Here is a 57,671-nt window from a genome sequence, read left to right as displayed (position 1 = left end):
GTACTAAATGGGAGGCGGGTGCGTTTTGAGTCACTATTAACAGTATTAATTGTAACGGGTGTTTTATATAAAAAACCGGGGTGGAATAGCTGTAGCTCGTAAAGACCTTCGTCTTTCCACACTGACTTGTCTTGTTTGAAGCGGATAGAGCGATAATCTTGATAATCAATATTATTGAGAGCATCGAGTTCAATGTTTTTTGGAGCTATATATTCTTCACTTGCTAGTTTTTTAGCACGCGCGCTTATAACGTCAAATAAACTACTTTGTGGAATGGCTGCTTCTGTTGTAGCTGCAAATGCTTGATTGCTGTTACCCCAAGCCGAAAATATAATAAGTAGACCCAAGAGTGGCTTTGAGCTCTTTTGCCATGTTGATAATCGATGGGTAAATTGTTTCATTTTCATTCCTTTATAAAAACACGACTTATTTTTAGGGTTGAGACTAAGTTATTTACTTAAGCAATTTTTAAACCTAAATAAATACATTAAAAATCAAAAAGCTAAGTAAGAGGCATAAAAGATCTCGACCACTTTTCGTGTAAAAAACACCCACGGCTATGTAGTTGCTTCTTACTTGGTTAGTTAGTTGAGGATGATTTATATAATAAGGCGATATTACGAGGTGTTTACTGAAGCTTGTCTGAATTACATTTGTATAAAAATAAAAAAAGCCGCGATTGCGGCTTTTTAAGGGTATCTAAATTAGTTATTTCTTTTTAAATCTACGCACGATTGATAGCGGCGCTAAAAGAAGTGTTAACCAAAATAATGAACCTGCATCGTTATCGTCATCTGAACGTAGGTTATTAACTTTAATAGCTACATTTTCAGCTTTAGATACATTACCAGCACTATCTTGTGCTTGAACAGATAAGGTAATACGGTTTTCAAACTCGTAATCTAACTCACCAGCTACAATAAGTTGTCCCTGGTTGTTAATAGAAACACCGCTGTTTCCTGATACAATAAATTTAATAACCGGTGACTCATCTGCATTAGGATCACTAAAATCAAGCGTACCAATTACTGTCCCAATCGCGCTATTTTCATCAATAGCAAACGTTTGATTCGCTGTAATAACTGGTGTTTGCTCTTCTGGTGTTAGCGTAATTTCAGATTTTATATCAACAATTACAGGATCATGATCTGAGGCGCGGTATGCGCTTTGAGAATATAAACTTGATTGTTGAGCATCACTTTTAAATTCAACATTGTAATCAAGCGAAATTGGTTCATCTGCATTAATATGCCAATCTTTAGCTGATACTACCTTGCTAAGTAATGATGCACTAGCTACTGCATGGTCAAGGCTACCAGCACGGCCAGAGAAGCTATAAGAGTAAGCAAGAGTATTGCCATCAAGCTCTGCGACTACATTTTTATATCCTTTATCAGCAAACGCACGTATTGGATCTTCCATTGCGTAAGCATTCATGTCGCCAACTAGAATAGTATCTTCGTCGTCAACACCCGTTGGTTTGCTATCAAGCCAATCTGCGAATGCATTCGCACCTTGTGTACGTATTTCATTCCAACAAGCTTGGCCATCATTTTGATCTTCGTTCGCACCGCTTGCACTACCACAACCACCTTTAGACTTTAAGTGCGCTACGGCTACAGTAAATACTTCATCAGTTGCTAAAGATTTAAAGCTTTGTGCGATAGGAGTACGATTACTAAAATCAAATGGTGCATCAGTAGTAATAGCGGCAGTACCGACTTCTTCTACCTTATTAGCACGATAAATCAACGCAGTCGTGATTGCATCTGTACCGATTTGATCAAGACCAAAGTCAACAAATGCATACTGGTTAGCTGCATCAGCTTCGTTTAATGCATTAACTAAGCTAGCAATAGCGCTAAATTCACCAAAACCATCATTTTCGATTTCCATCAAACCAACAACATCAGCTTGCATTGCGCTAATAGCACTTACAATTTTGGCTTCTTGACGAATAAATTCAGCTTCAGAATCTGCACCGCGACTCGTAGGGAACCCTTCACCTTGGCCATCACCATTAAAGTAATTAAGTACGTTGAAGCTTGCTACACGTAAATCTGCCTCAGCATTAAGTTCAGGTGCGTCTTTACGTGCATTTGTTGCAATAAATTGAGGTGCTACAGTTGGGTGAATTCGGTAAAGGCTAAAGCTATAAGCAAGTGCACCAGTCACTGTATTTACTGTATCACCAGTACGTAATGTATTTTCTGCTGATAAACCAGGAGTTGGATAGGCTGTAGGATCTAGATTTTGAACAGTTGAGCCATCATCGATTAATATTTTCTTAGTTAAGTTTTCGGCTTCAACTGCGTTAGCAGTATCACCAGGTAACGCAACTTGCGTACCTTGATACAAGCGCTCAGTCGCGACTTCAACTTCACCATATCGACCAAGGCCAAAGTTATTGGTAACAACTAATGGCTGTTCTAGCGTTACTAGCATACCTTCAAACGATTCTAAATAAGTTGCATCAGCTAAAGGCAAAGTTATTTTTGTAGCGGCTGAAGCTAAGCCAGTATCACAAACAGCTACTTGGCTTACGCTGCCGATTTGTGTTGCATCAAAATATTCTTCAACAGTACCTTGCACACGTACATGGTCGCCTACACTTACGTCAGTATCTGCAAAGTAAACAAACAGGCCTTCAGAAGTCAGTGGATTAGCGTCTATATCTGCAGCAAGTGAGCTTATAAAAAAGCCTTTTAATTCATCGTCGCCTTGGAAGTCTGCTGTTACAACGCCTTCAAGTTCAACAACACTACCCACAAGAGGGCTTGCTGCACCATCGCCTTGAATAGCGCTAATCAATGTTTTATCTGCACCACATACTAATGGATCTAGTGGCTCAGGTTCTGGTACTGGAGCGGAGTCACTACCAAATACGCCTAAACCAGAAAAATCATCTTGGTCAAATTGCACCCATTCTTCGCTTGGGTCAAAAGGAGCGCTTGGCGAGGTACGGCCAACGAGGACGCTATCGTTGCGACGAAGTGTTTTATTTTGTGTTTGTACGCCACCTTCAGACCAATAAGAGCCCGGATCCGTACCAAATTGACCAAAACTATCAATGACAGTGTCGCCTTGAATTAGAACTAATGCATCATCACCGTTAAAGCTTGTAACACTATGCTCTAAATCAGCTTTACCTTTTAGCTCATCATTTGAACTTGGGTTTACGATTACATATGTTCCGTTGGCAGGTAAAGTAGCTGATAAGTCGAGCGTAGATTGTATCGTTGTTTTACCGTTCACATATAAATTTAATTTATAGCCAGCAAGTGATAACGAATCAGTCGAGTTATTATAAAGCTCAATTGCTTTATTGTTGCTACTACCTTCTACATATTCCGAAATGATAAGATTAGCGGAGGCTGGTGCACTAAGGCTTGCTATAACAAGCGCTAGTGGCGTTATTTTTGTTTTAAACATTATTATTTTTTTCCCGTGTATTGTGTCCCAAATGGGACACTTAGTTTAAGGAAAATTTATTACAAATAAAATACAATAAGTAAATAAAATGAAAGCAAAAATAGCGAAATTGTGACTATTGTATTACATTATTTACTTTTTAAGTATTGTGCAGCTTGTTTAGCGAAATAAGTCAGAATACCATCAGCACCAGCTCGCTTAAATGCCAAGAGAGATTCCATTATTGTTGCTTCCTCGTTCAGCCAGCCATTATCGATTGCGGCTTTGTGCATAGCGTATTCGCCGCTAACTTGATAGGCGAAAGTTGGCACGCCAAATTCATCTTTTACGCGACGTACAATATCTAAATAAGGCATGCCAGGTTTAACCATAACCATATCAGCGCCTTCTTGTAAGTCTAATGCAACTTCACGTATTGCTTCGTCAGAGTTTGCAGGATCCATCTGGTAGGTCTTTTTGTCAGCGCCTTTTAAGTTCCCTGCAGAACCTATTGCATCTCTGAAAGGACCATAATAGCTAGAGGCATACTTAGCTGAATAAGCCATAATGCGAGTATGGATAAAGCCATCCGCTTCAAGTGCTTCACGAATTGCGCCAATACGGCCATCCATCATATCTGAAGGAGCGATAACATCGGCTCCAGCTTGTGCATGAGAAAGTGCTTGTTTAACCAATATTTCAGTTGTTACATCATTGATGACGTAACCTGAGTCATCAATGATGCCGTCTTGCCCATGTGTAGTGAATGGGTCAAGTGCACCATCAGTAATTACACCGAGTTCAGGGTAAGCTTCTTTTAAAGCGCGAACAGTTCGCTGCACTAAACCATCTTCATTGTAAGCTTCTTCGGCGAATAATGACTTTTTATCTGTAGGCGTTACCGGAAAGATTGCAATGGCTGGCACGCCGAGCTCAACGAGCTCTTTTGCCTCAATAAGCAATAAATCTATTGATAAACGTTCAATGCCGGGCATTGATTCAATCGCTTCACGACGATTTTTACCTTCAAGTACGAAAACGGGGTAGATTAAATCGTTTACGCTAAGTTGGTTTTCAGCCATTAGACGACGAGAAAAATCGCTTCTACGCATTCTGCGCATACGAGTATACGGAAAAAGGTCTAGTCCTGATTGGGCCATATTAGAATACTCCTACTGTGGAATTGGAAAATTAATTACTTGATTACGACCGTGCTGTTTAGCGTAATAGAGGGCTTTATCAGCGTGCTCGGTAAATATTTCGGGGGTGTTAAGATCATCTGCGACGCTAGTGTAAACACCAGCACTAATTGTAAATTTAATGTCAGTGCCAGCAACAATTACAGTACTTTGCGCAATTGTTTCGCGTATTTGTTCTGCAATATCTAACGCGCCTTCATTTGGTGTATTTGGAAGCAGCACTACAAATTCTTCGCCACCGTAGCGTGCAACTTCATCAAGTGGACGCTTTAGATTATTTTTTATAATATCTGACACCGCTCTAATAACCTGATCGCCAGTTAAATGACCATACGTATCATTAATTGTTTTGAAGCGGTCTATATCAAGCATAATAATACTTAATGGCGTTTGCTCTCGGCGAGAACGACGAAGCTCCATTATTAATTTCTTATCAAAGAAACGACGGTTTTTTATACCGGTTAAAGCATCTTCAGTATTAAGTTGCTCAAGCTCTCTATTTTTCTCTTCAAGCTCTCTTAAGGTTACTTGCAGTTCAAAGGTTCGTTCGTCGACAAGCGCTTCTAACTCTCGGCGAGCTTTCTCTTGTAACGCTAGACGTTCGTTTAAGAGTGTATCTTGCGCCGTATTTTTAGCAATCAAGGTTTGCTGTGTAACTATTTGTTGGTCGCGTTGCAAAATAAACTTTTCCATTACGGTATAGCACAAACAAAAAATACAGCTAAAAAAGCAAATAAAGACAATAACTAAACTATTCTGACCAAGGGAATACCAGCCCATTGCTGTAGCAATAAAGTAGGCCATAACTATAAGGAAGAAGATTAAAGTCAGTAAAAGGCCTTTATTTTGTTTGGATGGGTCACTACGAGTACATATAAGTGTAGTGATAATATAAAAGCACAAAATAATAGGAATAGTTACAAGGCTAAATAAAGTAACGATTAAGTTAGGTAGCAGCCAAACACATAGTAATGAAATGGCAAATAGGCTGGTTATTATCGTTTGTACCTTTAACAGCGTAGAGCGTTTAGGTTGGCAAATGAGTTGCTGTAAAGGTAAAAACAACAAGGTAATAAGCATCAGTAACATAGAGCTCATTAGTTGCTGAATACCCGTTAGGTTTGGATGAAAAAAACGCAAGCCAAATCCACACAAATAGGAGAGTAATAAACCTAACGTCAACGTTATCATACCAGCACAAGCAAAATAGAGCTTGCGTGAGAACCCATATAAAACAAGACAGCTAAAGGCTAACGAAAATACAAAACCAATGAGCAAACCATATATTAAATTTAGTTTACCTTTGTAAGCTAAATAACTATCTTGCTGCCACAAAGTTAAAGGTACTCGTAACCCCGCACTATCCGTAACTTTGATGATCACAGTTGTTGTTGTGTTTGCAGGCAATGTTAATTTAACTAATAAAGATTCGCTTTTTATTAGGCGCTGAGAAAGCACAAAGGCGTCGCCTATTTGTGTTTGTGAAAGCAGCTCAGAATTGTGTAAATGAAAAACCTGAACTTTATTTAAGAGAGGATTATCTATTGAAAGTAGTGGCTCAACTTCACTGTTGAGTGTGTTTTTTATTGTAAATGTAAGCCATACTGGTCGTTGTTCTAACCCTAAGTTTAATGAGCTATTTTTAAGTGAATGCCAATTTTTCAAATTACTATTTCGAGCTTCTAAAAGCGAAGTTGGTTCAAAAGAATAGTTTAAATTTATGATATTTTGGGATTTAAAATTTTGGCTTATTACAATGGGATTTGCAGAAGCGTTAAATACACATACTAGGGTAAGTAGGCTAAATAAAACTTTTGCAACTATCATTAACGTGTCTCTAGAGCAAAAATGTGATTAAAGTTTTTTGTAGTTTGAGTTGCTACAGTTTCAGCTTCAATTTTATACAGTTGAGCGACAGTTTGGCAAATATGTGGAAGTAATGCGGGTTCATTTTTACGTGATTTGGGTTTAGGCTTAATCGAGCGCGGAATTAAAAAAGGTGAATCAGTTTCGAGTAGCAAGCGTTCTAAAGGAATGTGAGGGACTAATTGTTGTAACTCTTTCCCACGTCTTTCATCGCATACCCAGCCAGTAATGCCAATGTAAAGCCCTAAATCTAGATAACTTTTTAACGAGCTAGCATTACCGGTAAAGCAGTGAAGTATACCGCGTACTTTGAATTCATTAAGTATTTTAAGCATATCTTCATTGGCATCACGTTCGTGTAGGTAAACAGGTAAATTTAAATCTTCGGCTACAGCAAGCTGGCGCCTGAAGACGCTACGCTGAATATCTCTAGGTGAAAAATCGCGATTATAGTCAAGCCCACATTCGCCAATAGCAACCACCTCATCGTGCTTTGCAAGGTGTTTTAATTGAGTCTCTAATTCGCTGGTGGCTGATTTTGCATCATGAGGGTGTATGCCGGCTGTAGAGTATTGCTGATACTTTATAGCCAGCTCAAGAGATTGTTCACTCCCTGCTATGTCACAGCCAATAATAAGCATGTTGTTAACGCCTGCACTATTGGCGCGGTTAATAATCTCTTGATGCTGTTCATCAAACTGATGGTTAGTTAAATTAACACCAGCATCAATTAAGGTGTACGACATTACTTAGTGCGCTTAACGCGAATAGAGCGATTTTGGTTCGCTTTTTTTAATAAAAATGAGTTAAAAACACCACGAGTTATAACAACCGTATCACTTTCTTTTAAGCGCATACTATCAGAGCCAATTTGACGCCATTGTTGATCATTATCTAAATTAATAATGAGCTCACCATAAGCTGCTTTCTCTATTGAGGTAATTGTAGCTTTAATTTCAGTATCTTTTTCTTTGTGTACTTCTTTATGCTCTAAACCAAAATCATCGGCATTTGCAACTGATGGCGCTTTCTGTGTTGGAGTAGGTATTGGCACGTTAGTATTTGTTGTTGGTGGTGCTAAAACTTTTGCAACTGATGGCTTGGTTAGCGATTTACCCGCAATAGTATTGTCGTAACATAGTAAACGGTTAAAGTCGTTTTCAATAAAGCTACATGCTTGTAATGCTTGAGTGTTAATTTCTGTTTGCGCAGCAAATGTGGGTGCGCTTAATAAAACCAATAGTGAGAGTAGTTGTTTTTTCATTTTATTCCTCAGATTCTTGTTGTGGTTTAGCGGTATAAAATTTCGCTAAAATTAAGCCTAGTTCAAACAAAAGCAGCATCGGAAACGCTAGTAATGTTTGTGATAATACATCAGGCGGTGTTAAAAACATCGCGACTACAAAAACACCTACCACGATATAAGGGCGTTTTTCTTTTAAGCTTGTTGTCGTTGTTGCGCCACTCCAGCATAGCAGCATAATGGCAACTGGAATTTCAAACGCGACACCAAAAGCAAAAAATAATTTTAATACAAATCCTAAATAACTACTTATGTCGGGCGCAAGAGTCATCATCTCAGGACCTGCGCTTGTAAAAAAGCCTAAAATAATTGGCAGTACTACAAAGTAACAAAAGGCTATACCACCATAAAACAGTATTATGCTAGAGGCGAGAATAGGCATGAGCATTTTCTTTTCGTGCTGATATAACCCTGGTGCGATAAACCCCCAAATTTGATGTAATATCCATGGAATAGATGCAAATAAAGCGACAAATAAAGTCAGTTTAAAAGGGGCGAAAAAAGGTGCTGTCACATCAGTTGCAATCATAGTTGCAGTGCTTGGCAAATGTGAGACTAGCGGCTGTGCAACAAAAGCGTAAATGTCATTTGCAAAATACACTATGGCAATAAAAATAACGAAAATGCTCAATAGTGCTTTTATAAGTCGATCTCGTAACTCAATTAAGTGAGCCACAAACCCCGATTTTACTTGCTCAACCATTATTATTTATACCATTTAGTAAGTTGACCATTGAAAAGGAAATTAATTTCACTTTTTTTCATCAATATGTTGGTTGTTTTCTGTCTTTGGCGGTTGTTTTTTATAGCTGTGGGTAACTGATTGAGCTGCTTGTTGTAGCTCGCTCAACGAGTTTTGCAGTTCAGGGCTTAAGTCTTTTAAGTTTTGTTGCTCTGCTTTTTTAAGGTTTTCATGCAGCTCATGTACGCGTAGCTCTTCGCTGACTTCGGCTTTAACTGAATTAGCTAGCGACTTGGCTGTTTTAATCCAGCGGCTCACTGTTCTTATAGCCACAGGCAAGCGTTCAGGGCCTAAAACCACTAAACCAACAATAAGAACAATAACAAGCTCCCACATTCCCATGCTAATTAAACCTTATTACTATCTTTGGTTTTTTCAGCGTTAGCTGGATCGTTTGGAGCTGCATTTTCTGATTTTTGGATTTGCTCGGTAGTGTCTTGTTCTGTACTTTTTTCATCAGACATGGCTTTTTTAAAGCCTTTAACAGCACCGCCTAAGTCCCCACCCATTCCACGTAACTTTTTAGTACCAAAAAGAAGAACGATGATTGCTAGTACAATCAATAATTGCCAAATACTAATACCACCAAAACCCATGGTTATCTCCAGTCTATAAAATGATTAAATGTATATTTTAAATACTAATTATACGCTCAATAACGCAAATAGCACTTAGTTTATGCGCTGCGCCATGCAGTTATAAAGCTAACAGCAGAGCAGCTAATAGCGATGCTGGCAGCAATTAAATCGTGCTGTAAATAACAAAGAGCTGACATGATTATTGTCGCACTACCAAACAAGCCCAAGATTAAAGGTTTTTGAGATACCTTTTGTATTTGTACTTGAGTGCGAGGAGTTCGCTTTAAATTTTGATAAATTAAATCCGGTAGCTCGGGCATTTTTTCTGCCCAAAAAGGTAAATTAGCATACATTTGTTTCAATACAGATAATGGGCCGACTTGTTGTTTTACCCAGTCTTCTAAAAAGGGTTTAGCTGTTTTCCATAAATCCAGTTGCGGGTAAAGCTGTCTGCCTAACCCTTCAACATACAATAAAGTTTTTTGTAGTAGTACGAGTTGAGGTTGTACCTGCATATTAAAGCGGCGTGCGGTATTAAATAAATTAACAAGCACATGACCAAATGAAATTTCAGCAAGTGGCTTGTTAAATATAGGCTCACACACTGTACGAATCGCAAATTCAAATTCTTCAATGCTGGTATCGGGTGGTACCCAACCTGAATCAACATGTAGCTGGGCAACTTGGCGATAATCACGATTAAAAAAGGCAATGAAATTTTCAGCTAAATAGCGTTTATCTTCTTTATTAAGCGTACCAACAATACCACAATCTATACCAATGTATTTTGGGTTTTCAGGATGTTCGCGAGAGACAAATATATTGCCAGGATGCATATCAGCATGAAAAAAACTGTCTCTAAATACTTGTGTAAAAAACACCTCTACACCGCGTTCAGCAAGTAATTTCATATTAGTATTTTGTGCTAATAGTGCATCAGTATCAGAGACAGGTATGCCGTAAATACGCTCCATCACTAATATATTATGGCGGCTATAATCGCTATAAACTGCAGGGATATAAAGAGAATCAGAATCTTCAAAGTTACGCTTAAGCTGAATGCCATTAGCGCCTTCTCGCATTAAGTCGAGTTCATCAAGGAGTGTTTTTTTATACTCTTTAACAACTTCTACAGGGCGCAGGCGCTTTGACTCGTTATGTACTTTGGCAAGTACTTTAGCGAGCTTCTCCATTAACGCTAAGTCAGCATTAATCTGTTCATGAATATTTGGACGAATAACTTTTATTACAACATCTTGCTCAATGTTGTGCTCATCAATAAGTTTTGCTGTGTGGACTTGCGCTATAGATGCCGAGGCCAGCGGTGCTTGTGAAAACTCACTAAATAATTCACTTATATCATTAATTTCGAGTGCTTTTTCAATGATTTCTTGTGCAAGTTCACCTTCAAAAGGTTGTACCTGATCTTGTAAAAACGCGAGCTCTAGGGCTATATCGTGTGGTAGTAAATCGCGACGGGTGGAGAGCATTTGGCCAAACTTAATCCATACAGGACCAAGCTCTTGTAATGCAAGACGTAAACGCAACCCTACTGATTTTTCTTTATGCTGATTGCGTAGCCAAAAAAAGCTTCCACGCATTATTTTGGCAAACCAGGGCGTTTTATGCTTAGGGACTAACTCATCTAACCCGTAGCTAAGTAGTGTTTTAGTGATGTAATACAATCGTGCAGTCGACACAAAAAATCCTTAGCGGGTTACGATGTTTAATAAGGCGTTTATACGCTGCTCAATAGCAGCAACTTGGCTTTTAATTACTCGGTTTTGTTGTTTGAATTGCTCAAGCTCTAAGGGATGAATAGTTATAGCAAGCTCATCCTGACATAAACTAGTAAGTGTAGTGGCTAACTGCTTTTTTACTTTACTGCTTTGCTGCTTGAGCGAGGTTAAGTGTAAATAAAGTTGCTGGGCCGGGCCATCGCCAATATGCTTTGATAGTTGTTCTGGCCAATCAATATCTAAACTCGAAAATGCGTTACTGTAAGTTTGGGCAATATTCAAATCACCTTGCAGGTCGAGTTTATCTTGGCGTATTAGCTGGGTAAGCATCGCTGGATTTTTTAGCGCAATAAGCGTATCTATATCGGCGCTTATCATGCAATCAGCGTTATCACTGCTTTGTGCGGTATATAAATGTAGTTTTTTATCAGCAAAAACGAGTTGGATTGTTTGTTGCCAATCTCTTACTTCAACAACTAAACGCAGCTCTTTAACTTCATTTAGTTTTTTTGAAAGCTTTGGGTCGAGTTTAAGTGCTTGATTAAGTACATGCTCGATAAGCGAAAGTACAAAGTTAGGCAACATGAAAAAAGTAGATGTGGTTGACCTATCATTATTTTTTTCAGTTACTTGTTCAAGCGCCATATCACTCTGCCTTAGTATTTAAAACCACGGTGAAGTGCAACAATACCACCTGTTAGGTTTTGATAAGTTGTTTGTTCAAAGCCAGCGTCATCCATCATTGCTTTAAGGGTATCTTGATCTGGATGCATACGAATCGATTCGGCTAAATATTTGTACGACTCGCTGTCGTTAGCAACTAGTTTGCCCATTGTTGGTAATAAATTAAATGAATAAAAATCGTAAGCTTTACTTAGTACTTCATGCTCAGGCTTGGAGAATTCTAGCACTAGTAAGCGACCACCTGGCTTTAAAATACGGTACATAGAACGAAGTGCTTTGTCTTTATCGGTTACATTACGTAAACCAAAAGCAATAGTGATCACATCAAAGCTATTATCTGGAAATGGCAGCATTTCGGCGTTCATTTGTACGTAGTCAATATTACCAACAAGACCCAAGTTATGCAGCTTCTCACGGCCCACTTTGAGCATTGAGGAGTTAATATCGCCTAAAACAACTTGACCTGTTTCACCGACTAATTGACTAAATTTAGCCGTTAAATCACCAGTGCCGCCAGCTAAATCAAGTACATGATGGCCTTTGCGAACACCAGAACTGGCAATAGTTTGACGTTTCCATAAGCGGTGCACACCAAAAGACATTAAATCATTCATTACATCGTATTTTGCTGCAACTGAGTGAAATACGTCTGCAACCATTGAGGCTTTGTCGTTTTCAGCTACCGTTTTATAGCCAAAATGCGTGGTCTTTTGCGGTGTTTCGTTCATGATTAATCTCTATCGTGGCAATAAGCACTAGTGTACTTTATTGTGTACTGCAGGTGCAATTTGAATATGATTTATCAGGTGATTTAATGCCCCGCAATAAAACAACTTTGCCCAAGAGATCGAGCTTTAAAAGCTGCATTTGAGGCTTTTTTAGCAAGTTGATTAAAGTCATCTTGTTGCTGATGCTGTGCAATACCTAATGATAAGTTTATAGCGGGTAGTTTTGTGCCACTTTTTGAGCTAACAAATCGCAACTTTTCTACCCCATTACGTACTTTTTCGGCTATTAAAGTTGCCGTTTCAGGATCAATGTCGGCGAGTAATATAGTAAATTGGTCTTTAGCAGTCCGTCCAGGTAAACCGCTTTGGAATACATACTTTTGTACTTGCTTAGCGACTTTATTCAAAATAACTTCACCAAGAATATCACCATAATTATCAACAAAGTGATCAAGGTTATCTATTTGAACAGCAATGGCACAAATGGACTTTTCTTGATTTGTCCAAACTTGGGTTTGTTGAGTTAAATAATGACGTTTATAAAGGCCCGTTTGGCTATCTACTATATGCTGCTTTCGGAGCTGAGTTAATTGCTTTTGCGTTTTTTCGTGTAACTTTTTAGCTTTGCTAAGTTCTTTCTTAAATTGTTTATGCTGCTCTAGTAACTCTACGGTTTGTGTATTGAGGATTTTAAGGGCTTTACGGCTTTGTTCTATACTGTTTTCATCAAGCGTATGTACACATTCATTTACTTGATCAGCAAAGCGGATAATTTGTTTTTCTGTTGCTTGAGCATTTCGAGAAAGTGACCCGATAATACCGTCAACATTTTGAATCATCGAGACTTGAGTTGTGTGCCCTTCATTTAAAAATTGAAAATATAATTGTTCAATTAAAACACTGTCTATATTTTCTTCTGTTGCAATCGCACGTTCTAGTGCATTTTTAAGGTTTATATTGGCTTGGCTAATATAGGTATAAATTACTTGAAAATTAAGCGGGGTTGGCGGCAGCGCATAACGCTCTAAAAACACACACACTTTAGTCATCTTTTCTTGTGCAATTGCCATGGAATCATGGAACATCATTTTTAAATACCAACTGAGTACGCATAAGAGTTAATTTAAATATCTCATTCCGTGAGGCGGTTATGCATCCGAGCTTTTATTATTTTTTACTACAGTAATCGTTATGGCGGTTATTTAAAAGTAAAAAAAGAGTTACGGAACTTAAATTTTCATTTTAACAACTCAATAGCTGCTTTTCTCATCAATTAAGCTTGTTTTTACTTCTGTTGATATACTTTACTCTCGAAATACACTTAGTTTTAGTAAGGTTTATAACCGTTGATTGGTCTCATTTACTTGCTATTTATTTAGCCTACGATAGCTTTGTGATATCTATTACATCGTCAAGTTAAATTGCAATGAATCATTTTTTACAGCGGCCAATGCGCCATTCTTTACTTGGTTTCATGTTTTTATGCTCATTAAGTGCATGTCAAATAACAACGCAAAATGCAGATCAACAGTTTACGCAGATAGCCAAAAGCATTGTTGATTACAGACAAAGCATTAATCCTTATAGCAATGGAAAAGGGGTTAAAGGTTACTTGTTACCAAATCTATCGCCCGAATTTTTAGCGCAAGAATATAAGAATAAAACACAGTTACTTGCCGATTTAGATACCGTCAGCATTGATAAATTAAGTGATGAAAATCAAATAAACTTCAGCATTATTCGAGCACAAGTACAAAACAGCGTTGATGAGTATATATTCAATGCGCATTATATGCCGCTTACATCAGAGTATGGTTTTCACTCTGGATTATCATACATCATCAATAGCTCTCAATATAAAAATCAGCAAGATTTCGATACATACCTTGCACGTTTGGCGCAAGTTCCGCGGTTTTTTGAACAAAACATATATTGGATGAAAAAAGGGATAGAAACGGGCCTTACTCAACCTAAAGCTGTGCTAGAGGGTTACGAAGATTCAATTAATGCTTACATTGTTGACGATATAACTACATCTGAGTTTTATAAACCTTTTTTAACTAATACTGCTGGTTTGAGCGATAGTGAATTTAAGGCACTACAACAAAAAGCTAAAAACATTATAAAAGAAGATGTTATACAGTCTTATAAAAATTATTTAGTGTTTTTTACGCAGCAGTATCGACCTAGTGCACGCACAAGCGTTGGCATATCAGATACACCTAATGGCGAGGCATTTTATAAAAACAGAGCTAAGTATTACACTACTACCGACATGACGCCTAAAGAGATTCATGAACTTGGATTAAAAGAGGTCGCTCGAATTCGCAGTGAAATGGAGGACGTAATAGCTGAAGTAGGTTTTAAAGGCACATTCGCCGAATTTATTCACTTTTTACGTACGGATCCACAATTTTATGCCACAACACCAGAGCAGCTTTTAAAAGAAGCATCTTATATTGCTAAAAAAATGGATGCACAGCTGCCTAAGCTATTTCATACCTTGCCACGTAAACCTTATGGCGTAGCCCCCGTACCAGCCAATATTGCTCCTAAATACACAACAGGCCGTTATTCTGGCTCTAATCGAGATGATGAAGCAGGTTATTATTGGGTGAATACTTACGCATTAGATAAGCGCCCTCTCTATGTTTTAGAAGCGTTGACTCTGCACGAAGCAGTACCAGGACATCATTTACAAATATCACTTAATGCCGAGCTTGAAAATCTACCGAGCTACCGTCGTGATGCTTACCTTTCGGCATTTGGCGAAGGTTGGGGGCTTTACTCTGAATACTTGGGCTTAGAAGCTGGCTTTTATCAAGACCCATATAGCCGTTTTGGTCGCTTAACTTATGAAATGTGGCGAGCAGCACGTTTAGTTGTTGATACGGGAATGCACATGTATGGCTGGAGTAGAGATCGGGCTATGAACTTTATGAGCGAAAACACCGCGCTTTCGCTGCATAATGTTAAAACGGAAACCGATCGTTATATATCGTGGCCAGCACAGGCACTGTCATACAAAATTGGTGAGTTAACTATTAAACGTTTACGCGCTGAGGCAGAGCAAGCGCTTGGGAAAAATTTTGATATTCGTGAATTCCATCATCAAATATTACGCCATGGTTCAGTACCTTTATCAGTGCTAGAAACACAAGTACGTATGTATATAAAAAATGAATCAGTTAAGCTGGAAAGTAAATAAGTATAATTTTTAAAAATGGGTACTGAGTTGTTTTTATAGCTATGTAAGTTAGTACTCTGTTGGTAAGTAGTTGTATTTATTTTAAGTAAGCAGGTTAGTAATTATGATGAGCCATTTAGTTCATTAAAGCGGTCAGTACTTATTAGGTTTTATTTTAAAAATCACCAAGGGTCATAAATGAGCAATTTTATAATGTTTAGTATCGATATATTTGCAAGTATGTTTATAGTTTTACTCGGGTGCGTTGTGCTTACTGTAATTGTTTTTTATTTTCGCGATATTACACAAACTAAGCACGCTATAAGGCGAAATTACCCCGTGATAGGGCGTTTTCGGTATTTTTTTGAGCGCCAAGGGGAGTTCTTCAGGCAGTACTTTTTTGCGCAAGATAGAGAAGAAATGCCATTTAATCGAGCTGAACGAAGCTGGGTTTATCGTGCTGCAAAAGATGTTGACCGTACTGCGGCATTTGGCTCTACGCAAAGCTTAGAAGTAACGGGTACAGTTATGTTTATGAACTGTGCGTTTCCTACTTTAGATGAAGAAGCGCTCGACCCGAGTAATGTTACTTTGGGTCCATACTGTAAAACACCTTACACCACCAACTCGCTATTTAATGTATCAGGTATGAGCTTTGGTGCGTTATCAAAACCCGCTGTACGTGCTTTATCAAAAGGAGCTAAGTTAGCAGGTTGTTGGATGAACACCGGTGAAGGGGGATTAAGCCCTTATCACTTAGAAGGTGGGGCTGATATTGTTTTTCAAATTGGTACAGCTAAGTATGGTGCACGAGACGAGCACGGTAATTTAAGTACTGAAAAGCTTAAAGAAATAGCGGCTCACGAACAGGTTAAAATGTTCGAACTAAAAATGAGCCAAGGCGCTAAACCTGGCAAGGGTGGAATGCTTCCAGGGCGCAAAGTTAATGCCGAAATAGCTAAAATTAGGGGGATACCAGAAGGGCAAGATTCGATTAGCCCCAATGGTCACCCTGAAATTAAAAATCCAGCCGATATTCTTGATATGATTGCCACTGTACGTAACGCGACAGGTAAGCCTACAGGGTTTAAAGCTGTTATTGGTGCATACGGATGGTTAGAAACGTTGTTCGCTGAAATAAATCATCGTGGTATCGAGTCTGCACCTGACTTTATTACCATAGATAGTGCTGATGGTGGTACGGGCGCAGCACCGCAACCGCTTATGGATTCGGTGGGTTTACCACTGCGCGAAAGTTTACCGCTTGTAGTTAATATGCTTGAAAAACATGGGCTTCGAGATCGTATTAAAATAATCGCTTCTGGTAAATTAATTGTTCCTTCAAAGGTTGCTTGGGCATTGGCGCTCGGTGCTGATTTTGTTGTATCGGCTCGTGGTCATATGTTTGCACTGGGCTGTATTCAAGCAATGCAATGTAATAAAGATACTTGTCCAACCGGGATCACTACGCATAACGAGCGTTTGCAACGCGGCTTAGATGTAGCTGATAAAGCGCAGCGAGTAGCTAACTATAATAAATACATTCATTATGGCGCTGGGCTAATAGCTCATTCTTGTGGTGTGACTAGTGCACGCGAATTAAAACGTGAGCATGTACGTATAGTGCAAGAAAGTGGGCTTTCGGAACCGCTTGATAAAATTTACGAAAACTACAAGTAAGTTTTAACTAACTAGAAGGCGCTAATAGCGCCTTTTTAATGTTTGTTAGTTTAATTGGCTTATTAATAAACTAAAGAATGCTTCTTTGTTGTTGCATGTTTGTGCATTTAAAATAAGTTGCTTGCCTAGTGCTAATGTTTGTTTTTGCACTGTAAGGCGCGCATTCTCATCACTAATACTATCTATATCGCTTACGTGCGCAAGCCCTATAGTACGCCTAATTAGCTCAGCACCACAGTAACCAACAGCATCTTGCAATACGTTTTTCATAAAGTATTGCGCATAGCCTACTGGCGCTAGTGATTCATCTGTTGTTTTAGTGCGTATTAATTCAAGCCATTGCTGCTCAAATAAACTATAGGTGTCTACGATACAGCTAAGTAAATGTGTTTGGTAATTACGACGAGCCACAAAATCTTCAATATGCCCGTATTGTGCGCAGTAATTTAAAAGTAAATTACCAATAAAAGAGCCAATATCGAACCCAACAGGACCAAAAAAACCAAACTCAGGATCGATCATCTTTGTATTATTACAATCAACAAAAATACTGCCGCTATGCATATCACCATGAAGTAATGTTTGCGGGTTAGATAAAAAATTAGCTTTTAATTTTGCTATTTCTAACTTTAATGCGCTGTTTTTTTGTATTGCATCAACTTCGCTTTGTAGTTGATCTGGGTAGTTATTGCGTTCGTGCCCAATGTACGGGTCGCTAAAAAATAAGTCTTCAGTGATTTGGCAAAGCTCAGGATTAGTAAATTGGCTAACGAGCGCTTTTTTAGTTTGCGCGGTTAAGTAAAAATCTGAATTATAAAAGCCGGTGTGGCTTAAGTAGGTAGCTACATGCTGTGCCAATTTAGGAAATTGCTCTGCATTATTTTGTGCAGTACGCAATATTTGGAAATTACCTAAATCTTCTAAAATAGTAAGGGCTTGTATTTCACTATAATGTAAAACATTAGCAGTATAAGTAGGGCAAATAGCACCATGGTTAAGTAAAACTTGTGCTTCTATACGGGCTCTATCAAGTGTTAATGGCCACGACTCACCCACGCAACGCGCGTAAGGCAGAGCTTGCTTTAAAATAACACTATTGTTTTGCTCATCAGTAATTCTAAACACTAAATTAAGATTGCCATCACCAAACTCATACGCAGATAAGGTTTGTCCGGAATCAAAAAAATTACATTGTTTAGATTCAATTAATGTCGATACGTAATCGATAGCGCGCTGTGCGTTAAAAGCAACATAGTTAGTCATGGTTTTAATCTCAAAAATCAGCTTTTAAGCATTCTATACCTTTAAATGTTTAGATGTCTACAAGTCTAACTTGAGAGTTATTCAAAGTGGTGTAAAATAACGTTACGCATTTTTAATACCTTAAGCATTATGCAAAATTTAATCGCAAGCAGTTTAAAATATGAAAACGGGTCGCTTAGTGTGCTCGACCAATATTTACTACCTCACCAGCAGGTATGGCATCAGTGCCATGATGTAGAAACCATGAAAGAGCTGATCATTAACTTAAAAGTGCGTGGAGCTCCACTTATTGGTTTAAGCGCGAGCTTGTTAGTGGCGTATTTAGCTGAGCAAGGGGTAGTGAAAAGTGAGCTTGAAAAAGCAATCAATGAACTAGAAGCCACTCGTCCAACGGCGGTTAATTTAATGCATTGTATGGCGGCATTGCGAAAAGCTTTAACGCGAAGCGATTATGTTGCCGGTATTGTTAGTACTGCTGAGCGGTTGTTTATTGAAGATATTGAGCTGTGTGAACGAATGGCAAATCGTGGTGCCGAGCTTATAAATAGTGGCGACAACATATTAACTCATTGTAATACAGGGGCGCTTGCAACCGCTGGTATTGGTACTGCACTGGGTGTTATTTACAAAGCGCAGCAAAAACATGGCAACGTACATGTGTGGGTTGATGAAACACGACCATTATTACAAGGCGGCCGCTTAACGGCCTTTGAGCTTGAGCGCTGGAAAATACCTTACACATTAATTTGCGATAATATGGCAGCAAGTTTAATGGCTGCAGGTAAGGTAGATAAAATAGTAGTAGGGGCTGATCGTATTGCCGCCAATGGTGATTTTGCTAATAAAGTGGGCACCTATAATTTAGCCGTACTTGCGTATTTTCATAACATTCCATTTTATGTAGTTGCGCCTATTACCACGCTTGATACCAACACCGCGTGTGGTGATGATATAGAAATAGAGCAACGTAATACTCAAGAAGTGCGCGGGGTTAGCGGTAGCTTTGGTGAGGCTTTATGGGCACCGACTAATGCTAATGTATATAACCCTGCATTTGATATAACGCCGGCAAAGCTGGTCACAGGGTGGGTGTTAGACACGGGGGTTTATAACCAAAGTCAGGTAGAAAATGGCGATCTCATAAAGCTTAAGTAACTTCGCGGTATTTTTGGTCCACGTTATGTATTAGTGTGGACCAAGGTTTTGAATGACCAACTTACGATAATAGTGGAAATTGCTCTGCAATAGACGAGTCAGTGCTTTTTGCTACCCAGCCTTCTGTATTGTTAAATAAGCGAATGGCAGTAAACTCAGGGTCGCTTCCCATATCAAACCAATGCGGGGTAAGTTCAGGCACTGAAATTAAATCGCCTTGTTGGCAAAGTACCTGATAAACCTTATTGCCTAAATGCAGGCAAAATAGCCCTTGGCCTTTTACAAAAAAACGCACTTCGTCTTCACTATGGGTATGTTCAAATAAAAACTTTTTGCGCAGCTCTGATGCGCCAGGGTTACCTTTAGCTAGAGATATAACGTCTACTGTTTGATAGTCATTTTCAGTTTTTAACCGATCTATATCGCTTTTGTACGCACTAATAATTTGCTCATGGGTGGTGTACTCATTAATATCTGCATTTGCTTGCCACTGTTCAAAACGTACGTTTACTTTAGCTAGTTGCTTTGCAATATCATCAGCATCTGATGTGCTTACAAGTGTCTTGTTTGCATCGTTGTCGGCATACACCGTTAATTGGCTCATACTAATTGCTCCAATTTAAATTGGCTAAAGTCATTAATATAAGGGTGTGCTTTAGTACTTGCTTGCCCATCACGAATTAAATGTAGTGTTTTTAAACCCACAGCCTGCGCGGCGTCAAGCTCACCGGTTACATCACTTAAAAAGAGTATTTCTTCTGCTTGAAATGGTAACAGTTCAACAATGGTGTTATAGGCAGTTCGCTCTTGCTTTGCGCCAACTTTGGTGTCAAAAAAGTCAGAAAACAAGCTGCGAATGTCGCCATAATCACTGTATTTAAAAAGCAACAGCTGCGCTTTTACCGAACCAGATGAGTACACATACAAAGTAATATCGTTGTTGTGTTGAGCTTGTAAAAAATCAAATGCATCTGGGTATAAATGACCCTTAAAATCGCCGTGTTCATACCCTGTTTGCCAAATTAAGCCTTGTAACTGCTTAAGTGGAGTGATTTTTTTATCTTCATCAATCCAGGTAAGTAAGGCGCTAATGACTTCTTCTATATCGGCGTTTGGCTTTTCGATAAGGGCTTTTACGGCACTAATTTGCTCGGCTACATCCGGTTTATTAGCATTGGCACGTATAAAGGTAGGTAACTGTTTTGCCGCGTAAGGAAATAATACCTCTTTAACGAACGAAATACGGGTTATTGTGCCTTCGATGTCGGTTAAAATGGCTTTAATCATTTAGTTACTCCCGCTTGAATACCTATTATTTTTAGGCGTTCTAGTTCGCAGCTAAATAAAAACTCTAAGGCTTCTAGGTGGCGACGAACTTCATCAATATTACGTCCTACTGCATATAAACCATGACCACGTATCAGTACGCCATGCTCTATAGGTGTATGTAAATGATGGTCACTGACCAGCAGGCTTAATCGGTCAATATCTTGATCGTTATCGAAAATAGGAATGCTCAGCGTTTCTAAATGCGAAGTAAAGCCGCTCAGTGCTTTTTGCATTTCATAGCCTGTTAAATCAAGCTGATGCCCTTGGGTAATTTGCGACAGTACGGTAGCGGCTACAGAGTGAGTATGCAAAACACACTGCGCATCAGGTATAAGCTGATACAAACTTAGGTGTAATTGTGTTTCTGCCGATGGTTTTACAGCTCCTGCTAGGCGCTCGCCTTGGTGATCTAATTGCAAAAAATGCGCTTGCGTCAGTGAGCCTTTATCGTGCCCACTTGCTGTAACAACAAAGCCAGTGCTAGTACGAGCTGAAAAGTTTCCGCCTGTTGCGGGTACCCAGCCTTTTTGGCTAACCCATTTTCCGGCTTCAATAAGTTGTGAAATAGCGGTATTGTTTTGCATACATTCCTCACTAATGAGCGTAAAGTTAATTGTTTTTAGACGGCTATACTTCTGTTTTAAGCAATGATAGCATCGCTTTAAGCGCAAAACCATCATTAAGGGCATCACGTGTTTGAAAGTAAATTACCAAATTTAGGCGTTAGTATATTTAGCCAAATGAGCGGGTTGGCTAATGAGTTTTCGGCAATTAATCTCTCTCAAGGCTTTCCTGAGTTTGATGCTCCTGATCTTTTAAAAACGCAGTTAAATTATTATGTGCAGCAGGGCGTTAATCAATATTCACCTTCAAGTGGTGTACCAAGATTACAGCAACAAATTGCTGATTTAGCAAAGCGCAAATATGCAGTTGATATAAACGCAGCTGATCAAGTTACTGTTACCTCGGGTGCAACAGAGGCATTGTTTGTAGCTATTCAAACAATTGTGCGCCCCAGTGATGAAGTGATTGTATTTGACCCTGCATATGACTCTTACCAACCGGCAATTGAACTCGCTGGTGGAAAGTCGGTACACATTGCTTTAAGTGCGCCAAATTACACTATTGATTGGCAAGTAGTAAGCCAAGCAATTACTAAAAATACCCGTGCAATTATTATAAATACACCTCATAACCCTAGCGGTAAAATATTACAGCCACATGATATAAAAAAGCTTAAAGAGTTGGTTAGCACTCACAATTTATATGTAATAAGCGATGAGGTATATGAACACATTACGTTTGATGAACAACCGCATTTAAGTGTATTACGCGATGATGAATTATTTACCAAAAGCTTTGTTATATCGAGTTTTGGTAAAACATTTCATAGCACGGGCTGGAAAATGGGTTACTGTATTGCACCTGCCGATTTAGCTGTCGAATTTAGAAAAATTCATCAGTACGTTACGTTTTCAAGTTTTACCCCCGCACAGCATGCGCTTGCCGATATGCTCGAGCAGCAAGGTGAGCATATAGATGAGCTAAGCGGGTTTTATCAGCAAAAACGCGACTTATTAGCGAGCCATTTAAGTAACAGCCGTTTTAAAATTTTACCTAGCCAAGGTACTTACTTTTTATTGTTAGATTACAGTGATGTATCGGATTTAAACGATATTGATTTTTGCCATTGGTTAGTTGAGCAAGCAGGTGTTGCGGCTATTCCGTTAAGTGTGTTTTATCAAAAGGCACCAACCGACAAGGTAATTCGTTTATGCTTTGCTAAAAACGACAACACTCTCATAGAGGCTGCGCAAATATTATGTCAACTTTAACCATTACAGCATTGCAAAGCTCGCTTTATTGGCTTGATAAAGATGCTAATTTAGCCATGTTTAATAAGCAGCTTGAAGCAATTATGCATCAGCCCGATCTTATTTTACTGCCCGAAACATTCTCGACTGGCTTTGCTATCAATTTAGATTGTGCAGAGCCCGAAAACGGTAAAGTACTGACGTGGTTAAAGGCGCAGGCTCATAAACATAGTGCGGTTATTGCAGGTTCGGTACTTGTTGCACAAGGCGATAAAAAAGCGAATCGGTTTTATTGGGTAAAACCCGATGGTGAGGTGAGTTATTACGATAAACGCCATTTATTTCGCTTAGGCAGCGAGGGCGATTACGTTGTAGCAGGGCAAGCGCGTAAAGTTTTTGAAATCAACGGTTTTAAACTATTACCACAAGTATGTTACGACCTGCGCTTTCCGGTATTTCAACGTAATAATAACGACTACGATGTAATGATAAACGTAGCAAATTGGCCGGCTGTGCGCCGCCATATTTGGGATACGTTACTTATGGCGCGTGCAATGGAAAACCTGTGTTACGTAGTAGGCGTTAATCGAGTGGGTGACGACGGTAATGGCGTGGCGCACAATGGCGGTACTGCAGTATACGACTTTAAAGGCGATGCATTAACTAAAGCGCAAGATAACGCTGAGCAACTAGTTACTATAACACTTGAAAAAGCACCACTGGATGAGTTTAAAGCAGCGTTTCCTGCCTATTTAGATGCAGACCCTTTTACATTAATATAGACACGTTAATTTAGCGCAGAGCCAATAAAGTGTTAAAATAGTCGCTGATATTTTTGTTGGCGGCTAATATACATCATGAACACTTTAATCACTCCTGTAATTTTAGCTGGTGGCATAGGCTCTCGCTTGTGGCCGCTTTCTCGCCAAGCAATGCCTAAACAATTTTTACCACTACTAAATGAAAACACGTCATTGCTGCAAAGTACATTGGCGCGTGTTTCTAATGAGTTGTTTGATAATGCTATTTTAGTGTGTAATGAGCAGCACCGATTTATTGCCGCCGAGCAGGCTGAAAGCTCAATTCCTACTGCATTATTACTCGAACCCAAAGGTAAAAATACCGCTCCAGCCATCGCATTAGCCGCCCACTATGTATTAAAAAACTTGATATATCAACGACTAAGCTCCCTGGAGCTGTAAATCTTGCCGAGCAAGGTAAGTTAGTGACGTTTTCTCTTACGCCTATAGAGGCATATACTGGCTATGGCTATGGCTATGGCTATGGCTATATAAAACAAGGCGCGGCTATTGCTGGAACGGTTTGCGCCAAAAATAGCAATGAGTGTCGCTGTAGCACTATTTACTAAAGATTTAGGGTTTACCCGCCCAAGCGATTCAATTGATTACACCATTTTAGAGCGCAGTAATAGCGTAGTTGTTATGTCTGTTGATTTAAAATGGAGTGATGTAGGTAGTTTTTCATCCCTTGATGCACTTACAAAAAAAGATGAAAACGGTAATAGTTTAAATGCTAATTATGTGGCTAAAAAAAGTACTAATAACTTAGTTATTAACGAGGCTGAACACACTATTGCCACGCTTGGAGTAAGTGACTTAGCGATTATTCATACCCATGATGCCACGTTAATTGCAAGCCAAAATTAGCTAGATTCTCTGCCTTTGTTACTTAGGCAAATTGCTACAACACAGACCGATAAACTTAACCATCATCAAGTGGTTTTTCGCCCATGGGGAAATTACCGTACTTTGGTTAAAGGCACTGGCTTTAAAGTTAAGAAAATTACTGTTAACAGTGGTGCTAAGCTTTCGACGCAGCGCCATCAGCATCGCCCTGAACATTGGGTTTCGGGTATTGTAGATGTATGTATTAATGAGCAAGCGCATACGCTAATGCAAGTTCAATCGTGTTATATCGCCGCAAAAAAATTCATAGCTTGGCTAATAATCAAAAAGAGCCGTTAATAGTCATTGAAGTGCAAACCGGTGCTGTACTTAATGAAAGCGATATAGAGCGATTTGATGATAAATATGGAAGATAGGCATTTAAATACAGTGGTTGCTTAATGATGTAGTCATATTTAGAGTAACAAAGCTACTGATTGAAATAAAAATTAATTTGAAATACTATGCCGGTAGTTTTAATTATAGGGACGTTTAATGAATAATTATATGGATAAACCTTTGCCGACAGCTATTCAGATCGAGCCTGCTGAACTCCTGAAAGGGTTACGTGATAGTATTCGTGAATCAGGTGTGATTTATAAGTTTCGAGATTCTGAAAATCTTATTTCAAATGAGTTAGATAAAACTTTAAAAGAGACCGAACGTAGGCTTACTGAAGCTGAGGTTGCTCAACATGCTGCGCGTCTTTATAATAAAATAGCGACTAGAAGTGTTAAATTTGGTTTGTTAGCATATTCACGTTATGCAGAAATGGCAAACAATACAACGGCTGAGGCTCTTTTAGTAGAAAAACATCGGCCGCAGCGAATGACACGATATATGTCTGCAACAGGAGCTGGGAAAAAACCACCTAATACGGCCACCCATGCTATTGTCTCTGGAACTCATGAATTGGCTCGGGCTGCCAGAAAGATACTTGCAAAATTTAAAATCCGAATAGATGATCCAAGTAATGGTGTTTTTTTACCTAAGAATGAAAATTACGTTCCACACCCTGCTATGCCTGAAGCTTCTAATCATGCAAAAATTCATACAGAGTTATATTACCTAAATATTACTAATCAACTATCGTTAGCAAATACACGTAGCGAGTGTGCCGCGATATTACAAGCAATCGCTATATCGTTACAGAATGGAGTTTATGGGTACTAATGAGTAAAGTAATTTATAAAATAACGCCGGATGTTAATCATTACAGAGTCATATTTCCTGATAGCGAAGCTTTATGTGAACCTGACCTATGGAAGCCTGATGGTTCATCAAAAGAGTCGACATTAATAAATTTTAGTGCGCATTATAATCAAGAAAAAAAGACTCCTATAGGTGATATGGCAGCAATAAATTTACAGGGTCTTGCTATAAGGGATCATGTAGCAAATGAATTGGCGGAGATTTTTGAAGATTCGGGAGAGTTATTGCCTTTCTATGTAGGTGATGACAACTGGTACTTTTATAATGTCACTCGAAAAATAGAGGGCATCTTAGATGTTGAAATGAGTACTTTTATGCTGCCAAGCTTAAATATTGGATTACAAAAAGCGATATTCAAAAAAGAAAAATTACCTAAGCATAGCTGTATATTTAAAATGCCAGAAGATCGATTTGAAGGTACATATATTTTTGATTCTCGTAAAAATGATAAAGATGTTTCTTTAAACCTCTTTTGTGCCTTGCAAGCACATGGTTTCACAGGTCTTAACTTTGAAGAGGTAGCAAGATTTGATTAACTTAAAGTGAAATTTAAAAAACCTTAACGCTTTTTTAATTTCACTCTAACTGCCCGCGCACAAACTTTAAATATTGCTCTAAGCTTTGTTGCCACAGATCTAACGCATCATCAAGCATGTTGTTGTGTGGTTTTTTATCGAGTAAGCGGCGCTCTATTTTTTTTAGCGCTATACCATAACGATTAAAACCTAACTGTAAGGCTGTGCTTGCCTGGCGATGTAAAAGCTTAATACATTGCTCTGGATGCTGAGTAGTAAGCTCTTGGCAACGAATGAGTTTATTTCGTGCTGAAAGTACAAATTCGTTATAAATAGACGATACTTCATCTTCACTAAACGAAGTGGTTAGTGTCTCTGCTGCGGTTTCGTCGTACAAAGTGTCAATAAGTTCTACAGTAATATTAGCCGTTTGATTTGATTGAGAGTCGCTAAGTGCTTGGCGAAGCTTTTGGTGTTTAATAGGCTTGCCAACAATATCTTTTATTCCTAATTCTAAATATTCTTTTACTTCGTCGGGGCTAAGGCTTGCAGTAAAAGCGAGCACAGGAGTTCGTTGATTCTTATGATCTATGTGCTTTAGGCGTTTAAGTACTTCTTGGCCTGTTAAGTCAGGTAAGTTCATATCAAGTAACACTACATCAAAGTGATGTTTTTGCATAAGCTCAATAGCGCTTTTCCCATCTTTTGCGAGCTTAATTTTGTGCTCATCGTCGGCCATAAATTCGATAGCAATTTTTTGGTTCAAATCTAAATCTTCAACCAATAATACATCAAGGCCTGTTAGGTAATCTTTAGTCTGGTGTCGCTGCTCTACTAAACTTAGTTCGCCCAAAGTAAAAGTGACGATAAAGCTAAATACACTGCCTGTACCGAGTTGGCTTGCAATTTCGAGTCGGCTACTAAGCTTTTCAAGCAAACGGCTGGTAATGGCTAAACCTAGGCCGGTTCCACCTTTTTCTTTACCTGCGCTACTTTGTACATAAGGTTCTGTTAAGTAAGCTATCTCGTCGTTTTCTATGCCTGGGCCAGAGTCCTTCACACTTATTTTTATGGTGTGTTCAAGTTGTTTCTCTAAAATTAAATCAACTTGAATTTTCACAACACCGTGGTCGGTAAATTTAATGGCATTACCCACTAAGTTAATAATAATTTGCCTAAGTTTTTGTTGGTCGCAGTAATAACAAGCTTGCTCTGGAATATTGCACACAAGCTCAAATTTAAGATGTTTTTGTTCGGCAAGTGGGCTCAGTAATAGACATAAATTATTGAGCCATGTTTTAAATTCTATATCTTCTTCATAAAGTGCTTCATCACTTTGATCTAGGCTTGCGTAATCAAGTACTTTATCTACGAGTAAATTGAGTGATTCGGCGGAGTTTATAATTGCCTCGCAATAAGCTTTATTACGGGTATCACTTGTTTGGTTCATGACAAGCTGAGCGCTGCCTAAAATACCATTCAGTGGGGTGCGTATTTCGTGGCTAATAGTTGAGAGAAATAGTCCGCGTATTTCTAAGTCTTTTTGTGCTTTATCCGCTAATTTATTAAGGTGTTGTTCTCTGCGTTCATTACACAATAAGGCCATGCCTGCAGCATAGAACATAGGTGCAATGACGCCATTTAAAAATAATAGTGAGCTAAACCAGCCATTAATTAATAGATTACTTTGTTCAATATCGTCCATAAATAACGAGCGGCCAATAAAACTAAAAGCAACGAGAGTCAATATAATAATGTATACAATACTGCCATTAGGATAGGGCGCACGGGCATGTTTGATAAATATAAATAATAAAAATATAGCTTCAGCTATATGTTGTATATCAGATGCAATAACTCGTTCGTGTAAAGAGGGATCATAAAAGGTGTAATAACCGAGCATTACAGCGCTAAAAGCAGTAAATGAGCAGATTAATTTGAAGCCAATACCGTGATAATTTAAAAATTGGCTGAGTGATAGGCAATGCACAATAGAAGCTGCAAACATCATGCTACTGGCAATGCTAATAATAACTAAATTATGTGTATTACCAACAAGGGTAAAACCAATAACAGAACCCAGTAATAAAATAGGGTAAAAAATATAAAGCAGCGTACCTGGAGTTTGCTTGTTTGTTCGCCATGTTAAAAAATTAAGCAAGGTCATTACAACCACTATGGCTATGCTGGCAAAGTAAAGAGTGAAAGAGTCGAGCATTTAGTTTCCAGCGAAGTAATGTTTTAACAAGTGGGTAGTAAATATAAAAACAGACACCTAAGTGTCTGTTTTTATATTTAAACGAAATGCGTATTTAACGAATTTCGTCTGGTATATTTTGCTGCGCCCAAGACAATAGCTCAATGCGATTACGACATTTAGTTTTTCTAAATGCACTGTATAGATGAGTTTTTACAGTGTGCGGACTAATACTTAATTCTTCAGCAATTTCTTTATTTTTAGAACCATTACTCATTAACGAGATAATTGCTTTTTCTCGTTTAGTTAATTTAACTGGTTCTATATCACCTTCGGTTAGCTTATGAAGTGCATCTTTATTAAACTGCAGCATACGGTTTAATGCGTTACACATTATATCACGGCGATACCAAAGCTGATCTTCCATTAATAAACGAATACCTTTCATTAATACATCGGCGTTATCAGTCGTATAAAACACACCACGAATACCGCTTAATAATGCACGGTTAGCTAGTTCTGGATTTTCGTCTAGGTTAAATAATATGATATCGCATTTAACGCGTAGGTTTACTAATTGTTCTTTTAGCTTTCCCCATGCATCTTTACTTGATGTTTCAATAAACAGTAATCGAGTCCCTTCAGGTATATCTAAAATGTTTGTACCTGTGGTTACGTCAAGGCCTTGCGTTTTTAACAAAGGTTCTAAAACGTTAATGCCAATAGTATTAATTGGCTCTTGATCTAATAACAAAAAGGCAGAACTGCTCATATTTTTATACTCTTTTATAAAGCTGACTGATTAAGTTTATCACGACTTCCACACCTTTTGTATTAGAAAGTCGCTATTTTACTTGAAAACAAGTACGATTTTACGATTATTTAAACATAAAATGTTGCAAATAAGTAATTGTTTTTCGTTTGTTAAACATGAGAAATATTAACATTTAGCACTTAACGTATATTAAAAGAGTACAATAAAAGTCATTATTTAAATAAAACTCTTTTTAACATCTTGATACGGAGGCCAGCCCATCTCTTTCCCTGCAAGCATATGCAAGTGTATATGGTATACAGTTTGCCCACCATGCTCGTTACAGTTCATTACTACTCGATAGCCGTTGTCTGCAAAATTATGTTGTTTAGCTAACTTTGCTGCTACGGTATATAAATTGCCAATTAAGTATGAATTTTCATCATTTATATCATTGATAGTGGCAATTGCTTTTTTTGGGATAATCAATACATGGAATGGGGCTTGAGGATTTATATCTTTAAATGCAAGGGTATCATCATCTTCATAAATAATGTCTGCTGGAATTTCACGATTAATTATTTTTGTAAAAATTGTATTTTGACTCATGGTATGTCCCTAATTAAATATTATGAAATTTAGGCTCACTAATGACAAAATTTCATAGCAGTGTCAAACTGAAAATAACTAAAGGAGTAAATATGCGTAAATCAGTATTAATGGGCAGTGCGGCAGTGCTGTTATTTAGTGTATCGAGTATGGCAGAAAATATTCACTTCCCTGAAGAGTTTGTGCCATTACAAGTTGGAGAGCGTGTTATAGAAAGCTCTCTATTTAGTCGGGTTGATGATTTAGAGCTTGCGCCGGGTACTTATCAGCTAAAATTAAAATATACCGACTTATATGAACAAGGCTTTGACGATCATGAAGTGATTGAGTCAGAACCGTTTTGGGTAGATGTTACCGTTGAAGCTGGGAAAAATTACACTTTGGTGTTTAATCGGGCAGATAACGCCGTGTCGGCGAAACTATTTGCAGAAGTACCAGAGGTGAGTTTACAAGCCAAAGGCAGTTCATTGCCTGAACCCTTAACTGTTATTTCCAATAATCAAATGGAAAAAGTAAAGCCGATGAAACCAATGGTAAGTTCGGCTGTTGTTTCTCAAAAATCAAATAAGCCACTAGGGCCTGTTAATAGTCAGGGGATGCCAAGCGCAGCGAATATGCTTGATTTTTGGTGGCAACAAGCCACAACTGTAGAGCGTAAAGCTTTTTTAGAAAAAGTGACAAAATAACAGAAAAACAAAAGGGCCAAATTTGGCCCTTTTTAGTGTCTAGTTAACGCTATTTATTCAAATAATGCGTCAATAGTACCTTGTGCAAGAGGGTGATACCCAGGACGTGCTTTTAAGTACACGCTTTGTGCCCAGTCTTTTTTACCATTAGTGATAAGTGATTTATATAACGGCACAATTAACTTACGACGGCCAATACCTGATAAGTGCTTATTAAGCGCAGGATAAATTGGTTGATAACCATTACCTACTGCTAGCATAAACCAAGCAAACGCACGTTCAGCGTTAGTTGATTGCGTTAGGTTAAATTCACTATCAAGCTCGCTCATTTTCTCTATGCTTAAATCGCGTGGTAAGTTATTTAAAAAGTGTAGCCACTCATGCACAGACCAATCAGCCGTTGGCAGTTGAGTTGCAGTTGTGTCGCCTTTTAGCCATGCTGCTGTTGCTGTATCTACTTTATCAAATGCATCAGAAGTAGGGTTTGGCGCATCACTTGGTAATCCAGGTTCAAAAATCCATTCGTTTACTTTATCCATGCTTACAACACCAGGATACTTTTCTATTAAGTTAGCTTTTAAGTAAGTAACAAATTGCGCGGTAGTAAGTGATTTAAACGAAAACTCTTTAAAGTACGCTTTTATAAACGGGTCAAACTTATCGCGACCATATTTGTTTTCTAGGTAAATTAAAAATAATTGACCTTTAGTGTAAGGCACTGAGCTGAATGCATCGTCTGGGTCGCGGCCGTTAAGTTTTAAATTAAGGCGTGTATCTGGTGCATCAATTGTTTTAAGTTGTGCGCGTAAAGACGCTGAATCAAGTGCTTGTTCCATAACCGCACGGTCACGGCCAAATACTTCTTCCATAATGCGGTTTTCAACGTACGAGGTAAAACCTTCGTTTAACCATAAATCTTCCCACGTTGCATTAGTTACTAAGTTACCTGACCAAGAATGAGCAAGCTCGTGAGCAATAAGGTTAACTAAGCTTTTATCACCAGCAACAACAGTTGGAGTAATAAATGATAAGCGTGGGTTTTCCATGCCACCAAACGGAAAACTTGGTGGTAGCATTAATAAGTCGTAGCGACCCCATGCATATTCGCCGTACATCGCGTTTGTTTTGTCGATCATGGCTTGGGTGTCGTCAAATTCAGCAACTGAGGCATCTAAAATTGTCGGCTCAGCAAAAATACCTGTTTGGCGCGACATGGCTTTAAATTCTAAGTTACCTGCGCCAATAGCAATTAGGTAAGGTGAAATTGCTTGTGGCATATCAAAAATGTAGTCGCCATCTTTATAAAGCGCATCTTTGTTGTCGGCACTCATTACAGCACGTATATCTTTTGGTGTATGAATTCGTGCAGAGTAAGTTACACGCATTGCGGGTGTATCTTGCACTGGGATCCAACTACGTGCATGAATTGCTTGCGATTGGCTGTACATAAATGGATGCGTTTTACTTGCCGTTTGCTCTGGTGTTAACCATTGCAGGCCTGAAGCTTCTGGACGACTGTTGTAGTAAATACGAACTACCTCAGCTTGGTTTTTAAACACAATAGTAAGCTTTGAGCCTTTAACGTCATCTCGCTTAGCTAAATCAAAAGTCGCTTTTTTCCAGTTACCGCTTTGATCTTTGTACATTACTTTATCAATGTCTAAGTCGCGGGTATCAAGTACGAGAGTTCTACTTTTGCTGTTGTTCCACTGAAGAGTATGCTCTACAAAACCTTCTAACTGCTTGTCGGCAAAGTCGACATCTAAATCAAGGTTTAAGTGAGTAGTAACAACATCATCAAGGTTAGCATACGAGTTTTGGTCTATCGCATTAGCCATTGCTTGCGAACACATACCCGCCATAGCGAGGCTTAAAAAAAGAGGTTTAATTTTCATCATTACTCTGAACACAAATAAAAAGTGCAGGTTTTATATCACGATTGACACGGCGGGTTGAGTGATTTTTACAATCTAGTGCCACATTTGCGACGATGAGGTAAACTATTGCGATTAGTTACCGGTATTTTTAGAGAGCTTTGTGGCGCATTCATTACAGTCCTTACATACATTCGCATTAAACAGCCAATGCAAAAATTTTGTTGAAATTACTCAGCTTGAGCAACTTAAAACGCAAAGTTTTAGTGCACCGTTTTGTTTGCTAGGCGAGGGCAGTAATACCGTATTTTTAAATGACTACATGGGTACGGTTATAAAAATAGCCTTAAAAGGTATTAAAATTACCGAGCGTGAGAGCGACACACTAATAAGTATTGCTGCAGGCGAAAACTGGCATCAACTAGTTAGCTATTTATTAGAGAAAAATATACCCGGGCTTGAAAATCTAGCACTTATACCGGGCACTGTTGGCGCATCGCCGGTACAAAATATTGGTGCTTATGGCGTTGAGATAGCTAAATTTGTTGAGTTGGTAGAGTACTTTGATATAACCACTAAAACTATGCATTCACTAAATAACGAGCAATGTGAATTTGCTTACAGAGACTCAATATTTAAAAATACTCTCAAAAATAAAGCGGTGATCACGCAAGTGCATTTAGCGCTCCCAAAAAAATGGCAACCAGTATTAAGTTATGGCCCTTTGCAGCAGCTCTCAAGCATTACCCCGCAAGCTGTGTTCGATCAAGTAATACAAACTCGCAATAGCAAATTACCTAACCCATATACACTTGCCAATGCGGGTAGCTTTTTTAAAAACCCTATAATAACCAACCAGCAGTTAGCTGAGCTATTAAAGCAATTTGTAGATTTACCTCATTACGAATATGGGCAAAGTCATCACAAGGTCGCGGCAGGTTGGTTAATCGATCAAAGTGGTTTAAAAGGGCACCGCGAGGCCGGTATAGAAGTGCATCAACAACAAGCACTAGTACTTGTTAATCACGGAAATAGTGAAGGTATTGACCTAATAAAAATGATTAAACACATTCAGCAAGTGGTTTATACGCGTTACGGCATTATGCTAGAACACGAAGTGCGTTTAATAGATGCGCGCAGCGAATGCCATATTAACGCGGAGCCTGAGCAATGAAAGCACCTGATGGAAACAAACTCGCTATTTTAAATGCACTTAACCAAGGGGGCTTTGTATCTGGACAAGCCTTGGGTGAAAAGCTAGGAATTAGCCGAGCTGCGGTGAGTAAACATATCAAAACGTTACAAGAAATGGGCTTGGATATTTTTAAAGTGACTGGCAAAGGCTACTGTTTGAATAGTCAGGTGGGCCTTTTAAATAAAACACAAATTGATCAGCACTACAAAGCGCTAGGTGCTAATACTGCCGATGTAGAAGTACACCCTATTATTGATTCGACCAACAGCGAGCTTATGCGCCGTATACAGGCTAAAACAGCGCTTGAGTCTGGTACTGTTATTGTTGCTGAAATGCAGCAAGCAGGGCGCGGCCGACGCGGCCGTGTTTGGCAATCCCCATTTGGCGCTAATTTGTATTACAGTTATTTTTGGCGTTTAGATGACGGCTTACAAGCTGCAATGGGTGTATCAATTGCGGTAGGCCTTGCTGTTTATGATGCAATTAAAGCGTTATACCAAATTGACGTAGAGCTTAAATGGCCTAACGATATTTATATAAATAAACAAAAACTTGCAGGTGTATTGGTTGAATTAGATGGGCAACCGCAAGGACCTTGTCAGTTAGTGATTGGTATAGGTATTAATTTACAAATGCCAGAAAGTTTTAGTAAAAATATAGACCAAGCGTGGACCGATTTAAATCAACATACTCAAAAGCTTGATAAAAACCAGCTGGTGGCGTCACTTACTTATCATTTAGAGCAGCGTTTAGTGCAGTATCGTCAAACTGGCTTACAAGATATGTATGAGCAATGGAATTCGCTTAATGCGTTTGCTGGCGATTATGTTGAGCTAAATACAGGACACCGAAGCTGGCGTGGAATATGCGAAGGTATTGACCCACAAGGTGGAATACGAATTCGCCAAGATGGTGAAGTAAAAAGTTATTACGGTGGGGAAGTCTCCCTCAGAAAGGCGCAAGTATGAGATTACTGATCGACGTAGGAAATACATCACTAAAAGCTGTGCTGTGGCATAACGAGCAAGCACAACCAGCAGATATAAATAACCTACCTTGGTTACAAATAACCGAAGTGATTTATGCGTGCGTAGGGCGCAGTGATTTACTAAATGATATTCTCGTGCAAGCGGCTAGTAATAATATTACTAGCTTTGAGGCCAAGGTAACCAAAACGCTTGGAAATCTTGTATGCGCTTACGAGCATGTGGGTAACTTAGGCATAGACAGGTGGCTTGCGCTTATTGCAGGCTTTACGTTATATCCAAACACAGTATGTATTGTTGTTGATGCGGGTACTGCGACAACAATTGATGTGCTCGATAGTGAAGGCCTACATTTAGGTGGCTGGATTTTACCCGGGCTTGATTTAATGACCTCATCACTTACACAAAATACTCAACGTGTTTTTGATGACGGTAAAACTCCATTCACCAATGAACTGGGTAAAAATACGCCTAATGGTTTAAAAAACGGTGCTTTAGTCGCAACCATTGGAGCAATTGAGCAAGCTAAGTTGCACTTAACGGATAAAAAAACAGAGCAAAAAGTACAAATAATTTTTGCTGGTGGCTATGGCTTACTTTTACAGCAGCAATTTGCAGGAAGTATTTTTGATTCATTACTCGTAATGAAAGGATTAAATTACTGGCATCAGCTAAACAAAACAACATAAAAAAGTGCAAAAAACGTGTTTTCGCGTGAATATTGAGCATTTAAACTAAAAATTTACACTTTTTTTAATTTTATAGTTGCATCCCAATAAACCTTACTCTAATATCTCGCCCCGTACTAAAGCAGTGCCGACTTAGCTCAGCTGGTAGAGCAACTGACTTGTAATCAGTAGGTCAACCGTTCGACTCGGTTAGTCGGCACCACTTTCCTTTTACCGGAAGTGAATTAGTAGAGAATTATCGTGGAGGGGTTCCCGAGCGGCCAAAGGGATCAGACTGTAAATCTGACGGCTCAGCCTTCGCTGGTTCGAATCCAGCTCCCTCCACCACTTTATTCTTGACGGTTAGAGGTAGTTTAAGAACAGATTTTTATGCGGGCATCGTATAATGGCTATTACCTCAGCCTTCCAAGCTGATGATGCGGGTTCGATTCCCGCTGCCCGCTCCAGTTCTTGTGTTGCTGATATAGCTCAGTTGGTAGAGCGCACCCTTGGTAAGGGTGAGGTCGGCAGTTCGACTCTGCCTATCAGCACCAGTCCTAAGAATCTCCTTGATTACTTCCTTTATCTGTCAGAAAATACTATTTGAAAAAATTAACTTAATCTACCTCTGGTGGATTATTTTCATATGTAATTTAGATACACAAAACTGATAGGTTCCGTCATGGCAAAAGAAAAGTTTGAACGCGTAAAACCGCACGTAAACGTTGGTACAATCGGCCACGTTGACCACGGTAAAACTACACTAACTGCAGCAATCACTAACGTACTTGCAAAAGTATACGGCGGTGTTGCTAAAGATTTCGCATCAATCGACAACGCTCCTGAAGAGCGCGAACGTGGTATCACTATTTCAACGTCTCACGTTGAATACGATACCCCTACACGTCACTACGCACACGTAGATTGTCCTGGTCACGCCGATTATGTTAAAAACATGATCACTGGTGCTGCTCAAATGGATGGCGCGATCTTAGTAGTTGCTGCGACAGATGGCCCTATGCCACAAACACGTGAGCACATCCTTCTTTCTCGTCAAGTTGGCGTTCCTTACATCATCGTGTTCATGAACAAATGTGACATGGTAGATGACGAAGAGCTACTTGAACTAGTAGAAATGGAAGTCCGTGAACTTCTTTCTGAATACGATTTCCCAGGTGATGACTTACCTCTAATCGCTGGTTCTGCGCTTAAAGCGTTAGAAGGCGAGAAAGAGTGGGAAGATAAGATTGTTGAGCTTGCAAACGCACTTGATTCTTACATCCCAGAGCCAGAGCGTGACATCGATAAGCCTTTCATCATGCCTATCGAAGACGTTTTCTCAATCCAAGGTCGTGGTACTGTTGTAACTGGTCGTGTTGAAGCTGGTATCATCAACGTAAATGACGAAGTTGAAATCGTTGGTATCAAAGAGACTACTAAGTCTACTTGTACTGGTGTTGAAATGTTCCGTAAGCTTCTTGACGAAGGTCGTGCTGGTGAGAACATTGGTGCACTTCTACGTGGTACTAAGCGTGAAGACGTTGAACGTGGTCAAGTACTAGCTAAGCCTGGTTCAATCAACCCACATACTACATTCACTTCAGAAGTATACGTACTTTCTAAAGATGAAGGTGGTCGTCATACTCCATTCTTCAAAGGTTACCGTCCACAGTTCTACTTCCGTACAACTGACGTAACTGGTGACGTACAGTTACCAGAAGGCGTAGAAATGGTAATGCCTGGTGATAACATCAAGATGACAGTAACTCTAATCGCACCAATCGCGATGGATGAAGGTCTTCGTTTTGCTATCCGTGAAGGTGGCCGTACTGTAGGTGCTGGTGTTGTAGCAACTATCGTAGCGTAATAATTAACTTTTAAGTTAATTGTTAGAAAAAGGTCACTCAGGTGGCCTTTTTTAATGCCTGAAGAAAAGTGTCATATGAAGGTGGCGCTCTTACCTTAGGCGTAGGTGCTTTGTAGCAACGTTCAAAGCGTAATTATTAGCTTTAAAGTTAATTGTTATAAAAAGGTCACTCAGGTGGCCTTTTTTAATGCCTGAAGAAAAGTGTCATATGAAGGTGGCGCTCTTACCTTAGGCGTAGGTGCTTTGTAGCAACGGTCAAAGCGTAATAATTAGCTTTTAAGTTAATTGTTAGAAAAAGGTCACTCAGGTGGCCTTTTTTAATGCCTGAAGAAAAGTGATTTGCTCCTAGGTATAGCTTTATTGCCGTAGCTTGGGTTGAGTTTTACGAAACCCGAGGAAAAAGGTTGCTGAAAATAACTGAGCTCTTAGATATAAAAAAAGCACGGCTAGGCCGTGCTTATATTGAGTTAGCTCTTGGTCTTTTAGCCAATTACTAATATATGATAAAAGCTTTAATGCTTTTTCGCATACTCTTCAGCTTGTTTTAAAACTCTTAATAAATTACCGCTAAGAATCTTTTTAATATCTTTATCGCTGTAATCTCTATCCATTAAACCTTGAACAAGATTAGGGTAGCTAGATACATCTTTTAAACCGATAGGTAATGAATCGCCAACCCCATCATAATCAGAGCCAATACCTACATAATCAATACCAATTAGCTCAACTACGTGATCAATATGGTCAAGCACTTGCTCAAGACTTGCAAATGGGTATGGGTTTTTAGCGCGGTACGCAGCATCAAAATCTTTACTTAACTTAGTGCCTTCTTTTTTAGCTGACTCTTTTGTGTTTTTTAATTGCTTGCCCCAACTACCTGCTTTAGCGGTAACAAAGCTTGAGCCAAAGTTGATTTGAATAACGCCGCCATTTTTTTTCAGCGCTAATAACATATCGTCATTCATATTGCGCTCAAAGCCAGGCGTGTATTTACGAAGTGATGAATGAGAGGCAATTACTGGTGTTTTAGAAAGCTCCATAACCTGATAAAACGCATCATCAGAAATATGCGATACATCGATTAGCATACCAATATTATTCATTTCAGTGACAAGCTCTTTACCAAATGGGCTTAAGCCTTTCCATTTACGGCGTATATCGTAAGACGAATCCGAAATATGGTTGCTTTGCGAGTGCGCTAGCGTAATGTAGCGAATGCCACGGTCGTAAAAGTGCTGAAGGTTTTTCATATCCCCTTCAATAGGAGAGCCGTTTTCCATACCCATCGCTATAGAAAGCTTGCCTTGTTTAAATTGCTCTTCTATATCAGTACTTGAGCTAGCAATAGCAAACTTATCGGGTGCGCGCTGGGCTATGGCTTCCATACTATCAATCATTTGATTGGCTAGCTGATAGCTTTTTCCTTTACCTTCAAACTCTAAATGCGCAGGAATATAAATTGACATAAATGGGGCGTTTAAACCGCCTTTTACAGCGCGAGGATAGTCAAAATCGCCATCAGTTGTTGCTTTGGTTACATCAACCCAGCTTTCGTGAATTCGATAAGGTACGTCAATATGGGTATCAATTAAAATGGTGTCTTTAGCGAGTTTAATTGCCTTGTCAGATGCTATTATTGTTTGTTCTGCTTGGGCTTGGCTAGTTAAAGCTAGTGATATGGCTACCACTAGAGTGCTGAGTTTTATCATGTTTTGGCTCTTTGGGTAAAAAGCCATTGTGTACGTTCAATTCAAAAGTTACAAGTGTTGTGCACTAATCAAACGACTGCGCTTGATGCTCTTCACTTTGCAGCGCTTTAAATTCGCCCTTAGAAATAATAGTAACTGACTCATGCAATTCAGAGAAAAACACCATCGCTTCACCATTTTTAAGCTGAAGCTTAACTTGGTTTACTTTCGATTCAATGCTTGCCTCTACTTCACCGTAGTCAGTGCCTTCACGTAAAACATAGCTTTCTATTAAGTTGTATAGCGTATCTTTATCGAGTTGTTCAAAAGGGATGATCATTACTGCTTTTTACTCGCTTTATTTAAAACATGTTCCCCAAAATAACTGGGCACGGCCTTCTCTAACCAAAAAATAGGCTTAAACGGATTTTTACCGCTAATAAAACCAACGTGTCCGCCTTTGTCAGAGATGCGCAGCGTAACATGCTCACTTACGTCTTGCCTACTTGGTACGGCCTTAATTGAGAGCATGGGGTCGTCTTTTGCATGAATAATTAATGTAGGCACAGCAATATGCTTTAAATATGGCATCGCACTGGCTTGACGATAGTAATCGTGAGCGTTTTCAAAGCCGTGCAAAGGAGCCGTTAGCTGGTTATCAAACTCTAATAGGTCGTCAATGTTCATTAATTGATCGGTAGTGATAGATATTTGCTGCTTAATTTGTGGCAGCTTTCGCTGCATTGATTTTTTCATCCGATCGAGCAAATACTTTTGATAAATTTTACCTAGGCTTTTACGAATTACATCGCTTGATGACGACAAATCATAAGGTGCAGAAACAACCGCAGCCGCGCTTAAAGGACATGCTAGTGCTTGTTCACCTAAGTATTTGGCAAGTACATTACCGCCAAGAGAAAAGCCAACGGCAACCATGGGTCTATTTGGATATTGTTGCTTTAGATGATTAATAAAAAAAGCTAAGTCGGCGGTATCACCACTATGATATGCGCGAGGCAAGCGATTTACTTCGGTTGAGCAATTTCTAAAGTGCATAAGCACAACTGCATAACCTTGCTTTTTTAATGCCTTCATCATGCCTTTAGCGTAAAAGCTATTTATATTACCTTCAAGGCCATGAAGGACTATAGCAAGAGGTGCAGTTTCGTTATGCGGAAGTGACCAAGCAAGTTCGATAAAATCGCCATCGGGTGTATCAAGTTGCTCAAGTTCGTAGCTAGTGTTATGAAATGGGCGGAAAAAACGCGGCATTATGGTTTGAACGTGACGGTTTGTCATCCACCATGCGGGTTTAAACTGTGGGATCATATTTGTACTACACACTTTGCAAAAAAGAATCGCTAGTGTATCAAAAAGAATAAAAAGCGCCTAATCAGTAACTGATAGGGCGCTTTGTGCGTCGTGCTTAATTTTGTTCAGGAACTTCTGCATCATGTATCTTTTTAAGAAAGAAAAAAGCAAAAAAAATACACAGAGAAACAACAATGGTTAAAAACCCAAAAGACATAAATAAAACTGGATCTGTAAAAAAGTCTCTAAAGAATACGCTCATAAGTTGCTCCCCTCGTTTTTGATGGGTTAATCATAAGCGGTGCTTGCAGGTCGCAATGTGATCGAGATCAATTTATTTACTTAAGCAGATGTAAGTGCGAAGTTAAGTTGATTTAGATCATGCTTTAAGAGGGTGTTCTATAGATTCGGTGCGTACTTCAACAATGTATGAAATGTATTTACTTACACGTATAGCTTTATATTGTTGGGTGTATCAGAAGTTTTTAATTTAAGACCGTTAGCGGTGCTTATGAGCATGCATTGCTGTTGTTTTTCAAGCTTTAGCTCAGTGCTTAGTAACTCTGCGCGTATTGTAGCGTAATCACTTATCGTATTCTGATTAGTTTTTAAATAGCTGTGTGCGGCGCGCAGGGGTTGTAATACGTGAGTATCAAACTCACTCACTACTTGTGTTAACTCGTTTAGCTGTTGGGTATTAATACTTAAATTTAATGAATCTAAATAAAGTAGTAATAAGCATAAATTAACGTTTTTTCCTTGCTGGTTTTGTAGTGCCAGCAAGGTTGTTTGTTGCTCAGGCTTTGCGTACAAGGTGCACGCAAACTGCCAAAAATGGTCGCTATTGAGCAAGTTCATCGGCGAATGCCTGCTCTTTTTCTTCCATTTCTTCAAGTGCCATAAGTAACTCTTCTTCAACGTCGTTAAGTTTAGGTGTAAGGGTTGCTTGCTTAGCTAATAACTCTTTAAGCTTGGCTTTGTTATCGTCGTTGTAGAGTTCGTTATCGCCGAGTGCTTCTTCAACTTCACTTAATTCAGCGGTGAATTTATCGAGTTGCTTTTCAAGCTTTTCAATTTGCTTTTTAAGTGGCTGAGTGGCCTTTCTAAACTCAGCCTCTAAGCGTTTTTGCTCTTTACGGTTAACACCCGGATTTGCTTTAGGCTCGTCGCTTTGCTGCGCTTTAACCGCTTCTTTATTCGCATTGAGTAACCACTGGTAATACGCATCTAAATCGTAACCAAACTGGGTTACTTTGCCGTCATCTACTAAGTAAAACTCATCGGCGGTATTTTTAAGCATATGGCGGTCGTGCGATACAGTAACCATGGCGCCTTCAAAGCCTTGCAGTGCCATAACAAGTGCATGGCGCATTTCTAAATCAAGGTGGTTTGTAGGCTCATCGAGTAGTAATAAGTTTGGCTTTTGGTATACCAACATGGCAAGTACTAAACGTGCTTTTTCGCCGCCCGAAAATGGGGCTACGGGCTCAAGGGCTTTATCGCCAATAAAGGCAAAACCACCTAAAAAGTCACGTAGTGATTGCTCAGTGGCTTTTGGGTCGAGGCGTTGTAAGTGCATTATTGCACTGGCTTTTAAATCAAGAGATTCAAGCTGATGCTGCGCAAAGTAACCAATATTTAACCCGTGATGCTGAATAACTTCGCCAGCTTGCGGCTCTAAATCACCAGAAAGCAGTTTAATTAATGTTGATTTACCTGCGCCATTTCGGCCAAGTAAAGCAATTCGGCTGCCTGGTACAAGGTTTAGCTCTATATTATTTAAAATAGTGACGTCACCATAACCCGCTTTGGCTTTATCTATTGTCATTAGTGGGTTTGGTAATGCTTTTGGCTCTGCAAACTCAAAGTTAAATGGCGAGTCGGCATGTGCCGGCGCTAGTTTTTCCATGCGTTCAAGTGCTTTCACACGGCTTTGTGCTTGTTTAGCTTTACTGGCTTTTGCTTTAAAGCGCGTTATAAACTGCTCAAGGTGCGCAATTTGATCTTGTTGCTTATCAAACATTGCTTGTTGTTGTAGTAAACGCTCTGCTTTTTGGCGTTCAAACTGCGAGTAGTTACCTTTGTAAACGTTGATAAGTTGCTTATCTACGTGCCAAATTTGATCAACCACCGCATCTAAAAACTCACGGTCATGCGATATAAGTACAAGGGTGCCGGTGTAAGCGCGTAAAAAGCGTTCAAGCCAATAAACGGCATCTAAATCAAGGTGGTTTGTTGGCTCATCGAGTAATAGTAAATCGGCGTCGCGTATTAATGCTTGGGCAAGGTTTAAACGCATACGCCAACCACCCGAAAACGAGCTTACAGGGTTTTCTATTAGGTTATTAGCAAAGCCTAAGCCGTGTAATAGCTCACCTGCGGTTGATTCAATGCTATAGCCTTTAATGTTTTCAAGCTGAATATGTACTTTGGCTTGTGTGTCGCCATCGTTGTTTTGCTCGGCCTCACGCAGTGCTATACGCATTGCATAGTATTCTGGATGGCCTTGGAGTACATAATCAATTGCGCTTATTTCAAGGGCTGGAGTTTCTTGCTTTACTGAGGCAATAGACCAATCTTTTGGAATATTGCAATTACCGGCATCTAGTTGCAGTTCTGATTTTAGTAAACCAAATAACGTTGATTTTCCACAGCCATTAGCGCCAACAAGGCCTACTTTGTGTTCTGGAAATAACGTAGCTGATGCGTTTTTTAATAAGGCTTTACCGCCACGAAGTAGTTCTATTTCTGAGATTTGGATCATGAATGCGTTACTTTGCTGTGCCCTTGTTAAGTTGGCGCTATCATAACATAGAACTTAATGCGCTTATCAAGCGTATCAACAAGTGAAGTTATACGATAAAATAGCGGCAGTTCAAACCACAGGAAAAATGTTGTGAGACAAAAGAAGCGATTTATTGCTGGTGCATCGTGCCCTGACTGCAAAGCCATGGATACTATGATGCTATACAGAGAACATGATGTTGAAAAAGTAGAGTGTGTTGAGTGTGGTCATAAAATGGCGCAACCCGATAACGCTGTTCAGGCGTCTACTCGCCAATTTGAACAAGTAATTGGTGTGTTTAAACCGGGCGACTAACCCGGTTTTTTATTGCCTAATTTTTACCGGCTTTAGTAATGCGGTGGAGGCGGCTCAGGTGCTTCTGACATCATAGACGATGATGACTGCGACTCTTTAATTTTTTCTGCTAGCAGCTCGGTTTGGCGTTTCATTTTTGCTAACAGCTGTTGGTGCACTTTTATTTCATCATTTAAGACTTCAATCGTTTCGTCTTGAAAAGCCACTTTGGCTTCAAGTTCCATTAAGCGATGTTCAATTGTGTTCATTATTCTCTCGTATAATAAATCGCTCTGCGATCCCGCTGGAGCTTTCGGTTAACAACGACTTACCGTTATCTGTAAATGTCACATCTAGCACCACCGCCGATTTAGGCTTACTGCCTTCGCGCGGGGTAACCTGCCAAGTTTGAATTTTTTCACCGCTTGGTATTTGCCACAAATCTACGCGCTTATTTGGCGAGCCGGTTGCAAGCAAAGTGCCTTGTTCGTTAAAACGCACAGCAGTAAAAATTTTCTGACGCGCAATATACTTCAGTTTACTCACAAGATCACCTGTAGTCAGCTTCCATACATTTGCTTGTGCCATACTATCGGCCGTAAACGCATAGCGACCTTGTGGATCGAGCGTTACGTGGGTAACACGCGTTGGGTGATTAAAACGATGAATTACTTGCCCTGTACGTGTATCCCAAAAGTAAGCAACATAATCGTTAGAGCCGCTTAAAGCAAAGCGTCCGTTGGGCGATAAATCAACGGTGTTAACTTTATCTTGGTGGCCTAAAAATTCGATACGTCTGCCGGTTTCAAGGTTTATGAATACAACTACGCCGTCGCTACGGCCGTATAAAACACTACGGCCTTGATTGCTAATGGCAATATCGCGAATACTGGCTTTTTGTATTTTGTAATAACCTTTATTTTTGCCTGTGGTTATATCCCACACCGCAAACGTGGTTTTTTCGGCGGTAACGGCCACGCTGTTATCAAAAGCAATGGCTACTGCATACACTAGGCTATCTTGTGATTGTTGCTGAAACCACTGGTATTTTAGCACTTGCTGTTGATTATCCCATAGGGCGACCCCATGGTTAATGGAGGAGATCAAGCTGTATTTACCATCGTTCGATAGCGTTGATGAAAATGCACCTTGCGCAGCATGTTCGTAGCTTGCTACAGCCTGTTGTTTTTTATCGGTACAGGCGATGGCTAAAAAACAGCTAAATACGATTAAAAAAGTACGAAATATCGACATGTTACAGGTATTTCCTCTTAACTCTTAGTGACTGAGAGGTTAGACTAGGACGCGTTGAATGCCTAGGTTGTTTGTCTAATCACTGGATATGTTTTTAGTTTAGCTAACAATGTGAAATTTAGTCATTAAACAAGCAGCCTATCATGTAGGCCGTTAATCTTTAACTAGTAATAATACAATAAATGACAACTGCAAAGTGTGTCGGAGATTTAAAATGAAAAAGACGATTAAATTGTCATTGATTGCAGCGTCAGTTTTAGCGCTTACAGCTTGTAATCAAGAAGCAAAAAAAGAGCAAGCAGAAGTTAAGCTAGACACTGTTGAACAGCAACAAGCATACGGTATTGGTGCATCTGTAGGTAACTTTTTAAATAAAGATCTAGCAGACAAAACTGAAATTGGTATTGAACTAGACCAAGCACTTTTAATTCGTGGTTTTGAAGATGCACTTGCTGGTAATGCAAAAATTGACGAAGAAAAAATTCGTGAAGTGTTAACTGCATTAGATACATCAGTACGTACTAAGCAAGAAGAAACAGCAAAAGTTGAGTCTGAAAAAAGCAAAGAAGCGGGTGTTAAATACTTAGCTGATAACGCTAAAAAAGAAGGCGTTACAGTAACGGAGTCTGGCCTGCAGTACGAAGTGCTTAGTGAAGGTGATGGCGAAAAGCCAGTAGCAACTGATGTAGTTAAAGTACACTACAAAGGTACTTTATTAGACGGTACTGAGTTTGATAGCTCATATGCACGCAACGAACCTACAACTTTCCCTCTTAACCGCGTAATTGCGGGTTGGACTGAAGGTTTACAGCTTATGTCAGTGGGTTCTAAGTACAAGTTTACTATTCCTTCAGAACTTGCTTACGGCGACCGCGATTTAGGTAAAATTCCTGCTAACTCAACACTTATTTTTGATGTTGAATTACTTGAAATTCAAAACGATGAAGACGCAGCTCCTGCAAAATAATCATCATATAAACTAAAAGTTATTTAGCTTATGAATGCAAAAAGGGACCTTAGGTCCCTTTTTTAATACGTGTAAGTAACGTATTAATTTGTGTGATTAGAAAACAAGTTATCAATAAGCTCATCTTCTAACGCAAATCGTGCTTCTAGCGCTTCACCGATAACAGATAAATCGTTATCAAAATCTTTTAATAAGTCTTCTTTATCTACTTCTGCGTATTTATCGTTAAAATCCAGTGCAATATCAGTTGTACTAGAAATGCGCGGGTAAATTGCATTGGCAAGTTCTTGGCTTTTTGGGCCTTTATTTTCACAAGCTTTAGCAATGTCATCATAAATTTCAAAATGACCAGCAGACAAGTAATCCATCAGAATTTGGCAAAAAGATTCAATTTGATCAGGCTCTGGTAAAGCATGATCCTTTTTATCATATGGAGAAAAACCAGCCATTTTACAAAAGAGCACAATAAGCTCTTGGCGTTCATTTAACCATTTATCGATTACTGTGTGGCTACCACCCCATTTCTGTTGAGCTTTTTCTACACGCGTCAGCATAACTGTTCTCCTAGCTGGGTTGGTCTTTAAATTAAGTATAATAAGTTTATATACATCAAGATATATTTAATTTGCGTGTATATCAACAAGTAAAACAGATGTTCTAAAAGCGATGTAATTTATTGAATGGTAAATGGTGAGATTTATTGTAGGCAAGAAAAAACCACCGGTTAAGGTGGTCTAATTTCTTTAATTGGCTTGTTATAACAAGCTTTCTTATTTTTATGAGATAATTTTTATTGTTGTTATTTTAAAACTTTTATTTTTATTATTTTAAGATTTTTATTATTGTTTTTGTTAACGCGGGACAAACAATAACAAGCTTTTTTCGATGTTGCAAACATATTAATAAAAAGTTTTAAATGTTATGGTTTGTTTGCTTGTTTTATAGTCAAAATAGGTTGAAACCGTAGATTATATTGATCTGCCTCTAGGTAAGGCTGTTTTCGTCCCTAAGCAATAGAGGGTCGGAGAATATGGTGGTACAATCTTGCACAATTTATACAAGTCTTAGGATCATTTACGCCATGAGCGAATTAAAAAACGACCGTTATTTACGTGCACTTGCAAAACAACCTGTTGATGTAACTCCGGTATGGATGATGCGCCAAGCAGGACGCTATTTACCAGAGTATCGCGCTACACGTGCACAAGCGGGCGATTTTATGAGCCTGTGCCGTAATGCTGAGCTTGCATGTGAAGTTACACTGCAGCCACTACGTCGCTACCCGTTAGATGCTGCTATTTTATTTAGTGATATTTTAACGATTCCAGATGCGATGGGTTTAGGTCTGTACTTTGAAACTGGCGAAGGTCCTAAGTTCGAACGTCCTATTTCATCACTTGCTGATGTTAAAAAAATTCCAAAACTTGATCCAACTGACGAGCTTGGCTACGTAATGAACGCGGTAAGCACTATTCGTCGTGAACTTAAAGGTGAAGTACCGCTTATTGGTTTTTCTGGTTCACCTTGGACGCTAGCAACTTATATGGTTGAAGGCGGTAGCAGCAAAGTATTTGGTAAAATTAAAAAAATGGCGTTTGCAGAACCGCAAACACTTCATTTATTACTCGATAAGTTAGCTGATTCAGTTATTGATTACTTAAATGCTCAAATTAAAGCTGGCGCGCAATCGCTAATGGTATTTGACTCATGGGGCGGTGTATTAAGCCCGCGCGATTACAACGAATTTTCACTACAATACATGCATAAAATTGTAGATGGCTTAATTCGTGAGTACGACGGTCGTAAAGTACCGGTTACTTTGTTCACTAAAAATGGTGGTCAATGGATTGAAGCTATTGCGGCAACAGGCTGTGATGCAATTGGTCTTGATTGGACTATTAATATCAGCGACGCTAAACGCCGTGTGGGTGATAAAGTAGCTCTACAAGGTAATATGGACCCATCTATGTTACACGGTACACCAGAGCGTATTCGCCAAGAAGTAGGCACTATTTTAGAAGACTTCGGTACAGGCAATGGCCACGTGTTTAACCTAGGCCACGGTATTACACCAGATGTAGACCCTGAAAATGCTGGCGTATTCATTAATGCAGTACATGAGCTAAGTGCTAAGTACCATAAGTAATAGTCACTTAAACAAGCTTTAAAACTGTTTAAAAGTAAAAACCCGCTAAGTTGCGGGTTTTTTGTTACCTATTTATAAAGGCTTTTAAAACTACTTATTTAAATAAGCGATTTAAACCATTTAATGCCGCAACACGGTAGGCTTCAGCCATGGTTGGGTAGTTAAATGTGGTATTTACAAAGTAGTCGATATTATTACCACCATTTTTTTGTTCCATAATGGCTTGGCCAATGTGAACAATTTCAGAGGCGCGTTCGCCAAAACAATGTACGCCAAGTACTTCTTTGGTTTCAGTGTGGAATAATATTTTTAAACTACCTACTTCAGTACCAGCAATTTGCGCGCGAGCCAAATGCTTAAATTGAGCACGGCCAACTTCATACGGTACTTTAGCGGCTGTAAGCTCTTGCTCGGTTTTACCTACTGAGCTCATTTCTGGAATGGTATAAATACCAGCCGGAATATCAACAATCAGCCTGTCATCGCAGTTACCACATGCAATTGCATCAGCAGCTATACGACCTTGGTCAAACGCAGCACTTGCAAGGCTAGGATAGCCAATTACATCACCTACAGCGTAAACGTTATCAATTTCTGTTTGGTATGTTTCGTTAACTTTTAATTGGCCACGGCTATCGGCTTTTAAGCCAATGGCTTCAAGATTTAGTGTATCAGTGTTACCAGTACGACCATTAGCAAATAAAATACAGTCAGCTTTTACGCGTTTACCTGATTTTAAATGCATTATAACGCAGTCGTCACGCGTCTCAATTCGGTCAAACTCTTCGTTATGACGAATAACAATACCGCTATTCCAAAAGTGATAGCTAAGTGCGTCAGATATTTCTGCATCCATAAAAGCAAGTAGTCGGTCGCGTGTATTAACCAAATCAACTTTAGCGCCTAAACCTTTAAATATTGACGCGTACTCACAACCAATTACACCAGCTCCGTAAATCAGTACACGATGAGGGTCATGCTCAAGGCCAAGTATTGTGTCACTTTCGTAAATACGAGAATGTGTAAAATCCACCTCTGGCGGGCGATAAGGGCGCGAACCCGTTGCTATAACAATCGTTTTAGCAGTCAGTCGCTCAGTTGAACCATCATTTCGTTTTACTTCAATTGTGTGCTTATCTACAAAGCTCGCATCACCTTGAAACATATGAATGCGGTTGCGATCGTAAAAGCTACTACGTAAATTAGATTGCTTAGAAATAACAGAACTTGCGTGACGTAAAATATCAGGAAATGTTAAGCGGCTAGGGCGCTCACCAACATTGAATAACGGATTTGCTTTGTATTCAATATAGCGGCTAACAGAGTGGCGAAGCGCTTTTGAAGGAATTGTTCCCCAATGTACACAACCGCCACCAACTGATTCTTGGCGTTCAATAACCGCTACTTTTTTATCGTTTTTTGAAAGGTTCATGGCGGTACCTTCACCGCCAGGACCCGTGCCAATAATTATTGCATCATATTGGTATGTCACGGGTACTTTTTTTTGTTCTGGTTGTTTGGCCACAGCCACTCCTAAATTAATTAAAAGAGGCTTTTAATAACCTCGCATTAAGTGCTAGCCAAGCCTGTTTTTGATTTTCCCAGGCGGCTTCCAACTCATGGTATTGTGCCATTAATGCTGAGCGTTCACACTGCTTTGCCATGTTATTTTTTTTAACTTCTAACACTTGTTTTTGTAGTGAACAATAATTTTGCAGTTTTTTCAGCAGTAAATCGTACTCTTGTTGTAATAATGTAATCTTATCTTGTGCTAAAGGCAATTTTGCAAGACGCGTTTGCGTTTTGCTCATGAGCGTTTCGGCCTTCGCTTTTTCTATACGTTCAACAGGAGTACGCTTTAACTTATTGGCTAAACCAACAGCTGCTAAAGAGCGAATCATCCATTTTGTTGGATCGTAATGAAACCATTTAATACCGTTACGGTAGTCGCTTGCAAAAATATGGTGGAAGTTATGGTACCCCTCACCGTATGTAAATAACGCTAAAAAGCCGTTATCACGTGCCGTATTTTTTTCGGTGTATGGGCGAGAGCCCCAAATATGTGCAACTGAGTTTATAAAAAAGGTAAAGTGTTGACTCAGTACTAAGCGTAGTAAACCTGCAAGAATTAACATCCCCCACACATCACCAACCAATAAACCAAGTATAACAGGCAAGCCTACGTTCATAGCAATCACAAGCTTTAAGTAATGTTTATGTTGCCACATAACTATTTTATTGCGCTGTAAATCACGACAATTACTATAATCACCGTAGCTATCGCCTTGGTAGTCACGTAACATCCACCCGATATGGCTATACCAAAAACCATTGGTCGCCGCGTAAGGGTCTTTTATTGGGTCGTCAACTTGACCGTGATGTATACGGTGATCGCTACTCCAATGCAATGCACTGTTTTGCAGCGCAAAAGCACCGCCAAGCGCAAAAATAAATTCAACTGCAGGGTGTGCGTTATAGGTTTTATGTGCCCATAATCGATGGTAGCCGGCAGTAATTGATAAGCCTGCATAAAACATGCAGCCTACAAAAGCAATCCAATGCGCGCTGGTAAATCCGTAGCTAATGGCGTACCAAGGTACAAGTGTGGCAGCCGCCAAAAAGGTTAGGCTAAAAAATAGGACGTTTGTCCAAATAATCGGTGGTTTATTCATAATTCTCAATCTCAGCGTACAACTGTAAGCTAAAATAGTATTTCAAACTCTTGTCGTCAAGTATTAGACTGTACAATTGAGCTAATATCACTAAATATTCATATAAAATAATTCAGGGAGCTGTTGATGTCGGGTGTTAGAGCGCAACAGAAACAAAAAACACGACAGGCGTTAATTCAAGCGGCATTTAATCAGCTGAGTGCTGATCATAGTTTTTCGAATTTAAGTTTACGCGAAGTAGCACGAGAAGCCGGTATTGCCCCAACGTCTTTTTATCGTCATTTTAAAGACATGGATGAGCTAGGTTTAACCATGGTAGACGAAGCTGGTTTAACCCTTCGCCAACTTATGCGCCAAGCTCGTAGACGAATAGCGAACGATGGCGGCAGTGTTATAAATACCTCAGTGGTTACTTTTATGGAGTTTATTGATAACTCAAGTAACCAATTTAGGTTGTTGCTGCGAGAACGATCAGGGACTTCTAAAGCATTTAGAGCCGCAGTAGCGCGCGAGGTAAAACATTTTATTTTAGAGTTGGCTCATTATTTAGAAAGTGAAACTAAGTGCAACGCTATGCATGCCTATATTCAGGCGGAATCTATGGTAACGCTCGTATTTAATGCGGGTGCAGAAGCGCTCGATATAGAAGGATTGCAACGCGACGAATTAATTGAGCGCGTTATTTGGCAGCTGCGTTATATTACTCGTGGAGCCGGGCATTACGTAAGAGAAACGAGTAAAGAAGCATAGCTTAAAGAAATTGCAAAAAGTTAATATAAGCACGGTATATTGTAGTGCTTATTAATTTAAGCGTCACTAGTCGCGTATTCGTTATTTTAATTCTCAATAAGCATCTAGTTTGAATTAAAAAACCCAATTGAATCATTTTTAAATCTGTTTTGTGGAATTTTTATGCTTGCTTCCATCGCTTTGTAATGTTAAAAATAGGCTTCACTGAACACACACACAAGAAAACAAGATGCATATTATTCGTTTAATTACACTAAAACTTAACCTCTTACTGCTATGGCAAGTGAGCGGGGATTAGTGTGTTTGCATCGAGTTGAACACTAAAAACCCCGCAATTGCGGGGTTTTTTTTATCTCGCGGCTGGGATTAATTGAAATTTGGGTAACATAGGAATGAGGGGCAGTTATGCAAGAGCAAGATAAAGTATGGATTTTTGATACCACCTTACGTGATGGTGAGCAGGCACTTAAAGCAAGCCTTACTGAAGATGATAAAATTCAATTAGCGCATACAATTAGCCGCTTGAATGTGGATGTGATGGAAGTGGGTTTTCCGGTTTCGAGCCCTGCTGATTTTCGCTCGGTGCAACGTATTGCAACCGAGGTAAAAGGCCCGATTATTTGTGGTTTAGCACGCTCTGTTGCCAAAGACATTGAGGCCTGTGGCGAAGCACTTCGCACAGCACAACAAAGCCGTATTCATACTTTTATTGCTACAAGCCCTTTGCACCTAGAACATAAATTACGTATGAGCCTAGACGATGCAACGGCAATGGCTGTTAAATCAATTAAATTGGCGCGTAACTATACTGATGATGTTGAATTTTCGTGTGAAGATGCCGGTCGTACGCCGCATTGGGATTTATGCAAAATTGTTGAGCAGGCAATTAACGCCGGAGCTTCAACTATTAACTTGCCAGATACCGTTGGTTTTGTAACGCCAGACGAATACGCAGCGATGATCCGCCATTTAATGAATAACGTGCCAAATATTGATAAAGCGCGTTTGAGTGTGCATTGCCACAACGATTTAGGTTTAGCAGTAGCAAACTCGGTGGCTGCAGTGCAAGCCGGCGCACGCCAAATTGAGTGTACTATTAATGGCATTGGTGAGCGTGCTGGTAACTGCTCGCTTGAAGAAGTGGCGATGATCATGAAAATGCGCAAAGACCACTTAAAAGTATACACAGATATTAAAAGTGAAGAAATTTACCGCGCATCTCGTCAAGTGGCTAAAATTTGTAATATGCCAGTACAACCAAATAAAGCGATTGTTGGCGAAAACGCCTTTGCACATAGCTCAGGCATTCACCAAGACGGTGTATTAAAAGCGCAAAATACTTATGAGATTATGTCGCCAGAAAGCGTTGGTGTGCCAAGCAACCAATTAAATATGACTTCGCGTTCGGGTCGTCATGTTATTGAGCATCGCCTAGAAGAGTTAGGCTATCAAAAATCTGATTACGATATGGATGGCTTATACAAAAGCTTTATTGAGTTGGCTGACCAAAAAGGCACCGTATACGATTACGACCTTGAGGCGATGATTTACTTTAATCAAATTAACGACAAAGACGAAAAATACCAATTAGAATTTGTTAACTCAGCCTCTAACTCACAATCGGTAGCAAGCTCTACCATTGGAATGCGCATTGATGGCGAAGCTAAACAAGAAGCCGCGACAGGTAATGGTCCAGTAGAAGCCTCGTTTGCAGCGATTGAGCGCTTAACCGGTATGAGCGTTGAAATGATTGAATATAACTTAGAAGCGACAGGCCAAGGTGCAAGCTCATTAGGCCAAGTAAATATTATAGCTAAATACGATGGCCGACCTTATCACGGAGCGGGCATTGCAGCGGATGTGGTTGAAGCGTCGGTACGCGCCATGATCCGCGTTTATAACTTAATTTATCGTGCACAAAAAGTGTCTGATTTAAAACAACAAAGGAAAGCAGGATGAGTAAAACAAACTACAGCGTTGCAGTATTAGCTGGCGACGGTATTGGTCCAGAAGTGATGGCAGCAGCAGAACAAGTACTTGATGCTGTGAGCAATAAGTTTGGTTTTACCCTGAACCGTGAGCATTATGCAATTGGTGGCGCAGCAATTGATGAATTTGGTAAAGCATTACCAGAGAGCACACTAGCAGCGTGTGAAAACGCTGATGCTATTTTATTTGGTTCGGTAGGCGGTCCTAAATGGGAAAACTTACCACCAAACGAGCAGCCTGAGCGCGCATCATTATTGCCGCTTCGTAAGCACTTTGGTTTGTTTTGTAATTTACGCCCTGCACAGTTATTACCTGCATTAAGTGCAGCGTCGCCACTTCGCGCTGATATTAGTGAAAAAGGGTTTGATATTTTATGTGTGCGCGAGCTTACTGGCGGCATTTACTTTGGCGAAAAAGGCCGCAGTGGTGAAGGCGCAGAAGAGTTTGCATTTGATACGCAAACATACTCACGAAAAGAAATTGAACGTATTGCACGCTTTGCTTTTGAAGCTGCAAAATTACGTAGTAACCATGTTACCTCTGTTGATAAAGCAAACGTACTTGCATCAAGTGTATTATGGCGCGAAGTAGTCACCGAAGTAAGCAAAGACTACCCAGAAGTAAGCCTAGATTACATTTATGTAGATAACGCCGCTATGCAGTTAGTTAAGCAGCCTAGCCAATTTGATGTATTGCTTTGCGATAACTTATTTGGCGATATTTTGTCAGATGAGTGCGCCATGATCACAGGCTCAATGGGCTTATTACCTTCGGCAAGCTTGAATCAGTCGGGTTTTGGGTTGTACGAGCCAGCAGGCGGTTCAGCACCAGATATTGCAGGTAAAGGCGTTGCAAACCCAATAGCACAAATTTTAAGTGCCGCATTAATGTTACGTTACTCGCTAGGGCAAGACGAAGCTGCGCGCACCATTGAAAAAGCAGTAGCAGAAGCTGTAGAAGCAGGTGTAGGCACGCCAGATATATATCCAAATGCCGGTTACAGTACAAGCGATGTGGCAGCAGCTATCGTTTCACGCATTTAATAACATATTAAAGTTGCAGCACCGTTATGCTGCAACTCAAACAGATTAGGGAATTAGCAAGTGGCCCAAACGTTATACGACAAAATTTGGCAAGCACATACCGTTGCCAGCATAAACGAGCAAACCGACTTACTTTATATTGACCGCCATTTAGTGCATGAAGTTACTTCTCCGCAGGCTTTTGCAGGTCTACGTGAAAAAAACCGTACTGTACGTTGCCCAGAAAAAACCTTTGCAACGATGGATCATAACGTATCGACTAAGAGCCGATCACTTGATGCCGCAAGCGAAGTATCTAAAAACCAATTAATGGCGCTTGATAAAAACTGTAAAGAGTTTGGTATTGTACTTTACGATTTAAACTCAATTAACCAAGGTATTGTGCACGTAATGGGCCCAGAGCAAGGTATTACTTTGCCAGGCACAACCATTGTATGTGGCGATAGCCATACTTCTACGCATGGTGCGTTTGGCGCATTAGCGCATGGTATTGGTACGTCTGAGGTTGAGCACGTATTAGCAACGCAAACGCTACAGCAAAAAAAGGCGAAATCGTTAAAAATTCAAATTAACGGTGTATTGCGTCCAACAGTTACGGCTAAAGATTTAATTATGGCGGTAATTGGCAAGTTAGGTACTGCTGGTGGCACAGGCTATGTAGCAGAATTTTGTGGTGCAGGCATTGAAGCGCTTTCAATGGAAGCCCGTATGACGCTATGTAATATGAGCATAGAAATGGGTGCAAAAGCGGGTTTAATTGCATCTGACCAAATTACTTATGATTATTTAAAAGGTCGTCCGTTTGCACCTAAAGGCGCAGATTTTGATGCAGCCGTTGAATATTGGGAAACCTTAAAAACAGACGAAGGCGCACACTTTGATTTAGTTGTTGAGCTAAATGCTGACGACATTCAACCACAAATTACTTGGGGCACAAGCCCAGAGCAAGTAATTGGTGTTGATGAGTGCATACCCGATCCAGATAAAGAACCTGATTTAATTAAAGCTGATGCCATTCGCAGCGCACTTAAATACATGGACTTAAAAGCGGGCGATAAATTATCAAGCGCAAAAGTAGACACGGTATTTATTGGCTCATGTACAAATAGTCGCATTGAAGACTTACGCGCTGCGGCAAAAATTGTTGAAGGCAAACATGTTGTTGCTGGCATAGAGGCGTTAATTGTACCGGGCTCTGGCTTAGTTAAAAAACAAGCTGAAGACGAAGGCTTAGCCGATATTTTTAAAGCCGCAGGCTTTGAATGGCGCGAACCAGGTTGTTCTATGTGTTTAGCGATGAACGATGACCGCCTAGAAGCAGGTAAGCGTTGTGCATCTACTTCTAATCGTAATTTTGAAGGTCGCCAAGGTCGTGGCGGGCGTACCCATTTAGTTAGTCCTGCAATGGCGGCAGCCGCTGCAATACATGGTCACTTTGTTGATATTAGAGGAGAAGCATAATGAGCGTATTTTTTAGTGGCTTAATGGCTCCACTTGATAAAAACAATGTAGATACTGACCAAATTATTCCTAAGCAGTTTTTAACATCAACTAGCCGCGAAGGTTTTGATGCTGCCTTGTTTTATGATTGGCGTTACCTAGATAACGGTGAGCCAAACCCTGACTTTATTTTAAATCGCCCATGCTACCAAGGTGCGCAAATATTATTAACGCGCGACAACTTTGGTTGTGGCTCATCCCGCGAGCACGCGCCATGGGCACTTAAGCAATATGGTTTTGAAGTTATTTTAGCTGAAAGCTTTGCAGATATTTTCTTTAATAACTGTGGTAACAACCAAATGTTAGCCATAGCGTTACCTGCCGACACGCTTGAGCAATTGTTTGTACTTAGCGAGAAGCACGACGATATTAACATTGAAATCGACCTTGAAAATCAAACACTAACAAGTAGTAAGTTTGCACCAATTAGTTTTGATATTCGTAAAGACGTAAAAGAGCGCCTATTAAGTGGCTTAGATTTTATTGGTGTAACCGAAACGCTAAACCCACAAATTGATGCGTTTGAAAAACAACTAGCGACTGAGCGTTCTTGGCAGTAATTTCTTAACCGTGTGTATTAAAAATCACGTATTAAAAAGCACGGCAATTGCCGTGCTTTTTTGTGGGTAAATATTAGATGTGGTAGCTAAAGGTTAATGCCTAAAGTCAGCCATTAACGCAGGTATACCGGGTAACATGCCTACAATTGCCATTACAGTGGTAAGTAACACAAACATAATAAGTGGAATCACCCAGCGGCTCATTTTAGTTAGCTCAGCGCTGCGCTCTTTACAGCCAATAAGCCCTAAGTTATCAAGTAACATAGTAAGCGACCAACCAAAAGCCGGATTAACTAAGGTTGAGGCAAATACCACAATAGTGGCTGATTGCGTTGTTTTACCTTCGCGCGTCATTTCCATGCCAGCCTCAAGTAGCGGGATAAACACGCCCACAATAAGTGCTACACAGAGCACAGGCTGCCAAATTGCTAAATCCATAGGGTAACCCCATAAACCAGCAATAATACAAAATACGGCTGTTAAAATGGCGCCAGCCGGAATAGGGCGTTTAGCAATAGCAGCAGGTACAATGTAGGTTCCCCAAGAGGACGCAAAGTTAGCACCACCGGCAAGTGAGCCAAATGTTTGTCTAACCGATGCGCTTAGCATGGTGTCGTCGATATTCATTTGTACTTTTTCAGTGCGTTGCGGATAGCTTATTTTTTGAAATACTTGATGGCCTAAAAAATCAGGAGACCACATAGCAACGGCGAGCACTGCAAATGGGAGTACAACAACAAAGCTTTCAAGCGTTGGTAAACCTAGCATCCAACCCGTGTTTTCGCCCCACCAGTAAGCTGGGTTCATATTTGGTAAACCTGGTGCAGTATGAAACTCAAACGGTGCGCCTAAGGCAAAGGCAACCACGCCACCAATAAGGCAACTTAACGGCACGGCTAACCAACGCTTTTTAAAGTGCTCTAATAGCGCATACAATAAAATGGTGGCTAAAATAACAATAAACGCAATATGCGCCATATCAATGGCTTCAGCCCAGGCAAACAGCTTTTTAACCTGCGAAATAGTACCAATAAAGCCTAAATAAATGAGTAGCCCGCCACATACACCTTTACTGGTTAGGCGCGCGAGCATACTTCCTCCTTTGGTTATGGCCAAAATAAAACCAAAGGCACCAATGAGTAAGCCAAACGCCATAGGGTGGCCGCCAGCTGCAACTACAATAGGAATTAACGGTATAAGAGGGCCATGAGTACCAGCCAAGTTAGCTGTTGGTAAAATAAAGCCTGAGAATAAGATGATAAAAATAGAAACAATGAGTAATTCGTAGCGCACGTTTTCTAAAACAAACGCATCGCTTAAACCAAGAGGCGCTGCAAATGTTGCCGCAATAGCCCCCACCATAACGACTTTACCAATAGTGCCCGCCATTGCAGGAATGGTGTCTTCAAATTCAAATCGGTAATCTCTAAACGGTAAATTAGGACGCCAGCGTTTAGGCTGCATAATCTGTAATTCATGTTCGAGATACTCGTCGCGAGTATTAAACTCTGAACTCGGTTTGTGAAGCTGCTCGTAGCTTTGAGCATTCTTGTGCGTGTTTGATGGTGCATCACCGGGTGGTGTAGTTTGCATGCGTTCTCCTGCAACATTGTTGCTTAATCAAATAAATACGGCTTTTGTTAAAGCAAATGAATATTGAACATGCAGGGTAAATCAGCTGTTAGGCTGCTATGTATAGGCAAAAGGTCGTGCATGGTTGTTTTTAATACAGTCAATTTAAAAAACTGCTTTACACTAAAAATTATGAAATTACAGAAGGTGATTA

Annotated in this window: 52 protein-coding genes, 4 tRNA genes and 1 pseudogene (1 of these 57 running past the window's edge); 25 read left to right on the top strand and 32 right to left on the bottom strand. The window is 39.7% G+C overall.

Annotated features, from left to right (window positions below):
* The 13 genes from D172_RS16990 to D172_RS16930 form a co-directional block, all read right to left on the bottom strand.
* On the bottom strand, positions 1–401 hold the start of the coding sequence (locus D172_RS16990; RefSeq protein WP_007378015.1) for a glucan biosynthesis protein G. 1,219 nt of this gene lie to the left of the window's left edge; the window shows 401 of its 1,620 coding nt (coding positions 1–401); it begins with the start codon at positions 399–401; its stop codon lies off the left edge, out of view.
* Positions 402–708: 307 nt separating this feature from the next.
* Positions 709–3,432 carry an ExeM/NucH family extracellular endonuclease gene (locus D172_RS16985; protein ID WP_007378016.1) on the bottom strand — a complete coding sequence of 908 codons (2,724 nt, stop codon included), beginning with the start codon at positions 3,430–3,432 and terminating at the stop codon, positions 709–711.
* Positions 3,433–3,560: 128 nt separating this feature from the next.
* Complete coding sequence (gene hemB / locus D172_RS16980; RefSeq protein WP_007378017.1) at positions 3,561–4,571, bottom strand: porphobilinogen synthase; 1,011 nt, start codon at positions 4,569–4,571, stop codon at positions 3,561–3,563.
* Positions 4,572–4,583: 12 nt separating this feature from the next.
* Positions 4,584–6,437 carry a diguanylate cyclase gene (locus D172_RS16975; protein ID WP_033023782.1) on the bottom strand — a complete coding sequence of 618 codons (1,854 nt, stop codon included), beginning with the start codon at positions 6,435–6,437 and terminating at the stop codon, positions 4,584–4,586.
* Entirely contained in the window at positions 6,437–7,222 is a 786-nt protein-coding gene (locus D172_RS16970) for a TatD family hydrolase (RefSeq protein WP_007378019.1), read from the bottom strand. The genes D172_RS16975 and D172_RS16970 overlap by 1 nt, the downstream gene beginning before the upstream one ends.
* Complete coding sequence (locus tag D172_RS16965; protein WP_007378020.1) at positions 7,222–7,740, bottom strand: hypothetical protein; 519 nt, start codon at positions 7,738–7,740, stop codon at positions 7,222–7,224. Before D172_RS16965 ends, D172_RS16970 begins: the two co-directional genes overlap by 1 nt.
* A gap of 1 nt (position 7,741) precedes the next feature.
* Positions 7,742–8,482 (bottom strand): twin-arginine translocase subunit TatC, encoded by a 741-nt coding sequence (gene tatC / locus D172_RS16960; protein WP_007378021.1) that lies wholly within the window; start codon positions 8,480–8,482, stop codon positions 7,742–7,744.
* Positions 8,483–8,530: 48 nt separating this feature from the next.
* A complete protein-coding gene (gene tatB / locus D172_RS16955) occupies positions 8,531–8,863 on the bottom strand; it encodes a Sec-independent protein translocase protein TatB (protein ID WP_007378022.1) in 333 nt (110 codons plus the stop codon).
* Positions 8,864–8,868: 5 nt separating this feature from the next.
* Complete coding sequence (gene tatA, locus D172_RS16950) at positions 8,869–9,117, bottom strand: Sec-independent protein translocase subunit TatA (protein ID WP_007378023.1); 249 nt, start codon at positions 9,115–9,117, stop codon at positions 8,869–8,871.
* Positions 9,118–9,197: 80 nt separating this feature from the next.
* The gene (gene ubiB, locus D172_RS16945) at positions 9,198–10,799 is read right to left on the bottom strand and encodes a ubiquinone biosynthesis regulatory protein kinase UbiB (RefSeq protein WP_007378024.1); all 1,602 of its coding nucleotides are present in this window, start codon (positions 10,797–10,799) and stop codon (positions 9,198–9,200) included.
* A gap of 9 nt (positions 10,800–10,808) precedes the next feature.
* Positions 10,809–11,483 carry a ubiquinone biosynthesis accessory factor UbiJ gene (locus D172_RS16940; protein ID WP_007378025.1) on the bottom strand — a complete coding sequence of 225 codons (675 nt, stop codon included), beginning with the start codon at positions 11,481–11,483 and terminating at the stop codon, positions 10,809–10,811.
* Positions 11,484–11,494: 11 nt separating this feature from the next.
* Positions 11,495–12,250 (bottom strand): bifunctional demethylmenaquinone methyltransferase/2-methoxy-6-polyprenyl-1,4-benzoquinol methylase UbiE, encoded by a 756-nt coding sequence (gene ubiE, locus D172_RS16935; protein ID WP_007378026.1) that lies wholly within the window; start codon positions 12,248–12,250, stop codon positions 11,495–11,497.
* Positions 12,251–12,333: 83 nt separating this feature from the next.
* Positions 12,334–13,320: a GGDEF domain-containing protein gene (locus tag D172_RS16930; protein WP_007378027.1), complete on the bottom strand. Its 987-nt coding sequence runs from the start codon at positions 13,318–13,320 to the stop codon at positions 12,334–12,336.
* Between the two features lie 356 nt (positions 13,321–13,676).
* Between D172_RS16930 and D172_RS16925 the strand changes: the two genes are divergently transcribed.
* A complete protein-coding gene (locus D172_RS16925; RefSeq protein WP_007378028.1) occupies positions 13,677–15,458 on the top strand; it encodes a DUF885 domain-containing protein in 1,782 nt (593 codons plus the stop codon).
* 177 nt (positions 15,459–15,635) lie between these two features.
* Positions 15,636–17,117, top strand: a complete 1,482-nt coding sequence (locus tag D172_RS16920) for an FMN-binding glutamate synthase family protein (RefSeq protein ID WP_033023783.1) — start codon at positions 15,636–15,638, stop codon at positions 17,115–17,117.
* Between the two features lie 45 nt (positions 17,118–17,162).
* On the opposite strand, the gene mtnK is transcribed toward D172_RS16920, so the two are convergent.
* Positions 17,163–18,380: an S-methyl-5-thioribose kinase gene (gene mtnK / locus D172_RS16915; RefSeq protein WP_007378030.1), complete on the bottom strand. Its 1,218-nt coding sequence runs from the start codon at positions 18,378–18,380 to the stop codon at positions 17,163–17,165.
* A gap of 129 nt (positions 18,381–18,509) precedes the next feature.
* Between mtnK and mtnA the strand changes: the two genes are divergently transcribed.
* Complete coding sequence (gene mtnA / locus D172_RS16910; RefSeq protein ID WP_007378031.1) at positions 18,510–19,535, top strand: S-methyl-5-thioribose-1-phosphate isomerase; 1,026 nt, start codon at positions 18,510–18,512, stop codon at positions 19,533–19,535.
* 61 nt (positions 19,536–19,596) lie between these two features.
* Here the strand turns inward: mtnA and D172_RS16905 are convergent, their stop codons facing one another.
* The 3 genes from D172_RS16905 to D172_RS16895 are packed head-to-tail and all read right to left on the bottom strand — an operon-like array spanning position 19,597 to position 21,448.
* Positions 19,597–20,139, bottom strand: a complete 543-nt coding sequence (locus tag D172_RS16905; protein WP_007378032.1) for a 1,2-dihydroxy-3-keto-5-methylthiopentene dioxygenase — start codon at positions 20,137–20,139, stop codon at positions 19,597–19,599.
* Entirely contained in the window at positions 20,136–20,822 is a 687-nt protein-coding gene (mtnC, locus tag D172_RS16900) for an acireductone synthase (RefSeq protein ID WP_007378033.1), read from the bottom strand. Before mtnC ends, D172_RS16905 begins: the two co-directional genes overlap by 4 nt.
* Entirely contained in the window at positions 20,819–21,448 is a 630-nt protein-coding gene (locus tag D172_RS16895; protein WP_007378034.1) for a methylthioribulose 1-phosphate dehydratase, read from the bottom strand. The genes mtnC and D172_RS16895 overlap by 4 nt, the downstream gene beginning before the upstream one ends.
* Before the next feature lie 108 nt (positions 21,449–21,556).
* On the opposite strand from D172_RS16895, the gene D172_RS16890 reads away from it, so the two are divergent.
* From D172_RS16890 to D172_RS16860, 5 genes and pseudogenes are all read left to right on the top strand, one after another.
* The gene (locus D172_RS16890) at positions 21,557–22,699 is read left to right on the top strand and encodes a methionine aminotransferase (protein WP_007378035.1); all 1,143 of its coding nucleotides are present in this window, start codon (positions 21,557–21,559) and stop codon (positions 22,697–22,699) included.
* Positions 22,687–23,460, top strand: a complete 774-nt coding sequence (locus tag D172_RS16885) for an amidohydrolase (RefSeq protein ID WP_007378036.1) — start codon at positions 22,687–22,689, stop codon at positions 23,458–23,460. The genes D172_RS16890 and D172_RS16885 overlap by 13 nt, the downstream gene beginning before the upstream one ends.
* Before the next feature lie 75 nt (positions 23,461–23,535).
* Positions 23,536–24,740: pseudogene (locus D172_RS21900) on the top strand (sugar phosphate nucleotidyltransferase).
* A gap of 118 nt (positions 24,741–24,858) precedes the next feature.
* The gene (locus D172_RS16865) at positions 24,859–25,536 is read left to right on the top strand and encodes an AHH domain-containing protein (RefSeq protein ID WP_007378041.1); all 678 of its coding nucleotides are present in this window, start codon (positions 24,859–24,861) and stop codon (positions 25,534–25,536) included.
* A complete protein-coding gene (locus tag D172_RS16860; RefSeq protein ID WP_007378042.1) occupies positions 25,536–26,111 on the top strand; it encodes a hypothetical protein in 576 nt (191 codons plus the stop codon). Before D172_RS16865 ends, D172_RS16860 begins: the two co-directional genes overlap by 1 nt.
* Positions 26,112–26,151: 40 nt before the next feature.
* Here the strand turns inward: D172_RS16860 and D172_RS16855 are convergent, their stop codons facing one another.
* The 3 genes from D172_RS16855 to D172_RS16845 form a co-directional block, all read right to left on the bottom strand.
* Positions 26,152–28,308 (bottom strand): response regulator, encoded by a 2,157-nt coding sequence (locus D172_RS16855; RefSeq protein ID WP_007378043.1) that lies wholly within the window; start codon positions 28,306–28,308, stop codon positions 26,152–26,154.
* A 94-nt stretch (positions 28,309–28,402) separates the two neighbouring features.
* Positions 28,403–29,059, bottom strand: coding sequence for a helix-turn-helix transcriptional regulator (locus D172_RS16850; RefSeq protein WP_007378044.1), 657 nt, complete (start codon positions 29,057–29,059; stop codon positions 28,403–28,405).
* 219 nt (positions 29,060–29,278) lie between these two features.
* Positions 29,279–29,650, bottom strand: a complete 372-nt coding sequence (locus D172_RS16845) for a histidine triad nucleotide-binding protein (RefSeq protein ID WP_007378045.1) — start codon at positions 29,648–29,650, stop codon at positions 29,279–29,281.
* A gap of 92 nt (positions 29,651–29,742) precedes the next feature.
* Here D172_RS16845 and D172_RS16840 point away from each other — a divergent pair, with 92 nt between their 5' ends.
* Positions 29,743–30,336, top strand: a complete 594-nt coding sequence (locus D172_RS16840; protein WP_007378046.1) for a DUF2057 domain-containing protein — start codon at positions 29,743–29,745, stop codon at positions 30,334–30,336.
* 53 nt (positions 30,337–30,389) lie between these two features.
* On the opposite strand, the gene D172_RS16835 is transcribed toward D172_RS16840, so the two are convergent.
* Positions 30,390–32,231, bottom strand: a complete 1,842-nt coding sequence (locus D172_RS16835) for a M1 family metallopeptidase (RefSeq protein ID WP_007378047.1) — start codon at positions 32,229–32,231, stop codon at positions 30,390–30,392.
* Positions 32,232–32,373: 142 nt separating this feature from the next.
* On the opposite strand from D172_RS16835, the gene murB reads away from it, so the two are divergent.
* The 8 genes from murB (at position 32,374) to tuf (ending at position 36,926) form a co-directional block, all read left to right on the top strand.
* Positions 32,374–33,384: a UDP-N-acetylmuramate dehydrogenase gene (murB, locus tag D172_RS16830; protein ID WP_007378048.1), complete on the top strand. Its 1,011-nt coding sequence runs from the start codon at positions 32,374–32,376 to the stop codon at positions 33,382–33,384.
* A complete protein-coding gene (birA, locus tag D172_RS16825; RefSeq protein WP_007378049.1) occupies positions 33,381–34,373 on the top strand; it encodes a bifunctional biotin--[acetyl-CoA-carboxylase] ligase/biotin operon repressor BirA in 993 nt (330 codons plus the stop codon). Before murB ends, birA begins: the two co-directional genes overlap by 4 nt.
* The gene (locus tag D172_RS16820) at positions 34,370–35,080 is read left to right on the top strand and encodes a type III pantothenate kinase (RefSeq protein WP_007378050.1); all 711 of its coding nucleotides are present in this window, start codon (positions 34,370–34,372) and stop codon (positions 35,078–35,080) included. Before birA ends, D172_RS16820 begins: the two co-directional genes overlap by 4 nt.
* Before the next feature lie 126 nt (positions 35,081–35,206).
* A tRNA-Thr gene (locus tag D172_RS16815) sits at positions 35,207–35,282 on the top strand.
* 40 nt (positions 35,283–35,322) lie between these two features.
* Positions 35,323–35,407: transfer RNA gene (locus D172_RS16810), tRNA-Tyr, on the top strand.
* A 44-nt stretch (positions 35,408–35,451) separates the two neighbouring features.
* Positions 35,452–35,526: transfer RNA gene (locus tag D172_RS16805), tRNA-Gly, on the top strand.
* Between the two features lie 11 nt (positions 35,527–35,537).
* Positions 35,538–35,613 (top strand) — tRNA-Thr (locus tag D172_RS16800).
* A 128-nt stretch (positions 35,614–35,741) separates the two neighbouring features.
* Complete coding sequence (gene tuf / locus D172_RS16795; RefSeq protein ID WP_058230523.1) at positions 35,742–36,926, top strand: elongation factor Tu; 1,185 nt, start codon at positions 35,742–35,744, stop codon at positions 36,924–36,926.
* A gap of 512 nt (positions 36,927–37,438) precedes the next feature.
* On the opposite strand, the gene D172_RS16790 is transcribed toward tuf, so the two are convergent.
* The 5 genes from D172_RS16790 to D172_RS16770 all read right to left on the bottom strand — a co-directional run bounded on the left by D172_RS16790 (position 37,439) and on the right by D172_RS16770 (position 42,689).
* The gene (locus D172_RS16790) at positions 37,439–38,635 is read right to left on the bottom strand and encodes a dipeptidase (RefSeq protein WP_007378893.1); all 1,197 of its coding nucleotides are present in this window, start codon (positions 38,633–38,635) and stop codon (positions 37,439–37,441) included.
* Positions 38,636–38,699: 64 nt separating this feature from the next.
* Positions 38,700–38,954, bottom strand: coding sequence for a YheU family protein (locus D172_RS16785; protein WP_007378894.1), 255 nt, complete (start codon positions 38,952–38,954; stop codon positions 38,700–38,702).
* The gene (locus D172_RS16780) at positions 38,954–39,943 is read right to left on the bottom strand and encodes a hydrolase (RefSeq protein ID WP_007378895.1); all 990 of its coding nucleotides are present in this window, start codon (positions 39,941–39,943) and stop codon (positions 38,954–38,956) included. The genes D172_RS16785 and D172_RS16780 overlap by 1 nt, the downstream gene beginning before the upstream one ends.
* 426 nt (positions 39,944–40,369) lie before the next feature.
* On the bottom strand, positions 40,370–40,783 hold the full coding sequence (locus tag D172_RS16775; RefSeq protein WP_007378897.1) for a TIGR02444 family protein: 414 nt from the start codon (positions 40,781–40,783) through the stop codon (positions 40,370–40,372).
* Entirely contained in the window at positions 40,767–42,689 is a 1,923-nt protein-coding gene (locus tag D172_RS16770; RefSeq protein ID WP_007378898.1) for an ATP-binding cassette domain-containing protein, read from the bottom strand. The genes D172_RS16775 and D172_RS16770 overlap by 17 nt, the downstream gene beginning before the upstream one ends.
* 132 nt (positions 42,690–42,821) lie before the next feature.
* Here D172_RS16770 and D172_RS16765 point away from each other — a divergent pair, with 132 nt between their 5' ends.
* On the top strand, positions 42,822–43,025 hold the full coding sequence (locus D172_RS16765; RefSeq protein WP_007378899.1) for a YheV family putative zinc ribbon protein: 204 nt from the start codon (positions 42,822–42,824) through the stop codon (positions 43,023–43,025).
* Between the two features lie 32 nt (positions 43,026–43,057).
* Here D172_RS16765 and D172_RS16760 read toward each other — a convergent pair whose 3' ends face one another.
* Positions 43,058–43,273, bottom strand: a complete 216-nt coding sequence (locus D172_RS16760) for a SlyX family protein (protein WP_007378900.1) — start codon at positions 43,271–43,273, stop codon at positions 43,058–43,060.
* Entirely contained in the window at positions 43,260–44,258 is a 999-nt protein-coding gene (locus tag D172_RS16755; protein ID WP_007378901.1) for a WD40 repeat domain-containing protein, read from the bottom strand. Before D172_RS16755 ends, D172_RS16760 begins: the two co-directional genes overlap by 14 nt.
* 214 nt (positions 44,259–44,472) lie before the next feature.
* On the opposite strand from D172_RS16755, the gene fkpA reads away from it, so the two are divergent.
* Positions 44,473–45,225 (top strand): FKBP-type peptidyl-prolyl cis-trans isomerase, encoded by a 753-nt coding sequence (gene fkpA / locus D172_RS16750; RefSeq protein ID WP_007378902.1) that lies wholly within the window; start codon positions 44,473–44,475, stop codon positions 45,223–45,225.
* Between the two features lie 83 nt (positions 45,226–45,308).
* Here the strand turns inward: fkpA and D172_RS16745 are convergent, their stop codons facing one another.
* Complete coding sequence (locus D172_RS16745) at positions 45,309–45,779, bottom strand: Rsd/AlgQ family anti-sigma factor (protein WP_007378903.1); 471 nt, start codon at positions 45,777–45,779, stop codon at positions 45,309–45,311.
* A gap of 527 nt (positions 45,780–46,306) precedes the next feature.
* Here D172_RS16745 and hemE point away from each other — a divergent pair.
* Complete coding sequence (gene hemE, locus D172_RS16740) at positions 46,307–47,371, top strand: uroporphyrinogen decarboxylase (protein ID WP_002961084.1); 1,065 nt, start codon at positions 46,307–46,309, stop codon at positions 47,369–47,371.
* 94 nt (positions 47,372–47,465) lie between these two features.
* Here hemE and sthA read toward each other — a convergent pair whose 3' ends face one another.
* Positions 47,466–48,896 carry a Si-specific NAD(P)(+) transhydrogenase gene (gene sthA, locus D172_RS16735; RefSeq protein ID WP_007378904.1) on the bottom strand — a complete coding sequence of 477 codons (1,431 nt, stop codon included), beginning with the start codon at positions 48,894–48,896 and terminating at the stop codon, positions 47,466–47,468.
* Positions 48,897–48,909: 13 nt separating this feature from the next.
* A complete protein-coding gene (locus D172_RS16730) occupies positions 48,910–50,043 on the bottom strand; it encodes an acyl-CoA desaturase (protein ID WP_058230565.1) in 1,134 nt (377 codons plus the stop codon).
* Positions 50,044–50,169: 126 nt separating this feature from the next.
* Between D172_RS16730 and fabR the strand changes: the two genes are divergently transcribed.
* The 5 genes from fabR to leuD all read left to right on the top strand — a co-directional run bounded on the left by fabR (position 50,170) and on the right by leuD (position 55,885).
* The gene (gene fabR / locus D172_RS16725) at positions 50,170–50,793 is read left to right on the top strand and encodes an HTH-type transcriptional repressor FabR (protein WP_002961087.1); all 624 of its coding nucleotides are present in this window, start codon (positions 50,170–50,172) and stop codon (positions 50,791–50,793) included.
* A gap of 405 nt (positions 50,794–51,198) precedes the next feature.
* Positions 51,199–52,752 (top strand): 2-isopropylmalate synthase, encoded by a 1,554-nt coding sequence (gene leuA, locus D172_RS16720; RefSeq protein ID WP_002961090.1) that lies wholly within the window; start codon positions 51,199–51,201, stop codon positions 52,750–52,752.
* Positions 52,749–53,825, top strand: coding sequence for a 3-isopropylmalate dehydrogenase (gene leuB / locus D172_RS16715; RefSeq protein ID WP_007376376.1), 1,077 nt, complete (start codon positions 52,749–52,751; stop codon positions 53,823–53,825). Before leuA ends, leuB begins: the two co-directional genes overlap by 4 nt.
* Positions 53,826–53,885: 60 nt before the next feature.
* Positions 53,886–55,286 (top strand): 3-isopropylmalate dehydratase large subunit, encoded by a 1,401-nt coding sequence (gene leuC / locus D172_RS16710; protein ID WP_007376377.1) that lies wholly within the window; start codon positions 53,886–53,888, stop codon positions 55,284–55,286.
* Positions 55,286–55,885, top strand: a complete 600-nt coding sequence (leuD, locus tag D172_RS16705; protein WP_007376378.1) for a 3-isopropylmalate dehydratase small subunit — start codon at positions 55,286–55,288, stop codon at positions 55,883–55,885. Before leuC ends, leuD begins: the two co-directional genes overlap by 1 nt.
* Positions 55,886–55,978: 93 nt before the next feature.
* On the opposite strand, the gene D172_RS16700 is transcribed toward leuD, so the two are convergent.
* A complete protein-coding gene (locus D172_RS16700; protein ID WP_007376379.1) occupies positions 55,979–57,478 on the bottom strand; it encodes a DUF3360 family protein in 1,500 nt (499 codons plus the stop codon).
* Positions 57,479–57,671: the final 193 nt, after the last annotated feature.

The organism is Pseudoalteromonas sp. Bsw20308 (genome assembly GCF_000310105.2).
Lineage (GTDB): Bacteria > Pseudomonadota > Gammaproteobacteria > Enterobacterales > Alteromonadaceae > Pseudoalteromonas > Pseudoalteromonas fuliginea.
Note: the sequence above shows the minus strand (reverse complement) of the source record. Positions and strands in the feature narration are given on the sequence as shown.

Bases quoted from the DNA above. Each gene is read 5' to 3' on its own strand.
- D172_RS16985 (WP_007378016.1), bottom strand. From the start codon at position 3,432: ATGTTTAAAACAAAAATAACGCCACTAGCGCTTGTTATAGCAAGCCTT.
- hemB (WP_007378017.1), bottom strand. From the start codon at position 4,571: ATGGCCCAATCAGGACTAGACCTTTTTCCGTATACTCGTATGCGCAGA.
- D172_RS16975 (WP_033023782.1), bottom strand. From the start codon at position 6,437: ATGATAGTTGCAAAAGTTTTATTTAGCCTACTTACCCTAGTATGTGTA.
- D172_RS16970 (WP_007378019.1), bottom strand. From the start codon at position 7,222: ATGTCGTACACCTTAATTGATGCTGGTGTTAATTTAACTAACCATCAG.
- D172_RS16965 (WP_007378020.1), bottom strand. From the start codon at position 7,740: ATGAAAAAACAACTACTCTCACTATTGGTTTTATTAAGCGCACCCACA.
- tatC (WP_007378021.1), bottom strand. From the start codon at position 8,482: ATGGTTGAGCAAGTAAAATCGGGGTTTGTGGCTCACTTAATTGAGTTA.
- tatB (WP_007378022.1), bottom strand. From the start codon at position 8,863: ATGGGAATGTGGGAGCTTGTTATTGTTCTTATTGTTGGTTTAGTGGTT.
- tatA (WP_007378023.1), bottom strand. From the start codon at position 9,117: ATGGGTTTTGGTGGTATTAGTATTTGGCAATTATTGATTGTACTAGCA.
- D172_RS16940 (WP_007378025.1), bottom strand. From the start codon at position 11,483: ATGGCGCTTGAACAAGTAACTGAAAAAAATAATGATAGGTCAACCACA.
- ubiE (WP_007378026.1), bottom strand. From the start codon at position 12,250: ATGAACGAAACACCGCAAAAGACCACGCATTTTGGCTATAAAACGGTA.
- D172_RS16930 (WP_007378027.1), bottom strand. From the start codon at position 13,320: ATGGCAATTGCACAAGAAAAGATGACTAAAGTGTGTGTGTTTTTAGAG.
- D172_RS16925 (WP_007378028.1), top strand. From the start codon at position 13,677: ATGAATCATTTTTTACAGCGGCCAATGCGCCATTCTTTACTTGGTTTC.
- D172_RS16920 (WP_033023783.1), top strand. From the start codon at position 15,636: ATGAGCAATTTTATAATGTTTAGTATCGATATATTTGCAAGTATGTTT.
- mtnK (WP_007378030.1), bottom strand. From the start codon at position 18,380: ATGACTAACTATGTTGCTTTTAACGCACAGCGCGCTATCGATTACGTA.
- mtnA (WP_007378031.1), top strand. From the start codon at position 18,510: ATGCAAAATTTAATCGCAAGCAGTTTAAAATATGAAAACGGGTCGCTT.
- D172_RS16905 (WP_007378032.1), bottom strand. From the start codon at position 20,139: ATGAGCCAATTAACGGTGTATGCCGACAACGATGCAAACAAGACACTT.
- mtnC (WP_007378033.1), bottom strand. From the start codon at position 20,822: ATGATTAAAGCCATTTTAACCGACATCGAAGGCACAATAACCCGTATT.
- D172_RS16895 (WP_007378034.1), bottom strand. From the start codon at position 21,448: ATGCAAAACAATACCGCTATTTCACAACTTATTGAAGCCGGAAAATGG.
- D172_RS16885 (WP_007378036.1), top strand. From the start codon at position 22,687: ATGTCAACTTTAACCATTACAGCATTGCAAAGCTCGCTTTATTGGCTT.
- D172_RS16865 (WP_007378041.1), top strand. From the start codon at position 24,859: ATGAATAATTATATGGATAAACCTTTGCCGACAGCTATTCAGATCGAG.
- D172_RS16860 (WP_007378042.1), top strand. From the start codon at position 25,536: ATGAGTAAAGTAATTTATAAAATAACGCCGGATGTTAATCATTACAGA.
- D172_RS16855 (WP_007378043.1), bottom strand. From the start codon at position 28,308: ATGCTCGACTCTTTCACTCTTTACTTTGCCAGCATAGCCATAGTGGTT.
- D172_RS16850 (WP_007378044.1), bottom strand. From the start codon at position 29,059: ATGAGCAGTTCTGCCTTTTTGTTATTAGATCAAGAGCCAATTAATACT.
- D172_RS16845 (WP_007378045.1), bottom strand. From the start codon at position 29,650: ATGAGTCAAAATACAATTTTTACAAAAATAATTAATCGTGAAATTCCA.
- D172_RS16840 (WP_007378046.1), top strand. From the start codon at position 29,743: ATGCGTAAATCAGTATTAATGGGCAGTGCGGCAGTGCTGTTATTTAGT.
- D172_RS16835 (WP_007378047.1), bottom strand. From the start codon at position 32,231: ATGAAAATTAAACCTCTTTTTTTAAGCCTCGCTATGGCGGGTATGTGT.
- birA (WP_007378049.1), top strand. From the start codon at position 33,381: ATGAAAGCACCTGATGGAAACAAACTCGCTATTTTAAATGCACTTAAC.
- D172_RS16820 (WP_007378050.1), top strand. From the start codon at position 34,370: ATGAGATTACTGATCGACGTAGGAAATACATCACTAAAAGCTGTGCTG.
- tuf (WP_058230523.1), top strand. From the start codon at position 35,742: ATGGCAAAAGAAAAGTTTGAACGCGTAAAACCGCACGTAAACGTTGGT.
- D172_RS16790 (WP_007378893.1), bottom strand. From the start codon at position 38,635: ATGATAAAACTCAGCACTCTAGTGGTAGCCATATCACTAGCTTTAACT.
- D172_RS16785 (WP_007378894.1), bottom strand. From the start codon at position 38,954: ATGATCATCCCTTTTGAACAACTCGATAAAGATACGCTATACAACTTA.
- D172_RS16780 (WP_007378895.1), bottom strand. From the start codon at position 39,943: ATGATCCCACAGTTTAAACCCGCATGGTGGATGACAAACCGTCACGTT.
- D172_RS16775 (WP_007378897.1), bottom strand. From the start codon at position 40,783: ATGAACTTGCTCAATAGCGACCATTTTTGGCAGTTTGCGTGCACCTTG.
- D172_RS16770 (WP_007378898.1), bottom strand. From the start codon at position 42,689: ATGATCCAAATCTCAGAAATAGAACTACTTCGTGGCGGTAAAGCCTTA.
- D172_RS16760 (WP_007378900.1), bottom strand. From the start codon at position 43,273: ATGAACACAATTGAACATCGCTTAATGGAACTTGAAGCCAAAGTGGCT.
- D172_RS16755 (WP_007378901.1), bottom strand. From the start codon at position 44,258: ATGTCGATATTTCGTACTTTTTTAATCGTATTTAGCTGTTTTTTAGCC.
- fkpA (WP_007378902.1), top strand. From the start codon at position 44,473: ATGAAAAAGACGATTAAATTGTCATTGATTGCAGCGTCAGTTTTAGCG.
- D172_RS16745 (WP_007378903.1), bottom strand. From the start codon at position 45,779: ATGCTGACGCGTGTAGAAAAAGCTCAACAGAAATGGGGTGGTAGCCAC.
- hemE (WP_002961084.1), top strand. From the start codon at position 46,307: ATGAGCGAATTAAAAAACGACCGTTATTTACGTGCACTTGCAAAACAA.
- D172_RS16730 (WP_058230565.1), bottom strand. From the start codon at position 50,043: ATGAATAAACCACCGATTATTTGGACAAACGTCCTATTTTTTAGCCTA.
- fabR (WP_002961087.1), top strand. From the start codon at position 50,170: ATGTCGGGTGTTAGAGCGCAACAGAAACAAAAAACACGACAGGCGTTA.
- leuA (WP_002961090.1), top strand. From the start codon at position 51,199: ATGCAAGAGCAAGATAAAGTATGGATTTTTGATACCACCTTACGTGAT.
- leuB (WP_007376376.1), top strand. From the start codon at position 52,749: ATGAGTAAAACAAACTACAGCGTTGCAGTATTAGCTGGCGACGGTATT.
- leuD (WP_007376378.1), top strand. From the start codon at position 55,286: ATGAGCGTATTTTTTAGTGGCTTAATGGCTCCACTTGATAAAAACAAT.
- D172_RS16700 (WP_007376379.1), bottom strand. From the start codon at position 57,478: ATGCAAACTACACCACCCGGTGATGCACCATCAAACACGCACAAGAAT.